The sequence below is a fragment of the Vibrio navarrensis genome, from assembly GCF_000764325.1.
GTDB lineage: Bacteria > Pseudomonadota > Gammaproteobacteria > Enterobacterales > Vibrionaceae > Vibrio > Vibrio navarrensis.
This window is the reverse complement of record NZ_JMCG01000001.1, coordinates 1,095,756-1,153,426: the sequence shown is the minus strand read 5'-3', so window position 1 is coordinate 1,153,426 and position 57,671 is coordinate 1,095,756. Positions and strand designations below refer to the sequence as shown.

Here is a 57,671-nt window from a genome sequence, read left to right as displayed (position 1 = left end):
CAATTCGTATCAACTTGCGTAGGCAATTATGCACCACGGTGAGTGAGAACTGCATCCACCAATCCATATTCTACTGCTTGTTCTGCCGCCATGAAGTTATCACGATCGGTGTCACGCTCAATCACTTCCAGTGGCTGGCCTGTGTGCTCTGCCAACAGTCGGTTGAGTTTGTTCTTAATCGTCAGAATTTCCTGAGCGTGGATCTGAATATCCGACGCTTGGCCTTGGAAACCGCCCAGAGGCTGGTGAATCATCACACGTGAATTTGGCAGAACATAACGTTTACCGGGAGCACCACCCGCAAGTAGGAAAGCGCCCATTGAACACGCTTGACCCATACATACAGTGCTCACATTCGGTTTAATGAACTGCATGGTATCGTAGATTGACATACCAGCAGTGACACTACCACCAGGAGAGTTGATGTACAGGAAAATATCTTTGTCTGGGTTTTCGGATTCTAAGAACAGTAGCTGAGCCACAACAAGGTTTGCCATGTGGTCTTCAACTTGTCCCGTAAGGAAAATCACTCGCTCTTTGAGCAAACGAGAGTAGATGTCGTAAGAACGCTCACCACGGGAAGTCTGTTCAACCACCATGGGTACTAGTGCGTCAAGAATTGGCGACATTGCTTTTTTTTCTTGGTAGCTCATATTCTTATGTCCCTAAAATAAATGGCCCGGATGATGCTTATCACACGGACCATTGTTAGCAGAATAGTTAACGTTTAGTCAACCTTCTACGCTCGATATTGCTGATTAAGCTGGTTGGTTCATTAGCTCGTTGAAGCTAACTTCTTTATCAGAAACCTGCGCTTTAGCAATGATTGCGTCGATAGCTTGCTCTTCTAGAGCAACGTTACGCATGTTGTTCATTAGCTGTTCGTTTTGCTCGTAGTAAGCAACCACTTCTGCTGGATCTTCATACGCTGTCGCCATTTCAGAGATCAGTGCTTTCACTTTCTCTTCATCCACTTTCAGCTCGTCGGCTTTGATCACTTCACCTAGCAGCAGGCCAACCACAACGCGGCGTTTTGCTTGCTCTTCGAACAGTTCACGTGGCAGTTGCATTGCTGCTTCAACATTGCCACCAAAGCGCTGAGCCGCTTGTTGACGCAGAACGTTGATTTCTTGGTCGATAAGCGCTGCTGGTACGTCGATTTCGTTCTCTTTTACAAGGCCGTCAATCGCTTGTTCTTTGATGCGATTTTTAACTGCTTGCTTAAGTTCACGTTCCATATTTTTACGAACTTCAGCTTTCAGAGCGTCAACGCCGCCTTCAGCAACGCCAAACTTAGCAACGAATTCGTCGTTCAGTTCTGGCAGTTCACGCGCTTCTACTTTGTTGACTTTGATTGCGAATTTCGCCGCTTTACCTTTTAGGTTTTCTGCGTGGTAATCTTCTGGGAAAGTCACATCGATTTCGAATTCCATGCCTTTAGACTTACCAACGATGCCGTCTTCAAAGCCAGGAATCATGCGACCTGCGCCCATTTCTAGTGGGAAGTTTTCTGCTTTACCGCCTTCGAACTCTTCACCGTCGATGGAGCCAACGAAGTCGATGGTTGCACGAGTGCCGATTTCTGCTGCGCCTTCAACTTCTTTCCAAGTTGCTTGTTGCTTACGCAGTGTTTCGATCATCTCTTCAACGTCTGCGTCTTTCACTTCAACCGCTGGTTTCTCAACAGTGATGTTTTCAAGACCCTTCAGTTCTACTTCTGGGTAAACTTCGAAAGTTGCGTTGAATACTAGGTCTGCGCCTTCTTTGTTCTCAACAGGAGCGAAAGTTGGAGCGCCAGCTGGATTGATTTTCTCTTTGATGATCGCTTCGATGAAGTGGCGTTGCATCACTTCACCTAGGATATCTTGACGTACTGCGCGACCGTACATTTTCGCAACCATCTTCATTGGCACTTTGCCTTTACGGAAACCATCGAAACGACGGTTTTTCGCGATGTTGCGTAGTTCAGCTGTCACTGCATCTTCGATGTTAGCAGCAGGAACAGTAATATTCAGACGGCGCTGTAGGCCTTCTAGCGTTTCAACAGTAACTTGCATTGTATATAAACCTCAAAAATGGCTCAGATTACTCTGAGCGTATGAGCCAGACGGTGGCTAAAGCGCCCTGACCAGCTGCATCCTTGTCTGTGCTCTGGTGAGCACCTATTTTAAAAATCGAGTACGGTGCGAAAGTTCACACCTGACTAATCAGCGATATCTTCGGTTGGCCAAAGGTATCTCCCATTAGTCTCAGGACGAAATTTCAGACGCGACATTCTAACGATCTGATCCTACCCTGTCGAGCCAATCGCCACTATGTGCGCAATGTCTGTCCTAAAAACTCGAATTTACGTCGCAATATGTATTGCCTTATCGCTAAGATTGGGACAATAGCGACTTTTTCAAGAGAATCGACAGCTTTTTTTATCCAAAAGCCCAAAAAGAGATCTTGCTCTTGTTTTGCTCCACAGAGTTGAGATCTTTTCCGCGACTATTTTCTACAACTCGATAACATAAACGCGATAACACATTTATCACGTCAGCGTTTGCGCTACGCTGGCTCGTCTTGATGCTTTATCCGTGTCAGTAGCTGGAGGCAAGGAATGTCACAACTCAGACGCACTGTTTTGATTTTTATCACCTTTTACCTTTTTATCATTGATACTCACTGGCCATTGGGTTTGGCAAACCACCTACGCTTCACTCCTCCAACAGCACCAATCTCAATTAGAGCGCTTTGCTAGCCATATTCAGAATAAATTGGATAAATACGCCCATATTCCGCAGTTGCTCTCCAAAGATGAGCCATTGATCCAAGCCTTGCTTCATCCGGACAATAGCGCACAAATCGATGTCACCAATCGCTATGTGGAAGAGGTCAATCACGTGATCAAAGCGGTCGATACCTATTTGATTGACCAATTTGGCAACACCATTGCCGCAAGTAACTGGAATCTCGACCGCTCCTTTATTGGTCGCAACTTCGCTTTTCGCCCTTATTTCAAACAGGCGATTGTGGGCGAACGGAGCCAGTACTTTGCCCTTGGGTCAACCTCTGGTCAGCGTGGCTACTACTACTCCTACCCCATGACGTATGCTGGCGCACCGATTGGCGTTGTCGTGGTCAAAATGGATCTTACCTCGATAGAGGAAAATTGGCGTGAAAAGCGCAGTATTTTTGTCGCCAGCGACCGCAACCAGATTGTATTTATGTCGAGTAATCCCGACTGGCTGTTTAAAAGCCTAACGCCTCTCAGCCAAGAGACCTTGGCGCAGATCAGCGCGTCACGCCAATATCTCGACCAAAAAATTGAATCACTCAATTTTGTCGGCGATCTCACCAACGAACACAGTGAAATCCGTCAAGGCAGTCATTATCGCTCTGCCACTATGGTTGTCTCCTCTCATGCACTACCTGAGCTGGATCTGACCATTCGCGTGCTCTCATCCAAACACACCATAGTGTTTAATACTCTCGGCGCTCTGCTGGTCTTGACACTGGTTTTCGCTATCTTATTTCTGCTGGGACAGCTTTATTACCATCGCCAGCAAAAACACCGTCAAATAGAACAATTGCAGCAAGAGGCCAATCAAAAGCTCGAATTTCAGGTGATGGAACGCACTGCCGAATTGCAGGCAGAAATTGCCCAACGCGCCAAAACCGAGCAAGTGCTGCGCGTCACCCAAGATGAGTTGATTCAAGCCGCCAAACTGGCCGTATTGGGGCAAATGTCCGCCAGCATCAGTCATGAGCTCAACAACCCGCTGGCGGCAATTCGCAGTTTTGCAGAAAATGGCAAGCTGTTTTTGCACAAAGAACGCTATGACCGGGTCGATGACAACCTCAGCCGGATATCTGCCCTTACGGACCGAATGGCGAAGATCAGCCAGCAGTTGCGTTCATTCGCGCGCAGGACGTGTGTTCTCTTTGTCGGCAAACGGGCCCATGTCTTTGTAGACGAAATTGGCGATAAAGAATGAGTAAACAGCAGCCACCGCAGCGGCTTCAGTCGGGGTGAAAACACCGCCGTAGATACCGCCGAGAATAATCACCACCAACAGTAAGCCCCAACTGGCGTCTTTGGCGGCGGCCATCGCCTCTTTCCAGCCAACAAAAGGTTGCTTAGGTAGGTTTTTCACTCTTGCAGCGATGTAAATCGCCACCATCAGCATCAAACCCGCCAGTAGGCCGGGAATCACGCCGCCAAGGAACATGCGCCCGACCGACACGTCGGTTGCCGCCGAATAGACCACCATCACGATAGAAGGTGGGATCAAGATACCGAGCGTACCCGCGTTACAAATCACCCCGGCGGCAAACTCTTTCGAGTAGCCGTTTTTGATCATCCCGGCAATCACAATGCTACCGATCGCCACCACCGTTGCCGGTGAAGACCCCGACAACGCGGCAAACATCATACAGGCAACCACAGACGCCATCGCTAGGCCACCACGAAACCAACCCACCATCGCAATCGCGAAACGAATAATCCGCTTGGCCACCCCGCCAGTCGACATAAAGCTCGACGCCAGAATGAAGAAAGGAATAGCCAGCAGCGTGTAGTGTCCTTCAAAAGCATTGAATAACGTCTGCGCCACCGATGCGAGAGAGGCGTCTGAATGCCACATCAAAAACAGAATCAGAATATCCATGGATTAACGCTCCTTGCTGTCGGTTTGTTGCGGTTTGCTCATGATGGCTTCTGCGCCGCTTAGCTCCGCTTTCAAGCTCTCTAAATCTTCTTCCGCTTCGTGCCCCGCGATCATGCGATCTTGTTGATTAGTGACAATAAGCCAAGCCACTTGGAGAAAACGGAAAGTGAGCAGCCCCATACCAATAGGCAAAGCCATGTAAGGAAGGAAACGCGGGATCTTTTCATACAGCTCCCCTTCGTTAAACCACACAGATAAAAATTGGAACATCTCCGGCATCGGAATATCGTCGGTCTCATACCAAGCACGTTCAGTGGCAAACGGATACCAGTAATTCCACGAGCCAATCAGCAGCAGGATGGCAAACGCCAGACAACAAGCCACGGCCAACAACGCCAGCACTTTGCGAACTTGTGGTGGGGCTTTATTGATGACCACATCGACTCCGATATGGAAGTGCTTCTTCACGCCGTAGGACGCGCCGACCAGCACCATCCATGCAAACATAAACACCGTCAGCTCCAAGGCCCATAAAATGTTGTCGTTAAACAGGTAACGCATCACCACGTTGATGAAGGTTAGCAAGGTCATCGCCCCTAAGAAAAAGGCGATCAATCCCTCTTCGACTTGGTCGGTAAACTGGCCGATTTTGGCCATCATTGATTGTTCCATAATCGCTTTCGCTCTTTATTTTTGGCAGGCCTCACGGCTGAGACCTGCCCTTTTTCGTTATTTCTTATTTGACGCCAGCGCTGCGTCAATCAGATCAGAACCGATATCTTTTTCAAACTTTTTCCATACTGGCGTTAGCGCCGTGACCCACTCTTGGCGCTGCTCTGGCGTCAAGGTGCGCACCACACCACCGGCTTCAATCACGTACTGTCTGTTCGCCAGCTCCACTTTGTTCGATTCGGCGTTACGCATTTCAGTCACTTCTTTCAAGATGGTGGCGAGCTGATTGCGCACATCGCTTGGCAGGCCATCCCACCACTTGGTTGATGTCACCACCAAGTAATCCAGAATGCCGTGGTTGGTTTCGGTAATGCCGTCCTGAACTTCGAAGAACTTCTTACCGTAGATGTTTGACCAAGTGTTCTCTTGACCATCGATAACTTTGGTTTGCAGACCACCGTACACTTCGGCAAAGGACATTTTCTGCGGGTTCGCGCCAAGTTGCTCAAACTGAGCCACTAACACATCCGACGCCTGAACGCGGAATTTCAAGCCTTTGGCATCAGCTGGCACCATAATGGGTTTGCTGGCCGAAATCTGTTTCATGCCGTTGTGCCAAAATTCGAGGCCGCGAATACCGCGACGATTCATGGCGTTTTTCAGCTTTTCGCCCGCTTCGGAGTTTTGGAAACGGTCTACGGCGTCAACATCATCGAAAAGGAAAGGCAGGTCAAAAATGCGGTATTTCTTGGTGAACTTCTCGAATTTGGAAAGCGACGGCGCAGCCAGTTGCACGTCACCGTTGAGCATCGCCTCAAGCACTTTATCGTCATCGTAAAGGGTTGAGTTTGGATAAACCTGCATACACGCTTTACCGTTCATCTCCTTATTGACGCGCTCTTCCAACAGAGAAGCGGCGATCCCTTTCGGGTGTTTGTCGGTGTTGGTCACGTGGCTGAACTTGATCACGATTTCGCCCGGGTCACAGTTCGCGGCGGCGTTAAAGCTGGTCACGGCAAGAACAGAAGCAGCAAGTAGGGTAAGAGGTTTAAACATTGTGTTCTCCTTGTTGAAGTAAGCAGCCCCTTCTTTGGGGACTGATGTTTCACTAAGAGCAACAACTAGGCCACATTTGCTAACAATTTTATAACCATTAAGAATCAATGAGATAAAATAAATTCACTTATAAAAGATAATATTTCACTGGTTATTCATTCTAAAAATGGGTGGGAAATGACCCATTGAAAATCGCTAAAGGGTGGGAAATGACCCATTGATACCAGGTGCTTAAATCAGGAACAGCATAAGTAAGTGAAAAGAGAACGGAATGGAGAGGAAGGGCGTGTCCTCACACCAGACAGCAAGCGCTCTGGTCACTCTCCCCCGATTGTGCCGGTCGCAGCCTGTGCCAACTGCGAACGCGATAGAGGACACGCAAATAGAGGCGTCGTTTGCCCGGAGAAAGCACAAACGACGCAAGCGGGTTAGAACTCGATGCGCGCCTGACTTTGCGCGTCGAAGTAAACCGCTTTAGACAAGTCGAAATAGAGCGGCGCGGTATCGCCCACTTTTGCTTGCAGTTCTGGCGATAAACGGCACGCCACTTCTTGATCGTTGACTTTGATCATCGCGATGGTGTCTGGCCCCGTCGGTTCCAAAACCTCTAGTTTAAGATTAAGACAAGTCGACGCCGATTGATCATCACTCGGTTTGTCACTGATGTACTCAGGGCGCAGGCCAATCACCACCTGCTTTCCGTCTTGCTCCCGCATCGACACTGGCAAGCGAATGTGATGCTCTTGCCCACAGCCGCCCGTCACTTTAATCACGGGCTGATCTTGTTCATCCAGATCCACCATAGTGTGAATAAAGTTCATCGAAGGCGAACCCATAAATCCGGCGACAAACATGTTGGCCGGTTTGTTGTAGATCTCCTGCGGGGTACCCAGCTGCTGTAAAATGCCATCCTTCATCACTGCAATGCGATCGGCCAGCGTCATCGCTTCTATCTGATCGTGCGTCACATAGACAATTGTGGTGTTGAGCTGCTGATGCAGCCGTTTAATTTGATGGCGCATTTCCACACGCAGTTTGGCATCCAAGTTCGATAGCGGCTCATCAAATAGGTAGAGTTTCGGCCGACGTGCCAGTGCTCGCCCCATCGCTACCCGCTGGCGTTGACCGCCAGAAAGCTGGGACGGCTTGCGATCCAGCAAGTGATCGATTTGTAGCATCTCGGCCACGCGCTGCACTTCGGCATCGATCTCGGCTTTCGCCATCTTGCGGATCTTAAGGCCAAATTCGATATTGCCGCGCACCGTCATATTGGGATAGAGCGCATAGGATTGAAACACCATCGCGATGTCGCGATCTTTCGGTTCGACCTCCGCCACGTTAACCCCATCAATCACAATTTGCCCTGAGGAGATGTTCTCAAGCCCAGCAATGGTGTTCATCAAGGTCGATTTTCCGCAGCCAGATGGGCCAACGAGGATCAAAAACTCGCCAGAGTCGATACTGATATCGATTCCCTTGAGGGTTTCAATGTCCGCTTTCGCGTAGGTTTTGCGGATCTGTTTGAGTTCTAGAGTTGCCATGTTACTTATCCTTTTACTGATCCTGCCGTTAAACCACGCACAAAATATTTGCCTGCTAATACATACACCAGCAGCGTCGGCAGCGCGGCGATGATCGCTGCCGCCATATCGACGTTGTACTCTTTAACCCCAGTACTGGTGTTGACTAAGTTGTTCAGCGCCACGGTGATCGGCTGCGTCTCTGAGCCGGAATAAACCACGCCAAACAGGAAATCGTTCCAGATGGCGGTAAATTGCCAAATCACCGTCACCATGATGATGGGAGTGGAAATCGGCAGCAAAATCTTAAAGAAAATGGTGAAAAAGCCAGCGCCATCGAGCTTGGCAGCTTTGATCAACTCATCCGGTACGCCAATGTAGAAATTGCGGAAAAACAGTGTAGTAAACGCCATACCATAGATAACGTGCACCAGCACCAAGCCTGTGGTGGTGTTGGCTAAACCCAGTTTTCCCAGCACAGCCGCCATCGGTAGCAAAATCACCTGAAAGGGAATAAAGCAGCCAAACAGCAGCAAACTGAAGAACAGGTTAGAACCGCGAAATTGCCATTTGGTCACCACGTAGCCGTTGAACGCGCCAAGCAAGGTGGAAATGGCTACGGCAGGGATCACCATCTGAAAGGAATTCCAAAAATAGCCTTGCACCCCTTCACATTTCACCCCGGTACAGGCGCTGCTCCACGCTTTGTACCATGCATCCATCACCCACTCTTGCGGCAAAGACATCAAGTTGCCTGCTTTGATATCGGGCAAGGTTTTAAATGAGGTGATCACCATGACAAACAGCGGCATCAGATACACCAAGCAGAAGAAAATCAATGCAGCATAAATCGTCAGGCGGGCCAAGTTCATTTGACTGTTCATGAACGCTTCTCCCTAAGTTCGGAATAAAGATACGGCACCAAAATGGCGAGAATGCCCGCCAGCATCATCATGGCACTGGCTGCGCCAAGGCCGATCTGCCCGCGGGTAAAGGAGTGCGCGTACATAAACAGCGCAGGTAAATCCGAGGAATAACCCGGCCCACCTGCGGTCATGGCGGTGACCAAATCGAAGCTCTTAATCGCAATGTGCGATGTGATAATCACCGCGCTGAAAAACACTGGGCGTAAACAAGGTAAAATGATTTTCCAATAGATGGTCGGCAGACTCGCGCCATCAATTTGCGCCGCTTTGACAATCGAAGAGTCAATCCCGCGCAGCCCAGCTAAAAACATCGCCATAACAAAGCCAGACGATTGCCAAACCGCCGCAATGACCAAGGTATAGACCGCCATATCGGAGTCCACCAACCAATTAAACTTAAAACCAGTAAAGCCCCAATCATGCATCAGTTTTTCAATCCCGAGGCCGGGGTTTAGAATCCACTTCCACGCCGTGCCCGTGACAATAAACGACAGCGCCATCGGGTAGAGATAGATGGTACGAATCGCCCCTTCTTGACGAATATTTTGGTCCAGTAGAATCGCCAGCCCTACGCCCAAAACGATGGCAACCAGCATAAATAGCAGCCCAAACACCCCCAGATTGGTGATCGAAGTTAGCCAGCGGTCGTTGTCCATCAGCTTGGCGTACTGATCGAACCCCGCAAAATTGAAACTCGGCAAAAAGCGCGAGTTGGTCATAGACAACGCGGCTGTCCAGAAAATAAATCCATAAATACACACCACGGTGACCAGCATCGTTGGTGCCAAAACGATTTTTGGCAGCCAATGTTGCAAGCGATCGGCAAAACCCGGTTTCGGTGCGTTTTTGGCAGATGATCCGTGCAAAACATGCTCCATAACGATTCCTTGTAGCAAACACTCAGCCTTGGCCAACGTCGTCCGTTGTCCATAGTATTGAGTGGCGAAAATAGGCAGATAGGCTCCCCACAAGCCTACCCGCCCCAGGAGTTAGATGGCCGCTTTCACCGCTTTCGCCAGCTTTTGCGCCGCTTCTTTCGGATCGGCTTTGCTGTCGTTGAAGAAGTTGGTCACCACGTCATAGATGGCCCCTTGCGCGTAGCTGGTGGTGGCAAGACCGTGCGCCATACTCGGCACAAGATCGCCCGACTTAGCACTGGCTTTGAAGGTCGCCATAGAGTCCAGCGCGCACTGGTCGAACTTAGACATATCCATGTCCAGACGCACTGGAATGGAGCCTTTGTTGAGGTTAAAGACTTCTTGGAACTCTTTAGTCAAAATGGTTTTTGCCAAGTCTTGCTGCGCTTTTTGGTTGGCTTTATTGCTCAGCTCAAAGAAAGCAAAGCTGTCGATGTTGAAGGTAAACTGCCCCGCAGTGCCCGGTGCTGGCGCGCAGATGTAATCTTTGCCCGCGACTTTGCCCGCCGCAGAAAACTCTCCTTTTGCCCAGTCGCCCATGATCTGCATCGCTGCTTCGCCATTGATCACCATCGACGTGGCCACGTTCCAGTCACGTCCCGGCGCGTTGTCATCAATGTAACTGCGCATTTTCTTAAATTTAGTAAACACTTCGACCATTTTGTCGCCCGACAGCACATTCATATCGAGATCGACAAACGCTTTGTTGTAGTCGGCGCTGCCAAGGACATCGAGTGCCACCGCTTCAAATACCGTTGCGTCTTGCCAAGGCTGACCACCATGTGCCAGTGGAATAAAGCCCGCGGCTTTGATTTTGTCGGCGGCGGCAAAAAATTCATCTAAGGTGGTGGGCAGCGCAACGCCCGACTTTTTCAGCACTTCTGGGTTGGCCCACAGCCAGTTGACGCGGTGCACGTTGACAGGAACCGCCACATATTCACCATCAAACTTCATCACTTTAGTGACCACGGCAGGAAGAATGCCATCCCAGTTCTCTTTTTTTGCCGTTGCGTTCAGTGATGTCAAAAAGCCGAGCCCACCCCATTCTTGGATATCGTGGCCTTTGATTTGCGCTGCAGAAGGCGGATTGCCAGAAACAGCACGGGTTTTGAGGACGGTCATCGCAGACTCACCGCCACCGCCAGCAACGGCGAAATCTTTCCAAGTGTGGCCTTGCTGCTCTAGCATCTGTTTCAGCACAGCGGCAGATTTGGCTTCGCCGCCGGCAGTCCACCAGTGAAGCACTTCCACTTCACCAGCCTGTACCAATGAAGTCGCAGAAAGAAGAGAGAGGGTAAGTAGGGTTTTGGTCATTTTCATTGTTATCTTCCATGTATCGGCTTAGTCAGACCAGGCTTGGTCTGATATTGAGCAGTCTATCCGTAATAAACCGTATGGATTGCAACAAACGGTAACCACAATGTAACAATTAGGTTACATTACACTTCGAGCCCTGATGGGATCAGTACTTCCACTTTCAGGCCGCCTTTTGACAAATTGCTCAGAGTGAGATCTCCGCCGTGTCCGTGCAAAATATTGCGGCAGATACCCAGCCCCAAACCATGACCCTCGGTATCATGCGCTAAGCGATAGTAGGGCTCAAACACCGCTTCCAGTTTATGGTTGGGAATACCCGGACCAGAGTCGGTGATGGTTACTTTCACCCAGTGATTGTTTTCCTCTAACTCTACCTCAGCGCTACCTGCATACTTGAGCGCATTGTCGAGCAAATTGGTCAGTACTCGCTTAATGGCCAAAGGTTTCGCGACCAAGGGCTCCATCGGATGCGGGGTAAAAAGGACTCGAATCTGATGCTGATTGTAACTTTCGATGATCTGCTCCAGCATGACGTTGAGATCGATATAGTCGTTGTTTTCATGCAAATCCGTGTCACGTACGCACTGCAGCGCGCCTTTGACCATCATCTCCAGCTCATCCAAATCTTGATTGAATTTGCTGCGTTTACGCTCATCATCCAACAGCTCGGCCCTAAGACGCAGGCGAGTGATCGGCGTTTTCAAATCATGGGAAATAGCCGAAAACAGATGCTCACGATCCGCCACGTAACGACGAATACGTTGCTGCATACGATTAAAAGCGCGCGTAGCGGTAACCAGTTCACTCGCCCCTTCCTCCACCAGCGGCGGCTGTTCGATATTCATGCTCATCTCATTGGCCGCACGTGCCAACCGTTTAAGCGGTTTCACCTGCCGACGGATCATCGCATAGGTGAGCAGCAGCAATAGGGTGGTGGACAAAAACAGAAACAGTATCTGCTCTCGCCCAAGCAGTTCGTCATCCAAGGTCAGATACGGAGCAGGTAAAAGCGCAGCAATGTAGATCCATTCATGGCTACTTAGCTCAATTTGCACCACCAGCACAGGCGGGTTAATCGGCGCCAAAGTTAAGGTGTGGTGCGCCCACGATTTGGGCAAGTCGTGTAGATAAATGTCGTTTTTGAGCAGCCGTAATTTTTCCGGGCTGGAAAAATCGACCGACACCGATTCGACTCGCGTGAGCTTTTGCCTTAGCACACTTTTGATGGCACTGACCGAAGCCTCTTTTAAGCGGGTATTTTCAATCGGCTCGACCTGTAATTTTTCTCGGTTAAAGGAGACGAAAAAGCGCGTCCCGCCCATATTGCGGATCTGATCCAAAACAATATGGCGGTAGTTGACCGGTAAAGATTGGAAAAAGGTCACGGTCGAAGCAAACATGCTCGCCATGCTGGCTGACGTCGAGCGGATCCCTTCAAGCTCTTTCTGTTTCGACTGGCTATACCAAATCGCGGTGGCGATGCCTTGGGCAATCACCACCGCCAGTAGCGTCAACATCAAGGTTCGCGCAACCAAGGAATGGGGCCTGAATCGCAGCATCACTCATCTCGCTTAATGTTCATAACTGACAGGGACAGAGAGAATGTAACCGTTGCCGCGCATGGTTTTGATGTAGTGCGGATAGCGCGCACTGTCGCCCAAACGCTGGCGCAAACGGCTCAACTGCACATCGATACCGCGCTCGAATGGCAGTGATTCTCGCCCTCGGGTTGCATAGGAGATAGTGTCGCGATCCAGCACCTCATTTGGCCGAGTCAGAAACAGCATCAGTAAAGCAAAATCACTGCCTGAGAGCTCGTGTTGCGTTTGCGTTTCCTGATGGGTAAGGCGATGGGCTAGAGTGTCTAGGCTCCAATCGCCGAACAGAATCTGCTTCGGCAGCGTATCACTGCTCTTTTCTTGCCGAACTTGCATACGGCGCAACACCGCTTTGATGCGGGCAATTAGGTGGCGCGGATTAAACGGTTTCGCGATGTAGTCATCAGCGCCAATTTCTAAACCAATGATCTGGTCAGTCTCTTCCGAGACAGCGGTAAGCATAATGATCGGCACACTCGATTCACGACGAATGTACTGGCACAAGCTAAAGCCATCCTCGCCGGGCAGCATGATGTCGAGCAGGATCAAATCCGGAAAGCCCTCTTGGCTAAGATGTGCTTTGAGCTGTACACCATCGGCGACGGTTGTCACCTGATATCCGCTGCGCGTCAAATACTCATCCAACAGCTCACGGATCTCTTCGTCGTCGTCAACCACCAAAATTCGGCTTACTTCCTGCATTCGCCTCTACCTATCATTACAATTTATTTACATAGTCTATCGATTTCGCCAGTCAATAATGAGAGATAGTTTAGTGAAATTTGAGGAAAATCCGCGTTTGGATCACAGTTAGGAAGAGCAGCTGATGACCATTTTCTTACCCCACTCAGGCGGAAGACGCGCGTAGTGGTCAAATTGCGGCGCGTCATCGTAAGGACGGCGAAGTAGCTCTGCCAGTTGTTGCACTTGGCTAAAATCACCTTGCTGGGCTTTTTCTATCGCTTGCTGAGCCAGATAATTACGCAAAATGTATTTAGGATTCACCAAACGCATGGCCGCGCAGCGCGCACTTTCAGACAGCGGCGAACCGTCTGCTTGCACTTCTTGTTGGCAGCGCACCAGATAATCATCCAGCCAGCGTGCTGCCGCCTCTCGGTCGATAAAAAGATCGATCACCGCTTGTTTGCCATGGCGATCCAGCTCCGACAGCGTGCGCATAAAACGAGTGTAATCGGTACGGTTTTCCGTCAGCAAGGCAAACATTCGGTCAAACAACTCGCTATCTCCGGCAAATCGCGCGTTCAAACCCAATTTACTGCGCATCAAGCGGCTAAAGTGCTGACCCAATAAAACGTCAAACTGCGCCAACGCGGCTTGCAAGTCGGCCCGTTCGATCAATGGCGAAAGCGCGTGGGCCAGTGCAGAGAGATTCCACAAGGCGACTCTGGGCTGCTGATCAAAGGCGTAGCGACCTTGATAATCGGAGTGGTTACAGATGTAGCCCGGCTCGTAGTCGTCAAGAAACCCAAACGGACCGTAGTCAAATGTTTCGCCCAAAATCGACATGTTGTCGGTATTCATCACCCCATGGGCGAAACCGACCGCCTGCCACTGCGCAATCATCAGTGCAGTGCGCGCGACAATCTGCTCAAACATCGCCAGATAAGGCTTAGCCGCTTGTTGGCATTGCGGCAGATACCATTCGATGACTTTGTCAGCCAGCAGTTTGTGCTCAGCCAACTGATTGGTATAGAAAAAGTGCTCAAAATGACCAAAACGGATATGAGTGGTGGCTAAACGGATCAGCAGCGCGCCGCGCTCGGTCTGCTCACGATAAACTGGGGTATCGCTACTCAACATCCCCAGTGCGCGCGTAGTGGCAATACCTAACCCCGCCATGGCTTCACTGCACAGATATTCGCGAATGGTTGAGCGCAGCACAGCACGGCCATCGCCCATGCGCGAGTATGGCGTCTGCCCCGCCCCTTTGAGATGCACGTCAAACCAATTGCCCTGTTTGTCCTGCATTTCGCCCAGCAGCAGGCCGCGTCCGTCGCCCAAATCGGGGTTATAGACACCAAACTGGTGCCCGGCGTATTTCATTGCCAGCGGCGAGAAACAATCCGGCATTTGTTCAGCCGCAAAAGCGCAGCGCAAGGTTTCATCGGCAGCCTCCGGCAAAGCAAAACGGGCCGCTAAAGGTGCATTCCACACCACCCAGTGGCTATTTTGCAGCGGCTGCGGCTTAACCGGAGTATAAAAGGCGCGAGGCAGCGAAGAAAAACGCTGTGAGAATGTGACCGATTGCCAAGCAGACATAAAGGGCTCCAAAAGAGAGAAGACCTGCTCAAACTAGCACAGAGTGAATGTGACAAACACCGATTGGCAGCAGGGAAATTGCTTGTACCATATGGCTCTGTCGGGGAGCCGAAAGTAAAAAACGCGCCCGAAGGCGCGTTTTAGCAGAGTTAGGTGCGCGAGCGTCTGCGCCCAAGTAACGCGAGAAATAGCAGAGGCAGGACGGCAAGTGAACCACCGGATGAACCGCTAGAAGAGCTGGCGGTAAAGGAGGTCGCATTGCTTTCTGGCGTCACCGTCACTAGTACCGTTCCGCTGGCTATCGCCCCTTCAACGTCCTGAATTTGGTATTCCAGAGTCACCTCAGTTTTTTGCGTCACACTGCTTGGCGCTTGGTAGTGAATTTGATTATTCGCTACGTTAGCGGAGCCGAGCTCCGGGGTTGACACCGAGATGAGCGTCAGCACGTGGTTATCCTGATCGTAGTCGTTGGCTAACGCCATAATGTCCACACTAGAGCCCGCGGTGAGGCTGATAGCATCTTGGCCTGCAATCGGTGCGCTGTTGGCGACTTCAAGCTGAATCGTGGCACTATCGCTCAAGCCACTTGGATCTGTTACCGTTAGCGCAAAAGCCAGTGTATTGCCCATTTTCGCCTCTTCTGGCACCACAAATTCGGCAGTACTGCGGTTGGCATTGATCACCTTAACTTGGGGTCCAAAGGTTTGACGCCATTGATATTGCAACTCGTCACCGTCGGCATCGCTGCTTGCCTCGCCCAGCAGCGATATACGTGCTCCCGCGACCACGGCAACCTCAGCAACCGACGTTTTGGCTTGCGGCGCTGCGTTACTGCCCATAACGTCAATATCGACGCTCACTACTGCAGAAACCAAGTTGCCGGATGTAGAGCGTAAGCGATAAGTCAGTTGATCTTGGCCAACAAAGTTGGTTTTCGGCGTGTAAACCCAGTTTGTGACTGTGCCGTTAGTCGGCGGTGAAACCAACTCGGCTTGGAATACATAAGCGGGGTCCATAGTGTCGTTAGCCATCACATCCAACGCCACCGAGCCGTTTTTATCAACCGTAACCTTATCTGCCATAGGTTGGACTAAACTGGCGGGGTCGACATCAAACAGCGCAGCAAAAGGAACGGTTTGGTAACCTAGTAGTTTACTCAGGCCATTGCTCTCTTTCTCTAGGCGGCTGCCGAGCCACGCTTTCTTCTCATCCGTCGGCTCCATATTCTGTAAATCACTGAAGAGATAGTTTTGCTCCAAAATGCCATTTTGCAGCTCCACCACCAAGGTATGAGTCCCTGTGGCGAGCTTTGCTGGTGCACTAAACATCACTCGGCCAGAGCGGCTCACTACCCCTTCGGCTAACCGTTCTTGCTGACTGCTATCTAACAGCAAATTGGCAAAGTTTGCCCCATTTTGTGGATAGCGAGAAACGGTGTAGCGCACTGGCAGCGAGCTATTTACCACTTGGTAATAGAGCTGAATACCATCAATCTGAGTGGCTTTGGGCAAATTCACTTCAAACGCCAGCGCGTCTTTGCCCGCTTCTGCTTGCACATAGCTCCGGCGTAAACTGGTTAACCAAGCGAACTTCTCACCATCTTGCGGTTTGACAAAATCAAAACGCGCAGCATGCTCACCGCTGACAATCCCTGTTAGGCTAACGCCAGTTTCAAAGCCTGCAACGCTGGTTAAATTCGGCTGTGAGTTGTCCGAAATTTGGGTATTACCATAAAGACCCGGGTAGATGTCGGCACTGTCGGCGCGACCGCCGCGCTCCAGTTCACCCAGTCCATCGGCCTGCATGATCTGCACCTGCATTGGGCCAGTTTCGTTAAATGCATTGTTGACGTTAACCGAGGTCACCAGCATCCCTTCGGCCTGCAAAGCGCGGTCGTAATCGACATTGCGACGATTTTCCACATATAGCCGCGGGCCAAACTCCTTCAAATAAGGGTCAAGGTAGATAAGCCCCGCCTCTGCGTTTGCCACTTGCACTGCCGCTTGCGATTGACTCAACACCTGCGGCGCAACAAAGCCGGAAGCGTGTTTGCTCCACGCGCTCATGTTAACTGGCGTGTCACCAGCATACTGGTCATCCGGGGCCATAGCCCAAGACCCCGCCCCCATCACACCCCACTGGCCAACGGAGCCATCGTGTTTGTAGGAATAGAGATCCGGCAGGCCAAGCATCAGATGGCCCAGTTCATGGACAATTACTCCGAGTGTAGCTTGGTGATCGACTTGATAATCACCAAACAAACAATATGCCGAAATCTTTTTACCATCGACAGGGACATCGTTGTGGTAATACATGTGAGGCCAGATCGAAGGCCGATTGACAACACCAGTAGAGCGATCGCCTCCGGCGAAGACAAACATCACTGAAAGTTCGCTCGGATCAATGGTGCCATCCGCATTAAGATCGTATTGGGAGAAATCGACATATTGATCAAGCTTTTGGTAGCTTTCAGCAAAAATGGTGTTGAGGCGACTGGTACACCAGGCTGAGTCATGGCAGTTAGGATGAAACTGATCGAGCGTAATATCAATGACACCATCATTCGCCGTGCCAAAGCTTTCTCTCGCGGGCACGACTTGATACTGACCTGCCGAGTTTTTCGCGTAGTAATCCACCACGCTCTGCCCTACCTCACCAAACACTCGCTCGGTAAAATCATGCACCATATTGACGTTGGAAAAGGAAACTTGCACCACCAACAGCGGCTGTTCAAACGGCTGCGCTGGCGCAGAGAAAGCGCTGCGTGCGGCTGCGATTTTGCTGGGAGTAAAACTGCGCGAGCGGAGAACTTGGTTAGCACTGTCGGCGTTGAGCGCGTCAGGCAAATTGATCGTCGGACGTAACTGAGAACGTATCGGCGCTTGCGCGCCTGCGAGCAAAAGCTCTCCGGTTGAAATCAGTTGAGCACCCGTTGTATCACTTTGAATTTCAGCAAAATACCATTTATCCCCTTGCTGGATGAGAGCATTACCTTGCTCATCTTCGAACCAACTGAAATGGGCCGAGCCCTGCAGGCGAATTTGCGTACTGGAACCATCTGGCAAAACGATCTCATGCCAAATCGGCGCAGGGGGAACCATCGCCAGCGCAGAGGCCGACAATGCCATTGTCGCGGCGCTACACGCCAACGTAGAAAGCCATTTTTTCATTCTTAACCCTAACTCCCTTTAAGATATTCTTCGGCTTGTGTCTCAATAACGAAACAAAAGCACACACCTTATGTATCTCCAGCTCAGACACAAGAACAATTTATAAAATACGAGAATCATTTAGCAAAATTATCTTTTGCTATTGATAATCACCCCAATAATTAAAGCATCCTTGCTCGCGCCTGAACTTGCTCTGTTGAGGTATCAAAAAAGGCCCCTCATGGGCCTTTTGACAAGCAAATAAACGGTAAGACACTTATTTTATCGTGGCGTTCTCTTGGCGGACAAATTCAGCAAGACGAGTTAAACGGCGCTGCGATTCCTTGACAAACGGGTTTTCTTCATCCCAAGCATACCCGGCCAGAATGGAGGAAATCATCTGCTTAATTCGTGCATTGGGCTCTTCAAAGAAAATCACATCCTGCAAGGTGCCATCGTACCAGCCTTCGACGTAGGTGCGAAAAGTGTTCACCCCAACCATCAGTGGCTGCGCATAGTCGCGCTGCCAATCTACCCGTTCGCCATTGAGCTGTTTTGCCACACAAGCACTGGCGAATTGGGCTGATTTCATCGCAATGGTTACGCCAGAAGAGAACACTGGGTCGAGAAACTCACCGGCGTTACCAAGCAGTGCATAATGGTCCGTTGCCAAATGCTTCACGTTGGCCGAATAACCGCCAAGCTCCCCAGCTGGATTGGGGTATTGGGCGCGACTAAGCAACTTCGCCAAACCTGGCTCTTCGCTAGCAAGCTGCTGTATCGCCGCGATTTTATCTTGCGGGTAGTTGGCAAAAAACGCTGGCGTACCGACGATACCAAACGAGCAAACGCCGTTAGAGAATGGGATCAACCAGTACCAGACATCAGCGTGTTGTGGATGCACGGAAATAAGAATTTTATCGCGGGTGTAGGCGATATCACTGGCGTCAATGTGGTCAACGATATGGGTAAAAATCGCTTGGCGCGGTGGCAGACAAGATGGCTCTTCAAGGTCAAGCAGACGAGGCAGCACCCGGCCAAAGCCACTGGCATCCAGCAGGAAATTCGCCTCGATCTGGTACGCCTGACCAAACTGGTCTGTCACATCCAGCAGTGACGTGTTGCCATTCATCTCAACGCGAGTGACTTCGTGTTGATAACGAATCTCGACCCCTTGACGTTCGGCATCATCGGCCAGCACTTTATCAAACGTCGCGCGTTGGACTTGATAAGTCGTTCCCGGGCCGGGGGTAAATTTGTCAGTAAAATCAAATTCGGTGTAAACACCGTTCTTTCTAAATGCGGCACCATTTTTAAATTGAAAGCCAGCCTGATTCACCGCATCTAGCATACCAGCCTGTTCAATCACTTCCATACAAGCGGGTAATAGACTCTCACCAATTGAAAAACGCGGAAATTGCGCTTTTTCCAATACAATGACGTCGATGTTTTGCGCTTTCAGTAGCGCAGCAGCCGTCGACCCTGAAGGGCCAGCGCCGATAATCACAACCTGAGTCGATTGCTTTTGCATCTCATTTTATCCTGAGTTTTTTTAATGTGATTTTGCGACCAGTTTTAGCAAGGTATGACCAAGACCGATGTTGTCGGTTCTTTCAATCACCGCTAACCCCGCTTCGGCGACAATTTGCAGAAAATCGTCACTGCGGTAAAAACGGCTGTTGCCATTGGCCAAACAGGTAAAGTACAGCGAGGTCGCATTAAGGCTGTAAGATGCCGCGTCGTATTTCTGAGCATCACAAAAGAGCTCAAGAATATACACCACTGCTCCGGGCTGAAGGCTCTCTTTAACGCGAGTCAAAATGCTGAGAATCTCCATTGGCGAGAAGCAGTCGAGAAACTGGCTCATCCACCAGATATCGCCTTGTGTCGGCAAAGGCTGATTTTTATCCAACATATTGGCTGGAAAAGGGGATATTCGCTCAGCAAAACCTTGCTCACGGGCATTGGACATCGCCAGTTCTAACTGACGTGGTAGATCGACAATGGTCACTTTGACATCCGGATCATAATTGCAACACTGAAGAGCCCATTTTCCGGTGTTTCCGCCAATGTCTACGATGTGTTGTGGTTTGTCGGCAAACACTCGCTCTAGCAAGAGCGGAAAGGAACGGTCGGAGTAATAGTGATCGAACTTAAACCAGCTCTCTTTTGCTTTCTCCGGTAGACGTGAAAGCCCTTCGTAAATGGTGTTCCAATCGCCGAGCTCTTTCAACCCTGCTGGTGTGCCTGTAGTAATCGATTCCGTCAGATGCATCATCGCCGCATAACAAACGTCTGCGGTAAAATCCATGTTGGCTTTGGTCATGCCATCATGCAGCAAAAAATGACCAACGTTTGCCAACACGTAGTTAGGCTTTTTCCACACCACAATGTGCGCACTTAACGCCATATCGAGCAGCACTTTGACACCGTATTCGGAGACGCCAGTTTTTTGCGCAATCTCCACAGCAGGTAACCCCGCTTGGCCAGCGGCGTCGAGAACCGCAAGGATATTCAAATCTCTCAACGTTCGAGCGGTGTGAAATAAAATCGGTGCAAAGGAGAGTTTCTGTGCCTCTGTTTTTGCTTGTAAAGCGTTGTAAGGGTCTAAATTATGATTTAACACGAAAAAACCTAACTAATAGTTGTAAGAAGAGGTTACTGATTAGCCGTAACCGCAAGCTGACGTTGAATATCAACATTTAAGTTATTGATCCAACGATTGTAGTTGCGGTGGATTTTGCCATCATCTTCATCTAGGTTTTCTGATTTAACGTAAAGAATTGAATAAAATTTAGTGTCATAAGGGATCATGACTTCTGCAATATGCGATCGAAGATGCAGTTTTGCGGTCAAAACGCCCGGTTCAACTTCGGCAATGCCCCAACCACGCTTTGTTGCTGCTAACACTATCGCGCTTTTCACTTGTTTGCTTTGAAGATCATAACTGATCGGAGTATCCTGTATCTCCATAATTGGTTGTAAACGACCACAGCCAACTAACAACAACGTCAAACAAAAAGAAATTATAATTTTAAAGGTTTTCATCTAGATATTGCTCCTGAATTCAAACGAAATAGAAGCCCTTAGTATGAACTCCGTTGGAAACAAATCAACAACCTATGTCAAATTCATCCTCTTTTATCTGTTTAAATGTTGAAAAGTGGTATGCAAGTTCAGCCGGGCTGAATGGCAGCCAAGCTTGGCAAGATTGGGCTTTGAACGGTCAATATCCCGAAAACAACGAAACAATATTTACTAATATACCAGCGATGATGCGTCGGCGGATGAGCGAATTAAGTAAACACGCGGTGCACTGCGCACTGGAATTACTTTCGCAAACCTCGGTCGATTATATGGTTTTTTCCAGTCGGCATGGTGAGTTACATCGCAGCATCGCATTAGTGAAAGATATTTTACTAGGTGAAGAGGCCTCACCCATGGCGTTTTCTCAATCTGTACATAATACCGCAGCGGGGCTGGCCACCATCGCCAGTAAAAAGTCCATTCCATTGACCTCTATCGCCGCGGGCGAAAATACATTCCACAGCGCGCTACTTGAAACCTTCTGTTATTTACAGCAACACCCTGACAAAAAAGTCTTATTGGTGGATTTCGATGAGCCTTTGCCAGAGGATTATGCCGAATTCGAAGAACAGTCGTATCGCGGTTATGCCCTTGCACTGGTGATTAGCCAAGGTGAGCAATTCGCCATCAGCCAAGCCGCACCCAGTATGGAACCAAGCACGCCACGCCCACAAGCGTTGCAATTTTTGCAACACTATCTGGCGAGTTCAGTTCGCACATGGCCAGTTTCCACTCGTCGTCACACTTGGATATGGCAACAGAAATGAGAAAAATTGGTCAGTACTGGCGTATTGTCGCCACGGGTTTCTGTTTTGCCATGTTTGGTATTGGTGGATTAGCACTGAGTTTTGTGATTATCCCTCTTATTCACTTGCTTGAAAAAGATCAAACGCGGCGTGAATATCGCGTACAAAACACGATCCAAAAAACCTTCAATCTATTTTGCAAGTTGATGAAATACACTGGCGCGATCGACTACAAAATAACCGGCGCTGATATTTTAGCCAGTGATAAGAACTGTTTAATAATTGCTAATCATCCCAGTTTGATTGATTACGTGTTAATTGCCTCACAGTTACCACAATGCGATTGTTTAGTTAAAGCGGCGATTTGGGATAATCCTTTTATGAAGCACGTCGTAAAAGGCGCAGGTTATATTCCCAATAAATCCCCTGATGAATTACTCAGCCAGTGTGAACAGCGCTTTGCGCGTGGAAATGTATTGTTGGTATTTCCTGAAGGAACCCGTACAACACCCGGAATAAAATCTAATTTACAACGCGGCGCAGCCCAAGTGGCAGTTCGTACTGAGCGTGATATGCGCGTTGTGCACATTACCGTAACGCCTAGTTTTCTAACAAAAGAGAAAAAGTGGTATCAAGTGCCAGAGAGCAAACCCTTCTTTCATATAGAGGTAAAACATAAGGTTGAGGTAAAACCATTTATAGAGCAAACTAGCAACCCAACGTCAGCAGCTAGAAGATTAAATCAACATCTGGCTGAGACCATTTTCCCAAGTTAAGTGACTTATTTGCCCTTCTTATGGCAATTTGCGCTCATTCTCGGGTTTTTTCACAATATCAGTCAATATAAGTAGGTCCCAGTGGAAGTACTACATAACGAAATCAAACAACTGATCATCGACGCCCTTAACCTTGAAGACATTTCGATTGATGATATCGAAACGCAAGCACCGCTGTTTGGTGATGGTTTAGGCTTAGACTCTATCGATGCATTAGAGCTCGGTTTGGCCATTAAAAAGAAATACAATATCGTTATTGATGCGGATGATAATAACACCCGTCAACATTTCGCCTCTGTAGCTAATTTGGCGAATTATATTTATTCACAAACCGAACACTAATTTAGTAGGCCCTGATATGTCAGTAGTAAATCAACAACAAGTCTTTGAGCAAGTAAAAGCCGCTCTGATTGAGCTATTTGAGCTGGATGAAGATGATATCCAGCCCGAAGCCAATCTGTATCAGGACCTAGATCTAGATAGCATTGATGCGGTTGACCTTGTGGTGCACTTGCAAAAAGTGACCGGTAAAAAGATTCAACCAGAGGAATTCAAAACCGTACGTACCGTCAATGATGTGGTGGACGCGGTTGTTGAACTCGTAAAGGGCTAACCGATGCGCACATTGCTGACAGTTTTGTCTGCAATCGTACTGCTCGCTTACCCATTTGCGGTTTACTTCGGTATCGATAAGCTTGGTCTTAACGTGGTCGCTCTCCTTTTAGGCACAGTGTTCCTGCTAAGAATCTTTTCTGGCCATCAGGCCAAGCTTAAAGAGCTGAAACATCTTGCTGTATTAAGCGGCATGGTCGGTGTCACTCTGGTCACGCTTGGGGCAATTTTTAAGCAGCAAGGTTGGCTGACCTTTTATCCAGTGATGATAAACCTGTCGATGCTGGCCGTTTTTGCCCTCAGTTTAACTCAACCACAAACGGTGATTGAACGTTTGGCCAGATTGCAGCAACCGGATCTGCCTGAAAGTGGCGTGCGCTACACGCGCACCGTCACCAAAGTGTGGTGCGCATTTTTTATCTGCAACGCGTCCATCGCTCTGTATACCTGCTTTCAGCCATTGCACGTCTGGACACTGTACAACGGTTTGATCAGCTATTTGGCGGCGGGGAGCTTATTTGCCGGAGAGTGGATCGTACGCCAACGTGTTCGCAAGGACTAAACATTCGATGAGTCAAACTCAACCATTTCTCTCTTTGTCGACGCTTTTTGCAACTGGCAGAGCGCCCAATCACCCGATCGCATTTGATGCGCAGGGAGAGCTCCACTGGCAGCAGTTCTCGGCGCAGGTTGCCGCGCTTTGCCAGCGACTCAACCGCGAGCCAGCGAAGAAGGTCGCCCTATGCTGTTTGGACAGCTACCACTTTGCCGTGGGCTTTTTTGCTTTGTGTTACAGCCAGAAAGCGCTCATTCTGCCGGGTAACTATCAGCCATCCGCTTTGGCAGAACTCAGCAGTGAGTTTGATCTGCTCCTTTGCGATCATAAGATTGCACAAAGCACGTCACTTCCTCATCTTTTGCTTGAGTCAGAGTCGATGGAAAGCGCCAGCTATGTGTTTAAACCGCTCGATGTGGAAAACCTCACTCTGACCTTATTTACTTCTGGCTCAAGTGGGGTGCCAAAAGCAATCGCCAAAACAATCAAACAACTTGATATCGAGATTGAGATATTACAACGTCTGTTCGACGCTCAACTGACGAACTGTCGCATTGAGAGTACTGTCTCCCATCAGCATATTTATGGCTTACTATTTCGCCTGTTGTGGCCTTTGTGCGCAGGTCGAGCGTTTGCACGCTACAACTTGGAATATCCTGAGCAGTTGATCGCCCACGCTGGGGAGAAAGTCGCGCTGATCAGTAGTCCTGCGCTCTTAAAACGTTTGGGTCAGGAGCATCAGACTGGCGCTTTCGCGGCTATTTTCTCATCCGGCGGACCACTGAGTTTTCAGGCCGCCCACGATGCGCAGCAGTTGTTTACTCAGTGGCCGATAGAAGTGTTTGGCAGCACCGAAACGGGCGGAATTGCCTATCGCCAGCAGGTTTGCGAGCACCAACCGTGGACGCTGTTCCCCGGCGTTGAGGTTATGCTTAATGAAGAACGATGTTTACGCTTACGTTCTCCGCATATCGATCCGCACCACTGGTATCAGACCGCCGATGAATGTGAGTTGCTCGGTGAGCGGCAATTTATCCTCAAAGGACGCACTGACCGCGTGATTAAAATCGAAGAGAAACGCGTTTCGTTAGTCGAAGTGGAAAAGCGTCTTGAGCAGTTAACATGGATCAGCGAAAGCGCAGTCATACCGATGCAGGAAAATGATCGCTTAGTACTGGTCGCCGCGCTGGTCTTAAATCAGACAGGCAAACGACAGATAGAAGATATCGGCAAAGGCAAATTCTGGTTGCAGCTGCGCGCTGAGCTGCGCCAGTGGCTAGAGCCGATTGCCATACCTCGGCGTTATCGCCTGGTGGAACACATTCCACTCAACAGCCAAGGAAAACGGCTGAACAACGAAATCGAGATGCTTTTTCAGTCCAATTAATGACAAAAAAATAGAACATCATGACCCAAAAAAGAAAGCCAACGCTGTTATCCGTTGTGGTCGAACAAGACCAAGCCACACTGCATTTGCGTGTTGATCACGACATACTGGACTTTTCCGGTCACTTTAGCCATTTTCCGTTGTTGCCGGGCGTGACCCAAATTGATTGGGCGGTCGCTTATGCCAAGGAGTTTTTGCATACGCCACCTTCCTTTAAAGGCATGGAAGTGATCAAATTCCAAGAACCGATTCTGCCAGATAGCGAAGTGTCGCTACAGCTCAAATGGGATGACGAAAAACAAAAATTGCACTTTGCCTACACGTCACAACGAAATGGCGCAGTGGTCAATCACTCTACTGGAAAAATGAAGTTGGGGAACCCTAGTGAGTAATTACCACGCTTGCTTTTTGATCCCATGCTACAACCACGGTAGCACCGTTGGTCAAGTCATTGATGCCCTGCTGCCATACCAACTGCCGGTTATTTTGGTTGATGACGGCAGTAACCTCATTACACAGCAGCAACTCGAGCGGCAAGCGCAGCGCAACAATGTTCATTTGGTCAGGCTGGCGCACAACCAAGGCAAAGGTGGCGCGGTCATGGCGGGGATTCGCCATGCCAATAAACTCGGTTTTACTCATGCTATCCAGATTGACTCCGATGGTCAGCATGATATTCAAGCTCTACCAAAACTGCTTGAAACGTCAAAAAGGCATCCCGAGCGCCTCATTTCTGGCAAACCGATTTACGATGCAAGCGTGCCTAAATCTCGACTCTATGGACGCTACGTGACGCACGTTTGGGTATGGATTGAAACCTTATCCTTGACCATCGAAGACAGCATGTGCGGTTTTCGCGCCTACCCGGTGGAGAAAACCGTCAGCGTGCTCGATAAGTACCGAATTGGCAGTCGGATGGATTTTGATATCGAGATCTTAGTGCGGATGTACTGGGAGGGGGCCGATATTGAGTTTATCGAAACTCGGGTCATTTACCCCGAAGGCGGCATCTCCCACTTCGATGCGCTGTGGGACAATGTCAAAATCAGTTGGATGCACACCCGGCTATTTTTCGGCATGTTGCCGCGTATTCCCAAACTTCTTGGCCGAAAAAAGCCCAATTCACAGCCAAGAACCCATTGGTCGAAACAGCAGGAAAAAGGCACCGTGCTTGGGATTAAGCTGCTACTGGCGATTTATACTTTGCTTGGCAGGCCGACTTTTAACCTAATTTTGCGTTTGGTGATGGGCTACTACCATGCTACAGGCAAGCAGGCAAAAAGCGCCTCACAAACCTATTTGGCCCAGTTGCAACACTACGCCAGTGACAAGCAGATCGAGCTACCCGACCACCTCACCAGCTACAATCATTTGCTCTCGTTTGGTCACACCATGCTCGACAAACTGGCCGCGTGGAAAGGTGACTTTTCAGCGCACAATCTTACTATTCACGGCCAACAACAGTTCGACCAAATGGTCGCGAGTAAGCAGGGCGTGGTGATCTTAGGCTCACATTTAGGCAACCTTGAGCTGTGTCGCGCACTGGGGCGACGCCATACTGACGTCAAGATCAATGCGCTGGTGTTCACTGAGCATGCCGAGCGCTTTAACGCTGTGATGAAAGCGGTGAATCCGAGCTCGGAGCTGAACTTGATCCAAGTAAGTTCGTTAGGGCCGGACACCGCTATCTTGCTGCAACAGAAAATTGAGCAAGGTGAGTGGATAGTGATTGTCGGCGACCGCACCTCCACCAGCAAAGAGAGCAGAGCGGTATGGGCCGATTTTCTCGGTAAACCAGCACCTTTCCCTCAAGGGCCATTTATGCTGGCGTCCATCTTAAAAGCACCAGTTTATTTGTTGTTTGGTTTACGGGATGACACCAGTTCCACAGCGCATTTTGATGTCTATTTCGAGCATTTTAGCGACAAAATTGTTCTGCCTCGCAAAGAGAGACAAGCCGCTTTAGAAATGGTTGTGCAACAATACGCGCAACGTTTAGAACATTACACGCTGCAAGCTCCTTTGCAGTGGTATAACTTTTTCGATTTTTGGAACCTGACAGATCAGCAACATGACAACGCAAACAGAACATAACATCACCTTTGGCCAGGGACGCCTGACGATTGAAGACGTCAGCGCAATTGCACAGGGGGCAAAAGCCCGCTTAAATGACTCAGCCGAGTTCAACGGCAAAATCGACCGTGGCGTGGCTTTTTTAGAGAAGTTACTCAAAGAAGAAGGCGTTATCTACGGTGTCACCACCGGATACGGTGACTCTTGTACCGTGGCAATTCCAAGCCAACTGGTTGAAGAGCTTCCGCTGCACCTAACTCGCTTTCACGGCTGCGGCCTTGGCAAAGTGCTCACTCATGAGCAAGCGCGCGCGGTACTGGCGACACGCCTTTGCTCACTCGCGCAAGGTGTTTCCGGCGTAAGCCACGAGCTGCTCAAGCAGATTGTCACGCTGGTCAATCACGACATCGCCCCGCGAATTCCAGAAGAAGGCTCGGTCGGCGCTAGTGGCGATCTCACGCCGCTCTCCTATCTTGCAGCAGCCTTGATTGGCGAGCGCGAAGTGTTATATCGCGGCCAAGAACGCGCCACCGCAGAGGTGTTTGCTGAGCTGGGGATCCAGCCTATTAAGCTGCGGCCAAAAGAAGGTTTGGCGCTGATGAACGGCACCTCGGTCATGACCGCACTCGCTTGTCTAGCGTTTAAACGGGCCGAATATCTCACTCAGCTTACAAGCAAAATCACCGCGATGGTTTCGGTTGGCATGCAAGGCAACGACTTCCATTTCGATGAAGCTCTGTTTGCCGTCAAACCGCACCCAGGTCAGCAACAGATCGCGGCGTGGCTGCGTGCTGATCTTAAAGCTGAACAACCGCCGCGTAACAGCGATCGTCTACAAGATCGCTACTCGCTGCGCTGCGCGCCACATGTGATTGGCATGGTGCAAGACGCCCTGCCTTGGCTGCGCCAATTGATCGAAAACGAGCTCAACAGCGCCAATGACAACCCTATCATCGATGGCGACAATGAACGCGTTCTGCACGGCGGACATTTCTACGGCGGCCACATCGCTATGGCGATGGATACGCTAAAAACGGCGATTGCCAACTTGGCGGATCTGCTGGACAGACAAATGGCGCAGTTAATGGACTATAAGTTCAATAACGGCCTACCATTTAACCTAAGTGGTGCTGAAGGCGAGCGCAAACCAATCAACCACGGTTTTAAAGCGGTGCAGATCGGCATTTCCGCTTGGACAGCAGAAGCCCTGAAACACACCATGCCAGCCAGCGTGTTCTCACGTTCAACCGAATGTCACAACCAAGACAAAGTGAGCATGGGCACTATCGCCGCGCGCGATTGTCTACGCGTACTGGAGCTGACGGAACAAGTGGCCGCAGCCTCGTTACTTGCCGCCACGCAAGCGATCGAAGTTCGCCGCCGTCGCGGTGAGTTGAACCAGCAACATATGAGCGACCAACTGCGTGCGATGTGCGCTCACGTGTTGGAAGAGTTTGATTTTGTGAGCGAAGATCGCCCGCTAGAGAAGGACCTGCGCCACTTTATCGCGCGTATTCAACAGCGCCACTGGTCATTGTATTAAGAGGTTCTATGACAGAGATACTTTACCCTTTGGAAGCGGAGGTGACTTTGGTCACCTCCTTTCAAGACGCCGATCCGATGGGCGTGATTTATCACGGTAACTATTTTCGCTTTTTTGAAGAAGCTCGCCGGGTAATGATGGAGAAAATCGATTACGGCTATCTGAAAATGACCGAATCGGGCTTTATGTGGCCAGTAATTGATGTTCAGGTAAAGTATGTCCGCGCCATTGCATTTAATCATCCGATTCGGGTCAAAGCCCGCCTGACGGAATGGGAAAATCGACTGCGTGTCCACTATGAAATCTACGATGCTCAGACTGGTCAACGCATGACAAAAGGCCACACCACCCAAGTGGCGGTGGGGATTGAAGACAAAGAGATGCGCCTTGCTTCGCCAGCGGCACTCCTTGAGCGCGTGGCACAGTGGCATCAGCATGGAGAATATCAATGCTAAACCGCTTGAAAAACCCGCTTTGTCTGCTGCTCAGCTTGTTCTCTTTCGTCACCTTTGCCAAGGTGGACAACCTAGATTCGCTGCAAAAACAGCTCTCTAGCCATGCTCTGGTGCGCGGTCAGTTTACCCAGCTTCGCCATTTGCAGATGTTTGCCCAGCCCCTCACTTCGCAAGGTCAGTTTGTGTTGGATAAGCAGCACGGTTTGCTGTGGCAACAAACAGCGCCGTTTCCGGTCAATTTGGTGCTGACGCAAGATAAACTCAGGCAGAGTATTGCTGGTCAAGCGCCAGAGGTGATCACGTCGGCACAAAATCCGATGGCATTTTACTTCAGCCGGATTTTTTTAGCCGTATTTCATGGCGATACCAACGCCTTACAAAACGAGTTTGACCTGTCACTCAGCACCGATGATGCAAAATGGACGCTGACCTTAGCGCCAAAATCCGCCCCTTTAAATGCGGTGTTTGAGCGTATTGTTTTGCAGGGCGAAGATGAGATAGAGCAGATTGAGCTGCTCGAAAAACGTGGCGATCGTAGCGAAATTCATTTCCAAGCACACAGCCATCAACCCGCTCAATTGACCAACACGGAGCAGCAACAGTTTGCGTTTTAAATCTCCTCTCTTCGCCTTTGGCTGGCTTGCGCTGGTGATCGCCGCGCTCATTCTACTACTGAAACTGTGGAACCAAAGCGCAAGCGCCCCGATCGAAACGGATATTCTCAAGCTTTTGCCACAAGACAAACAAAATCCCGTGGCCGAACAAGCCTTCTCGCACATGGCTGATTCGATGGGCAAACAGGTGGTGTTTGTGGTGGCTAACCAAGACGCCTCCTCTGCTTTTTTAGCCAGTCGCCAACTGGCGGAAAAGCTGCAACAAAGCGGCTATTTCCATCAAGTGATTGGCGAGATTGATGCCAACGCTCAGCAGCAGTGGGCCAGCTACTATTTCACTCATCGCTTCCAGTTTCTCACTGCGCAGCAGCGACAAAGGCTCAGTGAGCAACCCCAGCAACAAGTGCAATACGTGATTCAGTCGTTGTATAACCCCTTTTCCGGCGTGACTGGCACTGAACTCGCTAACGATCCTTTTCTGCTATTTCGTGATTATCTCAATGAGCTCTCACAGCGCGCGGGCACGTTTAAGGTACGCGATGGATTTCTTACCCTAGAGAAAGATCACACCACCTATGTGTTGCTCAGCGCACAATTAGCCGATTCACCGTACAGTTTGGATGCCCAACGCGCGGTCGCGCAGATTTCACAGTGGCAACAGCAACTGGCGACACAGACGGGCAGCGAGTTTTACCATACGGGGGTGCTGTTTTACGCCGATTTTGGCACTCAAAGCGCAAAGCAAGAGATCAGCACCATTGGCATGGCATCGCTTGCAGGCATTGTACTATTGATGCTTTGGGTGTTTCGTAGCGCCACCCCACTGCTGCTCGCCCTGCTGTCTATCACTATCGGGCTACTGGTGGCGTTTTGTGTCACCTTGTGGCTGTTTGGCAAAGTTCACCTGTTCAGTTTAGTCTTTGGTGCCAGCCTGATTGGCGTTTCGATTGACTACGCGTTTCACTACCTCACCGACCGCTTAGCCGCTGGCAGAAAGTGGAACAGCATCTCGGGGCTGCAACACATTTTTGCCGCCATCACCTTAGGTTTGATCACCAGTTTAATTGGGTATTTGGGCTTACTGATTGCACCTTTTCCCGGTTTACAGCAGCTTGCGCTTTTCTCCGCCACAGGCCTTCTTGCTGCCTACTTAACTGTTGTCGCTTGGTATCCCTGGCTGGCTGCGCGCCCATCAAAAGAACGCTCGTTGCCGGGCCTTGCTCTCTGGCAGGCTTGGCTTAGCTGCTGGCAACAAAAACGCGTCGCTGTTTATCTCCCCGCAGCTATTGCCCTAGCCAGCCTACTCGCCATCACCCAGATCCGTTACGACGATGATATCCGCCAGTTGCAAGCACTGCCGCCACAGCTCAAGAGCCAAGAGAGTGTCATCGCACAGCTCACTGGCGTGAACGCCTCACAGCAAATGTTGCTTGTTCGCGCCGAGAACAACGAAAAACTGCTGCAGCGCTTAGAGTCACTGGAACCCACGCTGGCCAATTGGCAACATCAGGGGCTCATTTCTGCTCATCAAAGCCTTGCACAAACGATCCATTCGGTCGCCCAGCAGCAGCAGGATTATCAGTTAATCAAAGCGCTTTATCAGGGGTTTTCCGGCTCACTGAGTCAAAATTTGGGGCTCAAGCAGGTCGCCAGCTTCGACGCGGCTTTTAATCCGGTCTTTTTACAAGATTATCTGCAATCTCCTGTCTCCGAGCCGGTGCGCTTTATGTATCTTGGGCTGATCGACGAAAAGGTTTCTGCCGCAATTTTGCTCAAAGAAGTCAGTGATTCAAGCGCAATCAAACAGTTTGCCGAGCAAGATGCCGAAATCCTTTATCTCAACAAAACAGAAGATATCTCGCAGCTGTTTAGCCAGTATCGCGTCAAAGTGATGGAACTAATCGGCGCCGCTCTGCTGGTTATCTTCAGCTTACTCAGTTGGCGCTACGGCGTGCGCCACAGCGTGCGCATCGTTTTGCCATGTCTTATCGCCTGCCTTGCTGGTCTGGCAGTATCTGTGTTCACGGGCTCTACACTCAATCTGTTTAACCTGCTTGCGCTGGTGTTGGTGATTGGCATTGGTATCGACTACACCTTGTTTTTTGCCGAGCAACAAGCAAGTCACAGTACCTTGCTCGCGGTAACACTCTCCGCGATCACCACCCTGCTGTCGTTTGGCCTGCTAGCACTGAGTGCCACACACGCCATTCACAGTTTTGGCCTAACGGTCCTAAGTGGCATTTTTGTCGCATGGCTTCTCGCACCAATGGCGATTGACAACAAAGGAAAATCATCGTGACGCTTTCACGCTTATGGCTTTTGGCCATCGTCAGCTTTGTGCTGCAAGGATGTACTCTGACACCGTCTGCCCCACTTTCAACGGTGCAGATAACGCCAGAGGTCAAGGTCACCTTACCCTCACCAAATGAACTGGGCCAACATATCAGCGCCACTCAGCTCATCACGGCCACGTGGCAGACAGAACAAGGCCAGCAGACCCAGCAGCTTCCTGTGCAGTTGCAAGTCGATGCGCATAAAGTGGTGTTGGCGGGTTTCTCGTCGTGGGGAACACGGCTGCTCTCACTAACTTATCAAGATGGCGAGATAGAAACGCAAGTCTTAAGCGGGTTAGAAAATACCCTACCGCAACCGGAGCAGGTTCTTTTTAACCTGATGATCACGCTCTGGCCGCAACAAGCTTGGGAAGCACCGCTAAATCAGGTAAAGTGGCGACTTATTGATAGCACCAATCAGCGCACCATCATTGATAATAACGGGAAAGAGACGTTCCGGATTGAGTATGAGAATGGCCGCGGTTTTGACGGCACTGTCCATTTTTACTCGGTGCAAAATCACTACAGTATTACCATTGAGACGCTCAACTACCAGATAACACAACCCTAACTGTAATAAGCCAAATGAATTCGCACTCTTTTCAACCCATTTATATTCATGGCTGTGGCTTTCATTCTGCATTAGGTTCAACCCCAGAGCAGATCCATCAATGCCTAGCGCTAAACCGCAGCGAACAAATGATCGTTGAGCCTTCGCTGCTCAACACTCAAACCGCAACGGTCGTCGGAAAAGTGACCCAACCTTTGCCTGACATGCCGCTGCAACTGACGGATTATGACACACGCAACAACCGTCTAGCGCTCTCAGCGTTAAAGCAAATTGCAGCGCAAGTCGAGCAAGCCAAGCTGCGCTTTGGCTGTCATCGTATCGCGGTTGTCATCGGTTCAAGTACCTCCGGCATTGCCGACGGTGAAATCGCCTACCGAGAGAAGATCGAAAGCGGTGCATTTCCTCACAGTTTTCACTACCGGAAACAAGAGCTCGGCAACGTCAGTGATTTTGTCGCCGACTATTTCGCCCTCACAGGCCCAAGCTACGCCATCTCGACCGCTTGTTCATCCAGCGGCCGCGTGTTTATCTCGGCCAAACGCTTGTTGCAAACGGGTATGGCCGATGCTGTGATTGTCGGCGGCGTAGACACCCTGTGCCGTCTAACCCTCAACGGTTTTAACGGTTTAGAAGCATTGTCGAACCAACATTGTCAGCCTTTTGGTGCTGATCGCGATGGGATTAATATCGGCGAAGCAGCGGCTTTTATGTTGCTGAGCTTAGAATCCAGTGATGTCGCTCTGCTTGGCTGCGGCGACAGCTCAGATGCGCACCATATTTCCGCACCTCATCCTGAAGGCAACGGCGCCGAAGAAGCGATGCAAAAGGCACTGCTCGATGCCCATCTTTCTGCCGAGGATATTGGCTATATAAACGCACACGGTACTGCTACTCCACTCAACGACAGCATGGAAAGCAAAGCCATCTATCGTGTATTTGGTGACAAAGTGCCCGTCAGCTCAACCAAGCATCTCACCGGTCACACCTTGGGCGCCGCCAGCGCGGTAGAAGCCGCTATCGCTTGGCACATCCTCAAATACGATCTGGATTTGCCGCAGCAAGGATGCCAGAACAAAGCAGAAGATATTGCAATCCGCTTGGTGGAAACGCCTACCAAGCTTAAGAAGAAAGCGATTTTAAGCAACTCATTCGCCTTTGGTGGCAACAACATTGCGCTAATTTTTGGACTCACTCATGAATAACCTTGCTGACATCGCCACTCTGCTACCACACGATGCGCCGATGATTTTGATTGATCGCGCGATAGACGTGCAGCCAACTCGCATTCACTGTCAGGTGGACATTGGTGAGCATAATGTCTTTTTTGACAGCCAAACATGCAGCATTCCCGCTTACGTCGGCATTGAATTTATGGCTCAGTCGATTGCCGCTTGGTCAGGTTATCATGCACTGCAGAAAGGCGAACAGCCACCGATCGGTTTCTTACTCGGCAGCCGCCGTTATCAAGCCCATTACGATCTTTTCCTCCAGGGGCAAACGCTGGATATTTTCGCCGAACAAATCATGCAAGACAGCGGTATGGCCGTCTTTAGCGGTCAAATCGAATTGGCTGGCCAATTGCTGGCACAATGCCAGTTGAATGTTTACGTACCAACCGAAGAAAAATTACAAGAAATGAAAATCAGGAGTCAACAATGACCCGACAAGTGTTAGTCACCGGGGCCAGTAAAGGAATTGGTAAAGCCATTGCGATTCAATTGGCAAAAGATGGGTTTTCCGTCGCCGTTCATTACATGGGAGACAAAAACGGCGCTGAAGAAACCTTAGCGGCCATTCAGGAACAAGGCGGCACAGGCCGTTTAATCCAGTTTGATATCAGTGATCGCGCCCAATGCCGAGAACAGATTGAAGCCGACATCGCCGCTCACGGCGCTTATTATGGCGTGGTCAACAATGCTGGCATCACACGCGATACTGCGTTTCCAGCGATGACAGAGGCAGAATGGGATGGCGTGATCCACACCAATCTCGACAGTTTCTACAACGTGCTGCACCCATGCGTCATGCCGATGGTGCAAAAGCGTCAAGGTGGGCGCATCGTCACGCTGGCATCGGTGTCTGGCTTGATGGGCAACCGTGGCCAAACCAACTATGCGGCAGCAAAAGCGGGCGTGATTGGCGCAACCAAATCGCTGGCACTTGAACTGGCGAAACGCAGAATCACCGTTAACTGTGTTGCGCCCGGCTTAATCGATACAGGCATGGTCGATGAACACGTCAAAGAGCATGCATTACCGCAAGTGCCGATGCGCCGTATGGGGCAACCTGAAGAGATTGCAGGTTTGGTCAGCTATCTGATGTCCGACATCGCCGGGTATGTTACCCGCCAAGTGATTTCGGTCAACGGAGGTTTAATATGAACCGCAGAGTCGTTGTCACTGGCATGTCTGGTGTGACCGCGTTTGGTCATGATTGGGCCAGCGTTGAGCCGCGTCTCAAAGCTTTAGAAAATGCCACGCGCTACATGGAAAACTACGCGCAGTATGAAGGGCTCAACACCAAACTCGCCGCCCCTGTGGTCGATTTTGAACTCCCATCGCACTATAAACGCAAGCAGGTACGTGGCATGGGGCGCGTCTCCAAACTCGCCACCGTCGCCACGGAAAATGCGCTCAAGCAAGCTGGCTTAATAGGTCATAAGGTGCTAACCAACGGCCAAACCGGCATCGCTTATGGTTCATCAACTGGCTCTACCGATGCGATCGGTGCTTTCGGCGTGATGCTCAACGAGAAAACCACCAAAGCGATCACCGCGACCACTTATGTACAGATGATGCCGCACACCACCGCCGTTAACGTTGGCTTGTTTTTCGGTTTACGTGGCCGAGTGATTCCCACCAGCAGCGCTTGCACGTCCGGTAGTCAAGCGATTGGCTATGCGTATGAGGCCATCAAGCACGGTTACCAAACCGTCATGGTCGCAGGTGGAGCAGAAGAGTTATGCCCGACAGAGTCCGCCGTTTTTGACACCCTTTTTGCCACCAGTCTGAAAAACGATGCACCGAAAACGACGCCAAGCCCTTATGACAAAGATCGTGACGGGCTGGTGATTGGCGAAGGCGCGGGAACACTGGTGCTGGAAGAGTATGAACATGCGGTGGCTCGCGGGGCGAAGATCTACGCAGAAATTATCGGTTTCGCCAGCAATTGCGATGCGGCGCACGTCACTCAGCCACAAATGGAAACGATGCAAATCTGTATGGAGATGGCACTGCAAAACGCCAATCTACATCCGAAACACATCGGCTACGTGTCGGCCCACGGCACCGCCACCGACAGAGGTGACATTGCCGAAAGCAACGCCACACAAAATGCCGTCGGCAAGGTACCTATCAGTTCACTGAAGAGTTACTTTGGCCACACGCTGGGCGCTTGCGGCGCAATTGAAGCTTGGATCGCGATTGAGATGATGAACAGCGGTTGGTTTAATCCCACTCTTAACCTTAACAATCTCGATCCGGAATGCGGCGATCTCGATTACATCACAGGCAGCGGGCGCGAGATGGATATCGAGTATCTGATGAGCAACAACTTTGCTTTTGGTGGTATTAACACCTCGATCATCTTTAAACGCGTACGCGATTAACTTGGCCATTAAGGTGCTCAGATTGTGGTTTACTTTTTTTGCTCATTAGATGTGCAAACTGGTCATTCTATCAACGAGCTTTTATTGTTGTGAAACAAAGTGTTGACCTGACCAGAACTTACGATTAGAGTAGACGCCATCGGACTGTAGCGCAGCTTGGTAGCGCACCGTCATGGGGTGTCGGGGGTCGGAGGTTCAAATCCTCTCAGTCCGACCATACACCTAGAAAGAGAGAGCTTCGGCTCTCTCTTTTACTTTCTGGCCTAAAATTTTTTAGCCCGCAAATATGGAAATAGCTTAACCGCGCTAATCTTCCATCCTTCTCTCTTCATCATTTCATGTCAGCGCTTTTTTTTGCCCGTTCACCAAATGTTCCTACTTGTCGCTTTGCATGAGAAAGAAAGGGAATAGCAGTGGGGGAAGGGCGAAGCGCGTAGAGAAGAGTTACAAGAAAATCAGGGCGAAGAGAAAGAATAAAGGCAGACAGCATCGACTTTGTCCAGAAGTGACGATGCTCTCTGCCAAGTTCAATCGCGTAGACGAATTACAAACTTAAGATCACACCAGCAATCGAGGCGCTCATTAGGTTTGCCAGCACACCAGCGGCAATGGCGCGAAAACCATAGGTCGAGATGAAGGTACGTTTCTCCGGCACTAAGCTACCTAAACCACCAATCAGCATCGCCATGGTCGAAATGTTGGCGAAACCACACAGCGCGAACGTCACAATCGCTTGAGAGTGGGCGCTCAACTGCTGCTTTACTTCCATCAATTGAATAAAAGCGACAAACTCGTTGACGACGATCTTATTACCAATCAATGAGCCTGCGGTGATCGCTTCTTGCCAAGGAATGCCTAGCAGCCACGCGACGGGAGCAAATAAATAGCCAAGGATCAGCTCAAAGCTCAGGCTAATGCCAAACCAGCTGCCAATCCAACCCAAGATTCCGTTTAACAGCGCAATCACACTGACAAACGCCAGCAGTGTCGCGCCCACCGCAACGGCAATGCGTAGCCCCGACATCGCCCCATCGGCCATCGCTTCCACCACATTGGTGGCTTTTGGCATTTCAATGTTTTCCATCTGTGCCGCTTGTGGCGAAGATTCTGTCTCTGGCATGAGGATCTTCGCCATTAGAAGACCTGCTGGCGCCGACATAAACGCAGCAGCAATCAGATAGTTCAGTTCCACGCCGAGCGAGGCATACCCTACCAAGGTACCACCAGCAACCGAGGCAAGACCACAAGTCATCACTGCAAAAAATTGCGAATCACTCATGTGCTTTAGGTACGGCTTGACCACGAGGGGGGCTTCAATCATGCCGACAAAAATATTCGCCGTCGCGGAGAGCGATTCAGCCCGTCCCGTACCGAGCAGTTTCTGTAGGCCACCACCAATCAGATTGATCACTTTGGGCATCAAGCCAATGTGATACAGACCCGAGATCAGCGCAGAGAAGAAAATGATGATCCCAAGCACGTTAATGGCGAAAGTGAAAGCGCCGGTTGCCAAACCGCCGAACAGAAAAGCGATGCCTTCCTGCCCATAATTGATCAATCCTGACACAGCGCCCGTCACTGTATTCAGCGCATTTTTGCCCGCAGGAACATAGAGCACAAGTAAGGCAAACGCGACTTGCAGACAAAACGCCAGCAGTACCGTTTTCAAACGAATGTTTTTTCTGTTGGTAGATAATAGCCACGCGACAAAGAGAATGGCCACAATACCCAGTAAAGAGTTCATAGAAAGTTTCCAGAGAGAGGGGGAACAAGGAAGGCGCGGATTGTATAGTGACAAGCGAGGGATGCAAGTCGGGAATGTTAATAAAGTGGAACAGGAGGAACAGCGGCCAACGCTCATGCGCTTAACTATTTGAAATAACTCAAGATAAACGTTTGCTATTTGGTATTGTTTCCATATAAGGAAAATGTTTCCCAACAGAGAAATAATATGTGATGAATATCACTCAATGCGCAATAGTGATATAAGGCAACAACTTTTGATCCCAGTGACAGGGTGCACCGATCTTTTGCCGAATAAATTCGATCACCGCAGAGGTTTTCTTGGGCATGTGTTGACGACTTGGGTAGACCGCATAAAACGGCATTTGCTGGCTGGCGCGCCATTCTGGCAATAGCTGAATCAGTTTTCCGCTGCGAAACTCATCACCCAGCAAATAGGTGGCAAGATAACCTATCCCCCATCCGGCAATCGCGGCATCGCGCACTGCTTCGGCCAAATCAACGGAATAGCTGCCTGCCACTTTGACGCATAACTCTTCGTCGGCACGGCGAAAAGCCCAGCTGGTGTAATCACGTTCCCAACTGCGATAAATCAAACAGTTGTGCTCGCTAAGGTCCGTTGGATGTTTAGGCGTGTCGTGACGCATTAAGTAGTCGGGTGACGCAGCAAGCACGAATTGGCAATCGGCCAGACGCTGGGCAATATATCCCTCTGGCAATTTCTCGTGGTTGGTGATCCACACATCCAGCCCTTCGTTTAACATATCCACTTTATAATCAAACAGGTGCAATTCGACTTGCAGTTGTGGGTAGCGCTGACGCAGTTCGTCAATCGCGGGCAGCACATGCAAGGTACCGAAAGATTGCGACAAACCGATGCGCACCAAGCCAGCCACCTCATCGCGCTGGCTCTCCATTTCAGACTGCGCATTGTTCACCGCTTGTACCACCTGATGGCAATGACGATAAAAGCTCAGTCCTGCTTCAGTCGGCGTAAAACTGCGCGTGGTACGCTGAATCAGTTTGATGCCAAGCGAGGCTTCGAGTAATGCAAGCTGCTTGCTGACGTGTGAGACCGACACACCCAAGCTTTTCGCCGCCTGAGTGAAGTTGCGATGTTTAACCAAGGCGGAAAAAACCACCATTTGTGCTGCGCGTTCAGATAACATGTTGTCGTCAGAAGGGCTTGCCATCACGCAATGCATGAGACAAGCCCAAGTTGGTGGTTAATCTTTAATGCGATCAGCCAGATGGCTAACAGCGAGAGCGAAGTAGTGAGAGCGGTTCCACTTCATCAATACATTGTAATTGTTGTACACCAAGTAAACTCGGCCATTTTCATCATCCGGCATCACCAGCCAAGCTTTGATATCTTGATTGAGCGTCGGCAACGCCCCGCCCGCATAATTGGTGATACCGAGCTTTTTCCACTCTTGTAAATACTTACCTTTGGCTTCTTCCCTGCCCTGCAAGGAAAGATCAAACCCTTTGGGGAGTCGTACTTGCCGCCCCCAGGTGTACTTGTCATCCCAACCAGACTGGCTGAGATAACTGGCGGTCGAGGCAAACACATCGTGGGTATTGCTCCAGATGTCTTTTTTGCCATCACCATCGCCATCGGCGGCATAGGCTAAAAACGAACTGGGCATAAACTGACATTGCCCCATGGCTCCAGCCCAAGAGCCTTTAAAATTCTCGTATTCGATATGTCCCTGATCGAGAATTTTCAACGCCGCCATGGTTTCAGCGCGGAAAAACGCCTCGCGGCGCCCTTCATAGGCCATAGTCGCGAGCGCGTCGACCACCGGAAAATTGCCGGTAAATTTACCGAAATTACTTTCTACGCCCCAAAGTGCGACAATAAATCGTGCTTGCACACCATAGTGATCAGCAATGTGCTTCAGTTCCGCACCATGCTTTTGATAAAGATCTTTCGCCTGCTGTACTTTCCAATCAGGCACCGCACGTGGCAGATACTCATCCAGCGTCAGTTTTTTTCTGGTTGGTTGCGATCCGCTTTTACCGCTCGTGGCTTGAACTCCACATGTTGAAACGCCTGCGCGATGGTTTGTTCACTAATACCTTCCGAGCGCGCTTGTACTTTCAAGCGTTCAATATATTGCTCGAAGCTTTCTGAATTCGCCCATACTGATGCACTTAGGCTCATACCGAGCATCGCTGTTAACAGTATTCTCATATTGCCCTCCTTGAGCCAATCGGCCCGCAAAATCAGCCACGCCTTTAGTCTGGCCTCTGCTGTGCTTTGCGTTCTTTATGTTGTTCGAGAAGATTTTTCGGTGGTGGCGGCAGTTGCAAGAAAAAACCATCATTGATTAATGATTCGCGAACCTTCTCCACACTGACCAAGGCCAACGTGCGACCTTGTAAATTTATCGTCATCACTGGCAGTGGCTTACCAAACATTGCCATTAATTGTTCGGGAACTTTTGAAAAATCATCCTTCTTAGGAATATAAAGATATGTACCTTCTTTCTTAGAACTTTTATAGATAGAACAAAGCATGACAAGCCTTTTTTGCTAATTTCCGCATCTGACCCGCGAAATTTAATTAAAACGTAATTTTTTAAACGAAATCACCTAAATGACCGCAAGATAACTTGCTGCGTGCAGGGATGAAATATAACATGACAACCTTAGTAAAAGACAACGCTCTTTCAATAAAGGCAAGAAGTATCGGATGTCTCGTACCCCTGATTTAAAAGGTAGCAGCTTCACTTTGTCAGTGCTGCACCTAACAGATTGCTTGGTCGACAGCGCCATTGAATTCGTGCAGGAAAAAGTTGACCAAGCGCCGGCGTTTTTCGCCTCTGCTCCAGTCGTGATCAATATTGCCGAGGTCGAAGGCGATATGGATTTCGATCGCCTGAAACAGGGGATTGCAAAAGCGGGCTTGATCCCAGTTGGCATTATGGGTTGTAAAGATAAGCGCACGCAAAATCTCGCTGCACAAGCGGGTTTCGCCATTATGTCAGCCAGCAAATCACCAACTCAAGCTCCAGCTAAGATTGCTCCAGCGAAAGTGGTGCGTACGCCAGTTCGCTCCGGACAACAAATTTATGCCAAAGACGCGGATTTGGTCATTTTAAGTCACATCAGTGCAGGCGCAGAAGTGATTGCCGATGGCTCAATTCATATCTACGGCACCCTACGCGGGCGAGCTATCGCCGGCGCGAGTGGTCAAAAAGAAGCAAGAATACTCTGCCATGATTTGCAAGCGGAGCTGATCTCCATCGCTGGAAACTACTGGCTGAGCGATCAGATCGACCGCGAATTCTGGCAACAAAAAATTATGTTGAGCCTAGTGGATGAATCACTCCATCTCGAATTGCTCACTCTTTAAGGATTAGAAAGGAAAACACAATGGCACGCATTATTGTTGTTACGTCTGGCAAAGGTGGGGTTGGTAAAACCACGTCAAGCGCCGCCATTGCCTCTGGCCTCGCGCTACAAGGCAAAAAAACGGCCGTGATCGATTTTGATATTGGCCTGCGTAACTTAGACCTTATCATGGGCTGTGAACGTCGCGTTGTATACGATTTCGTCAACGTGATTAACGGCGAAGCCACGCTTAATCAAGCGATGATTAAAGACAAGCGCACTGAGAACCTGTTCATTCTGCCTGCATCGCAAACCCGCGATAAAGACGCGCTGACCAAAGATGGCGTAAAGCGCGTGCTGGATCAATTGGATGAAATGGGCTTTGATTTTGTCATTTGTGACTCGCCTGCAGGCATCGAGCAAGGTGCGCTGATGGCGCTATACTATGCAGATGAAGCGATTGTCACCACCAATCCAGAAGTCTCTTCCGTTCGCGACTCCGACCGGATTCTCGGCATTTTGGATTCAAAATCACTGCGCGCCGAGCAAGGGCTTGAGCCCGTGAAACAGCACTTGTTGTTAACACGTTATAACCCCACGCGTGTGAGCCAAGGCGAGATGCTCAGTGTGGAAGACGTGGAAGAGATCCTGCACATCTCTCTGCTTGGTGTCATTCCAGAAAGCCAAGCGGTGCTAAATGCTTCGAATAAAGGGGTGCCAGTCATTTTTGATGAAGCATCGGATGCCGGTATGGCTTACGCGGATACGGTCGAACGTCTACTCGGTAACCAGGTGGATTTTCGTTTCCTGACGGAAGAGAAGAAAGGACTGTTCAAAAGACTGTTCGGAGGCTAGTTTATGTCACTTTTAGAGTTTTTCCGCCCACAGAAAAAGAGTTCTGCCAGCTTGGCGAAAGAACGTCTGCAAATTATTGTGGCGGAACGTCGTAGCCAGAACGATCCCGCGCCTTCTTATCTCCCTCAGTTGAAAGAAGATATTTTGAAAGTGATCAGCAAGTATGTTGCGGTTGACCCATCGATGGTTGATCTCACTTTCGAACATAAAGACGATGATATTTCGGTTCTGGAGCTAAACGTCAAGTTACCCGACGAAGAGAAATAAGCGCAGGCACTGTAAAGACACATGCTGTAAAAACACATATTGTTGTGCTTTGCTTGCAAAAAAAGACAGACGATCAAATCGTCTGTCTTTTTTATATTGCACATATTCTGCACTTAGATTAGAGCATTCATTTTTTCGCCCAATATGGGCAAACGCCAACCTTGCATCAGATCCGGCAAACTCTCTGGAGCGCGGTCTTTTTTCCACACCCAAGAAATCAGTTGGTTGATTTGCTTCTTCGATGCCAAAAACTCTGCGGCCAAGCCGGTGTTTTTCGTCACTAGAGTTACTTGATCTTTGAGCTGCTTAAACAGCTGCTTATAGCCCGGCAAGTCCATCAAACGGTCTATCTCTTCAGGATACTCGTCCGCCGGCGTCGTGAGCGCCTCTCTGACAATGGCCGCAATTTTATTGCCATGACGCTGCACGGAACGCAAATCCATTCCCTCTTGCTCCATGCGTTTAAAGCTAGTGAGGCCCAAACGGGCAACTGTTAGCAAATCTTGCTCTTTAAAGACAAAGTTGAGCGCCAAATCACGACGAATCGCCTCCTGCATCCGCCAAGTCGCCAGCGGCTTCAAGATGGCCAATTCACGCGGTTTGAGCTGCCATGCCCCTTTGATATCAAGATAGGCGTTTGCTAAATCTGGGGTGCGCACGCGTTTGCCCGCCAGCAGTTCACTCTCTTGCTGTGCGGCTTGCCACCAGCCTGCCTGTTGCACTTGCTCTTGCAAAATGTCATACAGCGGCAACAAATAATGCACGTCAGCCGCAGCATACTCTAGCTGTTTGTCTGACAATGGACGCGCTAGCCAGTCTGTGCGGGATTCACTTTTATCCAGTTGTACATGTAAATATTGCTCAACCAAAGCGGCAAAGCCGGTAGAAAGTCCGTGACCCAGAAAGGCCGCCATAATTTGTGTATCAACCATAGGAACTGGCGTGCAACCAAAGGCGTTGTGAAACACTTCTAAATCTTCGCCGCAAGCGTGCAGCACTTTAATCACCGCGGTGTCTTGCAACAACTCAACGAAAGCATCCATCTCTTTCAATGTCGTTGGGTCGATGAGTGACAAGTTCTCCCCGTCAAACAACTGAATCAAGCCAAGTTGAGGATAGTAGGTTCGCGTTCGAACAAATTCGGTATCCAACATCACCACATCCGCTTGTCGCGCTTGGTAGCAGACCCTATTCAGCTCTTTTTCATCGGTAATAATCTGATAATTCACTCGTCACTCGCTATCGCTTGAAAATAAAAATGCCAGCCTGAAAACTTAGGCTGGCATTCTAACATTGATTGTTACACTTTGCGCGGATTACGCAGCAGCATCATTTTTCGCCAGTTTTGCATCATTCTCATCACGCAGTACTCGGCGCAAGATTTTTCCGACGTTGGTCTTGGGTAGATCTTCGCGAAACTCAATCAGCTTGGGCACTTTATAACCGGTGAGATGCTGACGACAGTGGTTGATGATTTCTTCTTTGGTCAAACTTGGATCACGCTTCACCACGTAAATTTTCACCACTTCACCAGAAACTTCATGTGCTTGACCAATGGCAGCCACTTCCAGCACTTTGCCATGCAGCGCGACTACGTCTTCAATCTCATTCGGATAGACGTTGAAACCAGAGACTAAAATCATGTCTTTCTTACGATCAACAATGTGTAAAAAGCCCTCTTGATCGAACTTCACCACATCCCCGGTCGATAACCAGCCTTCGCTATTGATCACTTCTTTGGTCGCTTCCGGACGCTGCCAGTACCCCTGCATCACCTGCGGGCCACGCACTTGCAGCTCACCCGTTTCGCTATTAGCTAGGGTCTCGCCTTCGTCGTTGACGATACGAACCTCGGTTGAAGGAACCGGCAGGCCAATTGAACCGTTGTAATCTACTAAGTTATGTGGATAAGCAGCAACCAGAGGGGAACACTCGGTTAATCCGTAACCTTCAAGCAGATAGCAACCTGTGGTTTTTTTCCATTTTTCCGCTACTGCACGCTGCACCGCCATACCACCGCCCACAGCAAGTTTGAGATTGCTGAAGTTCAACTCGTGGAAGTCTTCATTGTTAACCAAGGCATTAAACAGCGTATTGACTCCGGTAATCGCAGTGAAGGGATACTTTTGCAGCTCTTTAATAAAGCCGGGTATGTCTCGAGGATTGGTAATCAGTAGGTTACGCCCACCCATTTCGATAAACAGCAAACAGTTCACGGTCAGCGCAAAAACGTGGTAAAGCGGCAATGCCGTGACCACTAACTCACGCCCTTGACTTAGGACCGGACCATACATGCCTTTGGCTTGCATCACGTTGGCAATCATATTGCGATGGGTCAATATTGCGCCCTTGGCTACGCCTGTCGTGCCACCTGTGTATTGCAAAAAGGCGATGTCATCACCAGTCATAAACGGTTTGACGTACTGTAGGCGACGCCCTTTGTGCAGCGCTTTGCGCATTGAGATCGCCCCGGGCAAATCATACTTAGGCACCATGCCTTTGACGTATTTGACGACAAAATCAACAATGGTACCTTTCGCACGTGGTAACATTTGTCCCAAACTGGTCAAAACCACGTGTTTCACTGACGTATTATCAACGATTTGCTCAAGCGTGTTGGCAAAGTTGGAGACAATCACAATCGCTTTGGCACCAGAGTCGTTTAACTGGTGCTCCAGCTCTCGAGGAGTGTAAAGAGGGTTGACGTTGACCGCGATAAGACCGGCGCGCAACACACCAAACAGCGCCACTGGGTATTGCAACAGGTTTGGCATCATCAAGGCCACACGATCGCCTTTTTTCAGCTTGAGCTCGTTTTGCAGATAGGCAGAAAAAGCACGGCTGCGCTCTTCTAATTTGCGAAACGTCATCACCGAACCCATGTTCATGAACGCAGGTTGGTCGGCATACTTTTGCACCGATTGCTCAAACATTTCCACCAGCGATTCATACTGGTCTGGGTTGATGGTTTCAGGTACGTCACTTGGATAACGTGAAAGCCATGGTTTTTCCACGATGTTACTCCTCGTCAATAGCTGGCTAACGAAAGACTTTTGTCTTGCGCAATAGCGTCCTTTCTTATTTTGTTCGCTATTACAGCACAGCCGTTATGCTTGAGCACGAAACTCTCAAACACTTGTTTAAATTTTGTTAACTACACCAAGAATTCGCTGAGCCACTTCGAGTGATTGCTCTAAGTGACAGTGATGGCCGCCCGCAACTGTCGCAATTTTTGCAGGATTGTTCACATTTAGGTGGCTGAAGTCCTTAAGCTCGCGAAAGCCATTTTCGCCTAATATGATCAGATGAAAACACGAGATCAGCCCTAAAATTGTTTCGGCATGCTTGCGGGACATACGATAGAGCGAGTCGCATTTCAATTTTGCATCATGCCGCCACAGCCAAATGCCTTGCTGTTCAATTACTGAACGCTCGACGATCGGCCGTAGCAGATCCGGAGAAAGCTGATTTGCCATCACGCGAAGGCGTAGTGCCTCATCAAAACTGGCGAGATTACGGGAGGGTTTGGTACGCAAACGATTACGGCTGAGCACCCCTTGTCTGAGCCTTTGAACCGCATTGTGCGGGGGTTCAGCCAAAGGCCCGTAACCTTCTATCTGAACCAGTGCATCCACCTGTTCAGCAAAGGCGGCACTATAGCAACTTGCAATCAATGCACCAAGAGAATGGCCGACTAACAGCAGTCTGTTTGGCGATAAAATGCGCAAAAACTGATAAAGATCATCAATGTAATCGTGAAATGGGTAAAAATTGCCCGGTGATTTATGGTCAGAATGCCCATGCCCCGGCAGATCGATCGCACACAGATGCAATTTAGGGCACAAATAATGAAGATGTTGCATAACAGAGAGAAAAGTGGCGGCGTTATCTAACCAGCCATGAATAAAAACGACTGATAAATCAGCCGTTTTTGCATCACCAATCTCAAGTGCCGCGAGGCTCAAGTCCGCCAGCCTATAACGTGATTCACGCATTATTTGACTTCTTTAATGATTTTTCCATCACGAGGGAAATCAAGCGCTTGGCGGCAAGAAATGGAATAACAAGGGGAGAGATAGGTGGAAGTGTCATAAACTCGCACTCGCTCTTCGATAGTCCAGAGTCGGTGACCATAAGCTTGGATGACAGGGAAGACGTAATCATAATCGCCTACTTTGCCTTGTTCTTCGCCGCCAGCTTGCCCGACGACGGTCATAAGACGACCTTGACTGAATGCGACAGGTTCAAGATAGCCCGGAAGGTAAACAACAAAACGGCCATGAGGCTCTTGACCGATATCAGGCTTGCCTTGCTTGCTTATCGGCAGATTAACCAATTCGACTCGCGTTTGGTCTGACAGGTTATCGACTTTGGCGATCACACCGCCAAGACGAACTTCCTCTGCCACTTGGCCTTGCTGCTCAGCAAAGGTTTGGTAATCGGTCAGCACAGACTCACTACGCGCATTGAGATCTTCAGGTAGCGAACTACAGGCACTGACAGTAAAAAGCGCAACCAGTGCGAACAGTAAACGGAACTCTTTTTTCATTTTTCACTCACCTTTAACGTTTCAATCCACATAGCCAGAGCGCTATACAGCACAGCGCTATACGTAGATATCGACCCCCACCAATTGGGCAAGTTCCTCTCTACGCGCTTGATTCATCACATCCATGTACTCTTCCATGGCTCGGCGCGCGCGCCCTTCCGGAAGGTCGTATTGCAACTGGGCACGCTCGACCTCCGCTTGAGAGACTTGACGGATGGAATGGGCCACCGCATCGGCCACCTTGGAAGGTTGTCCGACTTGTTGTTGGCTTTTATTGACCTTTTTACGGCTGCTCTTATTGGTCCGGCCCGTGCCGGGAATAATCGCAGGAGGTAAACCATTAATTGAGGCCATAGCATTCCATCATCATTGTTTAGTGAGTTGGGCAACTACTCTCGCCCAGGCAATTTCTTCCACGCAACGTTATCACGCAGATACACTGGGCTCGACTCTTCAACCGCGACGGTGTTTCCCGCTGCCCATTCGTGACCGGCTAACACCACAATATCTTGCGCATCCGGATAGAGGATGTCGCCTTTTTCAACAGAAATGGTCAATGGGCCCAGCGCATCAGAGTAAGCATCCCAGCCTGTTCCCGCTGTCGTCCAAGTCTGTGCATCGGAGCTTAACTGCGCCGCCAAATCGGCAGGGGGAATAACACACTCGTCATCCACATTCTGCCAACGGCCATCTTCTTGACGCTGGTAACGTCCCCAGTACACTTCGTTCATTCGTGCATCAATCGCCGTCGCCACATGAGTCGCCCCATTTTGACGATAGCTGCCCTGCGCCATCGCCGCCAGTGTCGAAATGCCAATCATGGGCAAATCAGCACCAAACGCTAATCCTTGTGCAATACCAATGCCAATGCGCACTCCGGTAAAACTGCCCGGACCTCGGCCGAATGCCAGCGCATCCAGATCATGCAAAGTCAGCCCAGCTTCTTGCAGCACTTCGTCCACCATAGGTAACACTTTTTTGGTATGGTCACGCGGAGCCACTTCGCTGCGTGAGAAAACTTGCTCACCAACTAGGAGCGCCACAGAACAGTTTTCCGTGGCTGTGTCGATAGCGAGAATTTTTGCGCTCATTTAGTTCTCTGTTTGTTCTGTTAGAAATTGTTGAATGATGTCCAGATCGCGCGTTCTTGGGATCGGAGGCAGACTGGCGAGAAAGACGCCACCATACTCACGGGTCACCAAACGGTTATCACAGATAATCAGTGCGCCGCGATCTTTTTGATCGCGAATTAGACGCCCTACCCCTTGTTTCAAGGTGATAACGGCATCAGGCAACTGGACCTGTTCAAAAGGTTCTCCACCCCGCAAGCGACAATCTTCAATCCGTGCTTTGAGCAAAGGGTCATCAGGTGATGTAAAAGGAAGTTTGTCGATGATAACACAGCTTAACGCATCACCTCTAACATCAATCCCCTCCCAAAAGGCGCCTGTCGCCACCAGTAGCGCGTTACCCAACTGCATAAACTCCGCCAGTGTTTTCTGTTTACTCATTTCGCCTTGCAGCAGCACGGGCAAACTGAGTACCTCGCGAAAACGCTCACCCAGTTCGCGCATCATGCTGTGAGAAGTACAAAGGAAAAAACAGCGCCCTTGGTTCGCTTCAATCAACGGCGCTAACATGTGCACCAGTTTGTCGGCTAAACCGGGGCTATTGGGCTCTGGCAAATAGCGCGGAACACAAAGCCGCGCCTGCTGCTGATAATCAAAAGGGCTAGGCAGTGAGAACTGTTTCACAGGCTTTAGCCCCAATCTTGCGGTGAAATGGCCGAAATCGCTATTGACCGCCAATGTCGCGGAGGTAAAAATCCACGCGCCCTGTTTCATTTCAATCTGCTCGTGGAACTTATCGGCCACCGACAGCGGCGTAATGTGCAAGGTGAAGTGACGAGGAGTGGTATCAAACCAGTAAGAATATCCCGTTACGCTGGTATCACAAACGCGCTCCAAACGCGCTTTGATCAAATTTGCCCGCTCAAAGGCCGTATCAAGCAACTGACAGCGACCAAGTGCTAATTTAAGCACATCAATGGTAAGTTCTAATGCATCGACTAAACGCTCGACTTCACGCTTTATCGATGGTGACTGCAACGCATCACGCCAGTTACCACGAAAGCCGGACTCTCCCAGTACAATGCGCGTATCCATGGAGGTTTGCACCAGCTTTTCGCCCACTTTTTGCAACTGACGCATATCTTTCGCTTCTGTGCGATAAGCAATCTCGATGTCTTTGGCGAGCTCTTGGATCTGTCGGCTTGAGAGTGACTGTCCAAAATATTCGCTGGCAATGTCTGGCAACTGATGCGCTTCATCGAAAATAAACACATCCGCTTCTGGGATCAGCTCGCCAAATCCAGTCTCTTTGATCGCCAAATCGGCAAAAAATAGGTGATGGTTAACCACCACCACATCCGCATCCAGCGCTTTTTTGCGCGCTTTGAGGACAAAGCAATCTTGATAGCTCGGACAATCTTTACCCAGACAATTGTCATTGGTTGAGGTGATGGTCGCAATCAGCGGGCTATCTTCTGGCAAATCATCACAATCCCCCAGATCGCCCGTTTTGGTTTCCGACGACCAACTGCGTACTTTGACTAGTTGGCTCAATTGAGTTGAATCGGCCTCATGATGATGCACTTCCACCATTTGTCGGCTAAGTCTGTCCAAGCAGAGATAATTCGAGCGTCCTTTCAGCAGCGCAACCTGACCATAAAAACCCAACGCATCGATCATCAACGGCAGATCGCGGTGAAAAAGCTGCTCTTGCAAGTTTTTCGATCCAGTACTGATAATGGTTTTCTTGCCGCTCAATAATGCAGGTACAAGATAGGCGAACGTTTTTCCGGTTCCGGTGCCCGCCTCCACCACCAGTTGACTCTTGTCTTGAATCGCCTGGCTGACCGCTTCGGCCATGTCAATTTGCGGCTGACGAGCCTGAAATCCAGGGATGGCTTTGCCTAACGCGCCTTTGGAAGAGAAGGTTTTGGCTATCATTCTGTGTGCTGGTGATGGATAAGTGGGGCTGATTATGGCAGTTTTGCGAAGCCGAGGCGAATCGGATTTGACTCGCCTCGGAGTGATGTTGAATTAATACTGTTAGATTATTTGCGGTTCAGGTAACGGTTTAACCATGCCGGACCGTTAAAATGTTCACCCTCTAAAATGACTTTGGCAGCTTCTGCTGGGGAGGCTCGATTTTGCCACATCTCCGTAATAAGCTCCTCATCGATTTCGTGCTGACCGACCAGAGTCGAGACTCTTTCTAGGTACAGTTTGCGAGCCAATAGATCTTTGTCCATAAGTTACCACCTTGTGTATCGTTTTGACGGCTCTTCTCAGCAATCCTCTTTAGCAAAACGTTTGGCCCAGAGAATATGTTGAAACCAAATTAATAATAGATTATCTATTAGCCTTGTATTGCGGTTTAGCTCACTATTCGACGCCCAAACAATTATTCGTACCATAAAAAAAATTATTCACGGAAGTATCTTAAATATGGAAAAGAAAACACTACTGACTCATTGCTCAGACGCGCCGGGTCTGATCTCGAAAATCACCAACATATGTTACAAACACCAACTTAATATCATTCACAACAATGAGTTCGTAGATAACTCCAGCGGTCATTTTTTCATGCGCACCGAACTGGAAGGATACTTCAACGATCACACCTTTCTCGCCGATCTAGACCAAGCGTTACCAAGCGGAGCAAAACGTAAGTTGGTCAGCTCCGAGCGCAAGCGCATTGTGATTTTGGTGACCAAAGAGGCCCACTGTCTGGGTGATATTCTGATGAAAAACTACGATGGCAGCCTCGATGTCGAGATCGCCGCGGTGGTTGGTAACTACGACAAACTGCAAACCCTGACCGAGCGTTTTGATATTCCATACCATTATGTGTCGCACGAAGGGTTAAGCCGCGAAGAACATGAACAGAAAATGCTAGAGGTGGTTGACCGCTACCAGCCGCATTATCTGGTGCTGGCAAAGTACATGCGCGTCCTGACCCCAGCTTTTGTCGAGAAATACCACCACAAGATCATCAATATTCACCACAGTTTCTTGCCAGCTTTCATCGGTGCCAAGCCTTATCAACAAGCCTATGAGCGCGGCGTCAAGATCATTGGCGCCACTGCCCACTTTGTCACCAATGATTTAGATGAGGGGCCGATCATCAAACAGGACGTTATTCCTGTCGATCACAATTTCAGTGCGCAAGATATGGCGCAGGCCGGACGTGACGTGGAGAAAAATGTCTTGAGCAAAGCGCTGAATAAAGTGCTTAACGACCATGTCTTTGTCTATGGCAACAAGACCGTGATTCTCTAAGATTTGGCTTAGCCGTGAATGAGGGTTGCCAACTGGCAACCCTCTCTTTTTAACGCCCGTTTTGTTCCGATTCAACAATGCGTTTAAGGGAGTGCGGATGAAGCTTAATGCACACACCTTGATATTTGAACGCCACGGTTGGGTTATTTAAGCGCTCCCCGTCCCCTTTCGGGCTCGACAGTTTGACCTTCACACCTAAATCCGCCAACTTGGCGAACTGAGCACCAAAGGCGGGATAGGTATGCTGTAAGTCCTCTAGGTATGCCTCGGTACTTTGCGCATGCGAAGGCACGACAAATTCCACATGCTCCCAACTTTCGCTGGGGTAAGTTTTCCCCGGCGCTGGATATGGTAACTCCAAACAGTCGATTTTCCAGCCACGCGCATGCAATGGTTGCTTGAAGGCGATCACGATAATGGGCCGACCATTGATCATCGCCTCGGAAATGGTCTCGCCATAATCACACCAAGCCAGATGCGCCGCCTTGGCAAGATGTGCCTCATTAATTCGCAGCGCCAGATGATCAGCCTGAGCCAAACTCAAATCGAATTGCAGCAAATCAGCTAAAGACTCAATTTTTTGCATAAAAGCGTCTAAATCTTCAAGCATTTGCACTGGTGTCAGGCGTTTTTCTTCTAGTAATCTATTCATTTTGCTCTCACGAAAGCTTGGATTTTCGGCCTCATAGTAGCAACTCCGTGGTAAAATCGCAGGCATTTTCATCTTGGCGGAAAAAGTCGAAATTTCACCAAATCCTCTCTGTATGATCATCAAGAAAATTGTTATCATTAGCGCCATTTTTGTGAACTCAAACAGAACCCGGCCACTTGCTTTCTGGGTTTTTCGTCCTTGAATTGAAGGAAACGCGTGTGAATATCCAAGCACTTATTAATGACAAAGTATCTCAGGCTCTCGAAGCTGCTGGCGCTCCTGCAGGCAGCCCTGCAGCGGTTCGCCAATCCGCTAAGCCACAATTTGGTGACTACCAAGCCAATGGCGTAATGGGCGTAGCAAAACAACTGGGGACCAACCCTCGAGAATTTGCGCAAAAAGTACTGGATGTTCTAGACCTAGACGGCATTGCAAGCAAAACCGAAATCGCAGGTCCGGGCTTTATTAACATTTTCCTTAGTGAAGAGTTCCTCGCTAAACAAGCCGATGCCGCATTGGCAGATGCACGCCTCGGCGTAGCCGCTGAAGAAGCGAAAACCATCGTAGCCGATTATTCGGCGCCAAACGTGGCCAAAGAGATGCACGTGGGTCACTTGCGCTCAACCATTATTGGCGATGCAGTGGTGCGTACTCTTGAGTTTTTAGGTCACAAAGTGATCCGTGCCAACCACATTGGTGACTGGGGTACTCAGTTCGGTATGCTTATCGCCAACCTCGAGCGCGTGCAGCAAGAGTCTGGCGAAGTTTCTATGGAACTGGCTGACCTTGAAGGCTTCTACCGCGAATCGAAAAAGCTCTACGACGAAGACGAAGCGTTCGCGGTAAAAGCTCGTAGCTATGTGGTTAAACTGCAAAGCGGTGACGAGTTCTGCGCAGAAATGTGGAAGAAGTTGGTGGATGTCACCATGATCCAGAACCAACGCAACTACGACCGCCTCAATGTGTCATTAACATGTGAAAACGTGATGGGCGAAAGCATGTACAACGACATGCTGCCTGGTATTGTGGCCGATCTGAAAGAGAAAGGCTTAGCAGTTGAAGATGACGGCGCGCAAGTGGTGTTTCTTGAGGAGTTCAAGAACAAAGATGGCGAGCCGATGGGCGTGATCATCCAAAAGCGAGATGGCGGCTTCCTCTACACCACCACCGACATCGCGTGTGCCAAGTATCGTTACGAGCAGCTAGGCGCAGATCGCGTACTGTACTTCATCGATTCACGCCAGCATCAGCATTTGATGCAAGCTTGGACTATCGTTCGTAAAGCGGGCTACGTACCTGAATCGGTTTCTCTTGAGCACCACGCGTTCGGCATGATGCTAGGAAAAGATGGTAAGCCATTCAAGACGCGTGCGGGTGGTACGGTTCGTCTGGCCGATTTGCTGGATGAAGCAGAAGTTCGTGCAGCGCAGCTAATCGAATCGAAAAACCCAGAACTCGCAGAAGACGAGAAGAAAGCGATCGCGAACACGGTTGCAATGGCCGCGGTGAAATACGCCGACCTTTCGAAACACCGTACCACGGACTACGTGTTCGATTGGGACAATATGCTAGCGTTCGAAGGTAACACAGCACCTTACATGCAATACGCTTACACTCGCGTAGCCTCTGTATTCGCTAAAGCTGGCGTTTCGATGGATGAGTTACAAGGTGATATCAAGATCACTGACGAGAAAGAAAAAGCGCTGATCGCTAAACTGCTGCAGTTTGAAGAAGCGGTGCAATCTGTGGCGCGTGAAGGTCAGCCACACATCATGTGTAGCTACCTGTTTGAACTGGCGGGTCAGTTCTCTAGCTTCTACGAAGCGTGCCCTATCCTAGTGGCTGAAGACGAAGCGGTGAAGCAAAGCCGCTTGAAACTGGCAGCGCTAACGGCGAAGACCATCAAGCAAGGTTTGTCTCTACTAGGTATTGATACGCTTGAGCGTATGTAAGAGGTTCTAGGTAATTAAGAAAGGTTGACGTGAAAGCGTCAACCTTTTGTTTTATCTGACGTATACTGATTTCACTCTCTTCAAACCGGACAACAATAATGAGTTTTGAACTGCACCCTCAATTAGCAAAAGACACCACTCTCATCGGCCACTTCCCGCTGTGTGTTGCACTGCTACACAAAGACAATGCGGTGCCGTGGGTTATATTGGTACCCAAACGTGCAAACCTAAAAGAACTACACCACCTCCCCATGCAAGAGCAGCAACAGTTTCTGCTCGAATCTCAAGCCGTCAGCCAAGCATTGGAAGCCACTTTTCGCCCAGACAAACTAAATTTAGGGGCATTAGGTAACATGGTACCGCAACTGCACATCCATCATATTGCGCGTTTTCAGACCGATGTCGCCTGGCCCGGCCCAATTTGGGGAAACACGCAAGGTGAGTTCCGCAACGAAGCAGAGCAAGCAGAGATGCTCGAACGCATCCGCAATGTGTTGTCATTGAGCTCACTGTTTCAAAAAGGATAATTCCGCAGGTATGAAAAAAGAGCCGCAGTCGTTGCGGCTCTTTTCTTTATGGTCACATTGTGACGGTGAGAGACAATCCCTCTTTTTGGGTCACCGTATAGCGCACGCGCGTGATGTGATTCGCTTGGTTGGTATCGACTAAGCGACTTATCTTACCTTTCTTGATCCACACGTTAAGCATGGCATCAGCACCGTCATCACTCATGCCAAAGTGTTTGGCTAAATCACGACGAGAAACCATCCCTTGCGCAGCGATATACTGATACAGTTCATCTAAGATCACGCTAATGTTGCCTCTAAGCTGCGCTCTTTTTTACCCACTTGTCTTAGTAGCTGATAGGTCAAGACAAACAGTGAAATAATAGCGACCATCCATACCATACTACGCGCTGGGTGATCGGCTAAGTGAGCCGCTTGATAGTAGAACGTCGCGCCTGAATAGGCTAATCCCATCGTCCACAGGGCGATAAAGCGAGCATAAGGCGCACCAAACTCACGCACATAAGCCCCCATCGCCGCAACACAGGGCGTATAAAGCAAAATAAAGATCAGATAGGCAAACGCGGCGTGGCCAGAAGCGAACTTCGCTTTTAAATTACCAAAAATCGAGGCATCCACGGCTTGCTCTTCCGCAACCGCTGCTGAATCGGACAGATCACCCACTTCAATCCCCAACGGGTCGGAAAAACTCAGGCCCGCTAAATTATCCGGAATGGTCATCACCGCTTCTTTCAAACTGCCTGCCAAATCGTACTCTGCTGCTTCTTCCTCACCGGGCGTAGTGTATAAGCTGTTCAACGTCCCCACCACGGCTTCTTTGGCAAAAATGCCGGTGATAATACCTACGGTTGCGGGCCAATTCTCTTGCGTAATGCCTATCGGTGCAAAAATTGGCGTAACTACCTGCGCCGCTTTCGACAACACAGAGTTTTCACTGTCCTGATTACCAAAACTGCCATCAGTGCCAAGCGAGTTTAGAAAACTGAGAATGGCGACTACCATGACGATGGTCTTCCCTGCCCCCAATACAAAGCGTTTTAGCTTTTGCCATGTTTTTAACAGCACGTTTTGCATCGTCGGGAACTCGTAGTCAGGCATTTCCATCAATAGACTGTCGCTACTGCCAGGATACAGCGTCTTCTTCAAAAACAGTCCGGTAAAAATCGCCGCCACAATGCCAAGCAGGTACAAAGCAAAAACAACGTTCTGACCAGCGCCAGGAAAAAAGGCAGCAGCAAAAAGGGCATAAACGGGCAATCTAGCCCCGCAGGACATAAAAGGGGCCATTGATGCGGCAAGCTTTCGCTCACGTTCTTGATCTAAAGTGCGCGTTGCCATAATTGAAGGCACATTACAGCCAAAGCCCAACACCAGTGGTACAAAAGCCTTACCCGGCAAGCCAATTTTCTGCATCACTTTATCCAGCACAAATGCGGCCCTTGCCATATAGCCAGAGCTTTCTAGCATCGCGAGAAAAAGATACAAACAAGCAATCACTGGAATAAAAGTAGCAACCGTTTGTACGCCGCCACCAATGCCATCGGCTAAAATCGTCACTAGCCATACAGGTAAATGGTCATCAAGCAAGTAATGGCCGCCATCAACCAGTAAAGCCCCTACACCGATGTCAAAGAAATCAATAAAGGCACTGCCGATGTTGATGGAGAACATGAACATCAAATACATGACAACAAAAAAGAAAGGGATGCCGATCCATTTATTGAGGATGAACTGATCCAAGGTCTCGGTGGTGCTGCGACTTAACTTGCCCTCGGTACGACGCACACGCTTGCAGATTTGATGCAAAAACGTATATCTCACATTGGCTACTTGCAAGTCGATATCAAGATCTAGATTACCTTTTTGTACCAAGACTTGATTTCGTTGACCTTCACTAAGGCCATTTAACACTAAGGTATCCGATTCCAGAGCACGAATCGCCAACGCGCGGTAAGCGACTTCAGCACTCGTGAACATAGGCTGTAAATCTTTGATCGCCGCTTCCATCTCGGTGCCGTAATCTAATGCAACGTCGTTTAGCGCTACACCCTGTAACAAAAGTTTATGCAGTTTTTCTTTAAACTGGAGAACTTGTTTGCTATCGGTGGCAGACAGGGTGACCACTGGGCAACCTAACACCTTCTCCAGCTCATCGACGCTGAGCACTTGTCGCTCTCTCTTCAGAGCATCCATTTTGTTCAGCACTACAATCATTGGCCGCCCGAGTTCACGCAGCTGCAAGGTCATATAGAGACTACGTTCAAGACTTGTCGCATCCACAACATTGATAATCAGATCGGCGGGGTGTGTTAATACAGCTCGAGCGGCAATCGATTCATCAATACTGTTACTGTCATTACCGCTGTCGAGTGAATAAATACCAGGCAGATCCGTCAGAGCAAAATCATCTCCGGCGTGCATGTAACGACCAGTTTTTTTCTCAACGGTGACCCCAGCCCAGTTTCCCACTTGCTGTTTTGCACCTGTCAGGCCATTGAACAACGTTGTTTTACCGCTATTCGGATTGCCAACGGTCAGAATTTGATACTGCATTTATTTGCTCTCCACTTCGATCTGCGCGGCAATGTTTTCCCGAACTGCGAGAGAAACACCACGAACTTCGACTTGCAGCGGGTCACCCATCGGCGCGCGGCGTATCAGTCTGATCTCGGTATCTGGCAATATCCCCATCACCATGAGTTTTTTCCTGACATCAATGGAGAGAGAGAGGAAAGCGCACACGGTCGCACGCTGCCCCTGCGCTAATTCGGATAACTTCATGATGGGTCCCTTAATCGGAAATTGAAATGAGAAGGATTATTATTAGTGGTGTAATTTTATCGTTCAATACCCATCGCTATATTGCGTGAAATCAAAGTTTACATTTTTGAAGCCGTAACTTTCGTCAATTTACGCCTCGTCACTTTCGTCAAAACCACCATCCGTATTCAAACTTTAAATTGGCAATATTTTTACATTTCCGCAAAATAAAAT

Annotated in this window: 54 protein-coding genes, 1 tRNA gene and 4 pseudogenes; 26 read left to right on the top strand and 33 right to left on the bottom strand. The window is 49.5% G+C overall.

Annotated elements, in window-relative coordinates:
* Positions 1-26: 26 nt before the first annotated feature.
* The 3 genes and pseudogenes from clpP to EA26_RS22485 form a co-directional block, all read right to left on the bottom strand.
* Positions 27-653, bottom strand: coding sequence for an ATP-dependent Clp endopeptidase proteolytic subunit ClpP (gene clpP, locus EA26_RS05265; protein ID WP_039424971.1), 627 nt, complete (start codon positions 651-653; stop codon positions 27-29).
* A gap of 105 nt (positions 654-758) precedes the next feature.
* On the bottom strand, positions 759-2,057 hold the full coding sequence (tig, locus tag EA26_RS05260; RefSeq protein WP_039424968.1) for a trigger factor: 1,299 nt from the start codon (positions 2,055-2,057) through the stop codon (positions 759-761).
* Between the two features lie 256 nt (positions 2,058-2,313).
* A pseudogene (locus EA26_RS22485) lies at positions 2,314-2,514 on the bottom strand (hypothetical protein).
* An 88-nt stretch (positions 2,515-2,602) separates the two neighbouring features.
* Here EA26_RS22485 and EA26_RS05255 point away from each other — a divergent pair.
* A pseudogene (locus EA26_RS05255) lies at positions 2,603-3,917 on the top strand (sensor histidine kinase); the annotation flags it as partial.
* Here the strand turns inward: EA26_RS05255 and EA26_RS05250 are convergent.
* The 3 genes and pseudogenes from EA26_RS05250 to EA26_RS05240 form a co-directional block, all read right to left on the bottom strand.
* Positions 3,912-4,652 (bottom strand): annotated as a pseudogene (locus EA26_RS05250) (TRAP transporter large permease); the annotation flags it as partial. The pseudogenes EA26_RS05255 and EA26_RS05250 overlap by 6 nt on opposite strands.
* A 3-nt stretch (positions 4,653-4,655) precedes the next feature.
* Positions 4,656-5,324 carry a TRAP transporter small permease gene (locus EA26_RS05245; RefSeq protein ID WP_039424966.1) on the bottom strand — a complete coding sequence of 223 codons (669 nt, stop codon included), beginning with the start codon at positions 5,322-5,324 and terminating at the stop codon, positions 4,656-4,658.
* A gap of 57 nt (positions 5,325-5,381) precedes the next feature.
* Positions 5,382-6,380, bottom strand: a complete 999-nt coding sequence (locus EA26_RS05240; RefSeq protein ID WP_039424965.1) for a TRAP transporter substrate-binding protein — start codon at positions 6,378-6,380, stop codon at positions 5,382-5,384.
* A 255-nt stretch (positions 6,381-6,635) separates the two neighbouring features.
* Here EA26_RS05240 and EA26_RS21860 point away from each other — a divergent pair, with 255 nt between their 5' ends.
* Positions 6,636-6,812, top strand: coding sequence for a hypothetical protein (locus tag EA26_RS21860; protein WP_156478459.1), 177 nt, complete (start codon positions 6,636-6,638; stop codon positions 6,810-6,812).
* Here the strand turns inward: EA26_RS21860 and EA26_RS05235 are convergent.
* The 11 genes from EA26_RS05235 to EA26_RS05185 all read right to left on the bottom strand — a co-directional run bounded on the left by EA26_RS05235 (position 6,809) and on the right by EA26_RS05185 (position 21,135).
* The gene (locus EA26_RS05235; RefSeq protein ID WP_039424963.1) at positions 6,809-7,921 is read right to left on the bottom strand and encodes an ABC transporter ATP-binding protein; all 1,113 of its coding nucleotides are present in this window, start codon (positions 7,919-7,921) and stop codon (positions 6,809-6,811) included. The two genes, EA26_RS21860 and EA26_RS05235, sit on opposite strands and share 4 nt — an antisense overlap.
* A 5-nt stretch (positions 7,922-7,926) precedes the next feature.
* Complete coding sequence (locus EA26_RS05230; protein ID WP_039424960.1) at positions 7,927-8,784, bottom strand: carbohydrate ABC transporter permease; 858 nt, start codon at positions 8,782-8,784, stop codon at positions 7,927-7,929.
* Complete coding sequence (locus EA26_RS05225) at positions 8,781-9,704, bottom strand: carbohydrate ABC transporter permease (RefSeq protein WP_039424957.1); 924 nt, start codon at positions 9,702-9,704, stop codon at positions 8,781-8,783. The genes EA26_RS05230 and EA26_RS05225 overlap by 4 nt, the downstream gene beginning before the upstream one ends.
* A 111-nt stretch (positions 9,705-9,815) precedes the next feature.
* A complete protein-coding gene (locus EA26_RS05220; protein ID WP_039424954.1) occupies positions 9,816-11,063 on the bottom strand; it encodes an ABC transporter substrate-binding protein in 1,248 nt (415 codons plus the stop codon).
* A 119-nt stretch (positions 11,064-11,182) separates the two neighbouring features.
* Entirely contained in the window at positions 11,183-12,619 is a 1,437-nt protein-coding gene (locus EA26_RS05215) for an ATP-binding protein (RefSeq protein WP_039424951.1), read from the bottom strand.
* Between the two features lie 12 nt (positions 12,620-12,631).
* Positions 12,632-13,360: a response regulator gene (locus EA26_RS05210; protein WP_039424949.1), complete on the bottom strand. Its 729-nt coding sequence runs from the start codon at positions 13,358-13,360 to the stop codon at positions 12,632-12,634.
* 108 nt (positions 13,361-13,468) lie between these two features.
* Positions 13,469-14,938, bottom strand: coding sequence for a protein adenylyltransferase SelO (locus tag EA26_RS05205; RefSeq protein ID WP_039424947.1), 1,470 nt, complete (start codon positions 14,936-14,938; stop codon positions 13,469-13,471).
* A gap of 149 nt (positions 14,939-15,087) precedes the next feature.
* The gene (locus EA26_RS05200; protein WP_039424944.1) at positions 15,088-18,108 is read right to left on the bottom strand and encodes a M6 family metalloprotease domain-containing protein; all 3,021 of its coding nucleotides are present in this window, start codon (positions 18,106-18,108) and stop codon (positions 15,088-15,090) included.
* A gap of 256 nt (positions 18,109-18,364) precedes the next feature.
* On the bottom strand, positions 18,365-19,618 hold the full coding sequence (locus EA26_RS05195; protein WP_039424941.1) for an NAD(P)/FAD-dependent oxidoreductase: 1,254 nt from the start codon (positions 19,616-19,618) through the stop codon (positions 18,365-18,367).
* Between the two features lie 21 nt (positions 19,619-19,639).
* Positions 19,640-20,713: a methyltransferase gene (locus tag EA26_RS05190; protein WP_039424938.1), complete on the bottom strand. Its 1,074-nt coding sequence runs from the start codon at positions 20,711-20,713 to the stop codon at positions 19,640-19,642.
* 32 nt (positions 20,714-20,745) lie between these two features.
* Positions 20,746-21,135 (bottom strand): hypothetical protein, encoded by a 390-nt coding sequence (locus tag EA26_RS05185; RefSeq protein ID WP_039424936.1) that lies wholly within the window; start codon positions 21,133-21,135, stop codon positions 20,746-20,748.
* A 74-nt stretch (positions 21,136-21,209) separates the two neighbouring features.
* Here EA26_RS05185 and EA26_RS05180 point away from each other — a divergent pair, with 74 nt between their 5' ends.
* From EA26_RS05180 to EA26_RS05095, 18 genes are all read left to right on the top strand, one after another.
* Complete coding sequence (locus EA26_RS05180; protein ID WP_039424933.1) at positions 21,210-21,941, top strand: beta-ketoacyl synthase chain length factor; 732 nt, start codon at positions 21,210-21,212, stop codon at positions 21,939-21,941.
* On the top strand, positions 21,938-22,696 hold the full coding sequence (locus EA26_RS05175; RefSeq protein ID WP_039424931.1) for a lysophospholipid acyltransferase family protein: 759 nt from the start codon (positions 21,938-21,940) through the stop codon (positions 22,694-22,696). Before EA26_RS05180 ends, EA26_RS05175 begins: the two co-directional genes overlap by 4 nt.
* 81 nt (positions 22,697-22,777) lie before the next feature.
* Positions 22,778-23,038 (top strand): phosphopantetheine-binding protein, encoded by a 261-nt coding sequence (locus EA26_RS05170; protein ID WP_039424928.1) that lies wholly within the window; start codon positions 22,778-22,780, stop codon positions 23,036-23,038.
* 16 nt (positions 23,039-23,054) lie between these two features.
* Positions 23,055-23,309: an acyl carrier protein gene (locus EA26_RS05165; protein ID WP_039424926.1), complete on the top strand. Its 255-nt coding sequence runs from the start codon at positions 23,055-23,057 to the stop codon at positions 23,307-23,309.
* A gap of 3 nt (positions 23,310-23,312) precedes the next feature.
* Positions 23,313-23,870, top strand: a complete 558-nt coding sequence (locus EA26_RS05160) for a COG4648 family protein (protein WP_039424923.1) — start codon at positions 23,313-23,315, stop codon at positions 23,868-23,870.
* 7 nt (positions 23,871-23,877) lie between these two features.
* Complete coding sequence (locus EA26_RS05155; protein ID WP_039424921.1) at positions 23,878-25,251, top strand: AMP-binding protein; 1,374 nt, start codon at positions 23,878-23,880, stop codon at positions 25,249-25,251.
* Positions 25,252-25,271: 20 nt separating this feature from the next.
* Complete coding sequence (locus tag EA26_RS05150; protein ID WP_039424919.1) at positions 25,272-25,643, top strand: ApeI family dehydratase; 372 nt, start codon at positions 25,272-25,274, stop codon at positions 25,641-25,643.
* On the top strand, positions 25,636-27,345 hold the full coding sequence (locus EA26_RS05145) for a glycosyltransferase family 2 protein (RefSeq protein ID WP_039424916.1): 1,710 nt from the start codon (positions 25,636-25,638) through the stop codon (positions 27,343-27,345). The genes EA26_RS05150 and EA26_RS05145 overlap by 8 nt, the downstream gene beginning before the upstream one ends.
* Positions 27,323-28,867, top strand: coding sequence for an HAL/PAL/TAL family ammonia-lyase (locus EA26_RS05140; RefSeq protein ID WP_039424913.1), 1,545 nt, complete (start codon positions 27,323-27,325; stop codon positions 28,865-28,867). The genes EA26_RS05145 and EA26_RS05140 overlap by 23 nt, the downstream gene beginning before the upstream one ends.
* An 8-nt stretch (positions 28,868-28,875) precedes the next feature.
* A complete protein-coding gene (locus EA26_RS05135; RefSeq protein ID WP_039424910.1) occupies positions 28,876-29,322 on the top strand; it encodes an acyl-CoA thioesterase in 447 nt (148 codons plus the stop codon).
* Positions 29,316-29,936: an outer membrane lipoprotein carrier protein LolA gene (locus EA26_RS05130; protein ID WP_039424907.1), complete on the top strand. Its 621-nt coding sequence runs from the start codon at positions 29,316-29,318 to the stop codon at positions 29,934-29,936. The genes EA26_RS05135 and EA26_RS05130 overlap by 7 nt, the downstream gene beginning before the upstream one ends.
* The gene (locus EA26_RS05125) at positions 29,926-32,235 is read left to right on the top strand and encodes an MMPL family transporter (protein ID WP_039424905.1); all 2,310 of its coding nucleotides are present in this window, start codon (positions 29,926-29,928) and stop codon (positions 32,233-32,235) included. The genes EA26_RS05130 and EA26_RS05125 overlap by 11 nt, the downstream gene beginning before the upstream one ends.
* A 56-nt stretch (positions 32,236-32,291) precedes the next feature.
* Positions 32,292-32,840, top strand: a complete 549-nt coding sequence (locus tag EA26_RS05120) for a DUF3261 domain-containing protein (RefSeq protein WP_404975864.1) — start codon at positions 32,292-32,294, stop codon at positions 32,838-32,840.
* Between the two features lie 14 nt (positions 32,841-32,854).
* Entirely contained in the window at positions 32,855-34,042 is a 1,188-nt protein-coding gene (locus EA26_RS05115; RefSeq protein ID WP_039424893.1) for a beta-ketoacyl-[acyl-carrier-protein] synthase family protein, read from the top strand.
* Positions 34,035-34,499, top strand: coding sequence for a hotdog family protein (locus EA26_RS05110; RefSeq protein ID WP_039424891.1), 465 nt, complete (start codon positions 34,035-34,037; stop codon positions 34,497-34,499). Before EA26_RS05115 ends, EA26_RS05110 begins: the two co-directional genes overlap by 8 nt.
* Positions 34,496-35,221, top strand: a complete 726-nt coding sequence (locus EA26_RS05105; RefSeq protein WP_039424887.1) for a 3-ketoacyl-ACP reductase FabG2 — start codon at positions 34,496-34,498, stop codon at positions 35,219-35,221. The genes EA26_RS05110 and EA26_RS05105 overlap by 4 nt, the downstream gene beginning before the upstream one ends.
* Positions 35,218-36,447 (top strand): beta-ketoacyl-ACP synthase, encoded by a 1,230-nt coding sequence (locus tag EA26_RS05100; protein WP_039424884.1) that lies wholly within the window; start codon positions 35,218-35,220, stop codon positions 36,445-36,447. Before EA26_RS05105 ends, EA26_RS05100 begins: the two co-directional genes overlap by 4 nt.
* Positions 36,448-36,587: 140 nt before the next feature.
* A tRNA-Pro gene (locus EA26_RS05095) sits at positions 36,588-36,664 on the top strand.
* Positions 36,665-36,991: 327 nt separating this feature from the next.
* Here EA26_RS05095 and EA26_RS05090 read toward each other — a convergent pair.
* The 4 genes and pseudogenes from EA26_RS05090 to EA26_RS05075 form a co-directional block, all read right to left on the bottom strand.
* Entirely contained in the window at positions 36,992-38,191 is a 1,200-nt protein-coding gene (locus EA26_RS05090) for a NupC/NupG family nucleoside CNT transporter (RefSeq protein ID WP_039424881.1), read from the bottom strand.
* 223 nt (positions 38,192-38,414) lie between these two features.
* On the bottom strand, positions 38,415-39,359 hold the full coding sequence (locus EA26_RS05085) for a LysR family transcriptional regulator (protein WP_039428784.1): 945 nt from the start codon (positions 39,357-39,359) through the stop codon (positions 38,415-38,417).
* Positions 39,360-39,416: 57 nt separating this feature from the next.
* Positions 39,417-40,357: pseudogene (locus EA26_RS05080) on the bottom strand (lytic murein transglycosylase).
* Positions 40,358-40,431: 74 nt separating this feature from the next.
* Positions 40,432-40,713 (bottom strand): YcgL domain-containing protein, encoded by a 282-nt coding sequence (locus tag EA26_RS05075; RefSeq protein WP_039424879.1) that lies wholly within the window; start codon positions 40,711-40,713, stop codon positions 40,432-40,434.
* 175 nt (positions 40,714-40,888) lie between these two features.
* On the opposite strand from EA26_RS05075, the gene minC reads away from it, so the two are divergent.
* The 3 genes from minC to minE are packed head-to-tail and all read left to right on the top strand — an operon-like array spanning position 40,889 to position 42,651.
* Positions 40,889-41,551 carry a septum site-determining protein MinC gene (minC, locus tag EA26_RS05070; RefSeq protein WP_039424876.1) on the top strand — a complete coding sequence of 221 codons (663 nt, stop codon included), beginning with the start codon at positions 40,889-40,891 and terminating at the stop codon, positions 41,549-41,551.
* Between the two features lie 20 nt (positions 41,552-41,571).
* On the top strand, positions 41,572-42,384 hold the full coding sequence (gene minD / locus EA26_RS05065) for a septum site-determining protein MinD (RefSeq protein WP_039424874.1): 813 nt from the start codon (positions 41,572-41,574) through the stop codon (positions 42,382-42,384).
* 3 nt (positions 42,385-42,387) lie between these two features.
* Positions 42,388-42,651 (top strand): cell division topological specificity factor MinE, encoded by a 264-nt coding sequence (gene minE, locus EA26_RS05060; RefSeq protein ID WP_039424871.1) that lies wholly within the window; start codon positions 42,388-42,390, stop codon positions 42,649-42,651.
* Between the two features lie 113 nt (positions 42,652-42,764).
* Here minE and rnd read toward each other — a convergent pair whose 3' ends face one another.
* From rnd to EA26_RS05020, 8 genes are all read right to left on the bottom strand, one after another.
* A complete protein-coding gene (gene rnd / locus EA26_RS05055; protein WP_039424869.1) occupies positions 42,765-43,880 on the bottom strand; it encodes a ribonuclease D in 1,116 nt (371 codons plus the stop codon).
* An 87-nt stretch (positions 43,881-43,967) separates the two neighbouring features.
* Complete coding sequence (gene fadD, locus EA26_RS05050) at positions 43,968-45,665, bottom strand: long-chain-fatty-acid--CoA ligase FadD (protein ID WP_039424867.1); 1,698 nt, start codon at positions 45,663-45,665, stop codon at positions 43,968-43,970.
* Between the two features lie 126 nt (positions 45,666-45,791).
* A complete protein-coding gene (locus EA26_RS05045) occupies positions 45,792-46,646 on the bottom strand; it encodes an alpha/beta hydrolase (RefSeq protein WP_039424864.1) in 855 nt (284 codons plus the stop codon).
* A complete protein-coding gene (locus EA26_RS05040; protein WP_039424862.1) occupies positions 46,646-47,200 on the bottom strand; it encodes a Slp family lipoprotein in 555 nt (184 codons plus the stop codon). The genes EA26_RS05045 and EA26_RS05040 overlap by 1 nt, the downstream gene beginning before the upstream one ends.
* 57 nt (positions 47,201-47,257) lie before the next feature.
* On the bottom strand, positions 47,258-47,554 hold the full coding sequence (locus EA26_RS05035; protein WP_039424859.1) for a hypothetical protein: 297 nt from the start codon (positions 47,552-47,554) through the stop codon (positions 47,258-47,260).
* A 35-nt stretch (positions 47,555-47,589) separates the two neighbouring features.
* Entirely contained in the window at positions 47,590-48,291 is a 702-nt protein-coding gene (gene tsaB, locus EA26_RS05030) for a tRNA (adenosine(37)-N6)-threonylcarbamoyltransferase complex dimerization subunit type 1 TsaB (RefSeq protein WP_039424856.1), read from the bottom strand.
* A complete protein-coding gene (gene yoaA / locus EA26_RS05025; protein WP_039424853.1) occupies positions 48,292-50,211 on the bottom strand; it encodes a DNA repair helicase YoaA in 1,920 nt (639 codons plus the stop codon).
* A 107-nt stretch (positions 50,212-50,318) separates the two neighbouring features.
* Positions 50,319-50,516, bottom strand: a complete 198-nt coding sequence (locus tag EA26_RS05020; protein WP_039424851.1) for a hypothetical protein — start codon at positions 50,514-50,516, stop codon at positions 50,319-50,321.
* 196 nt (positions 50,517-50,712) lie between these two features.
* Here EA26_RS05020 and purU point away from each other — a divergent pair, with 196 nt between their 5' ends.
* Positions 50,713-51,546, top strand: coding sequence for a formyltetrahydrofolate deformylase (gene purU / locus EA26_RS05015; protein WP_039424849.1), 834 nt, complete (start codon positions 50,713-50,715; stop codon positions 51,544-51,546).
* A gap of 49 nt (positions 51,547-51,595) precedes the next feature.
* Here purU and EA26_RS05010 read toward each other — a convergent pair whose 3' ends face one another.
* Positions 51,596-52,198 (bottom strand): VOC family protein, encoded by a 603-nt coding sequence (locus tag EA26_RS05010; RefSeq protein ID WP_039428781.1) that lies wholly within the window; start codon positions 52,196-52,198, stop codon positions 51,596-51,598.
* A gap of 218 nt (positions 52,199-52,416) precedes the next feature.
* Between EA26_RS05010 and argS the strand changes: the two genes are divergently transcribed.
* Entirely contained in the window at positions 52,417-54,150 is a 1,734-nt protein-coding gene (argS, locus tag EA26_RS05005) for an arginine--tRNA ligase (RefSeq protein WP_039424846.1), read from the top strand.
* Positions 54,151-54,248: 98 nt separating this feature from the next.
* The gene (locus tag EA26_RS05000; RefSeq protein ID WP_039424844.1) at positions 54,249-54,677 is read left to right on the top strand and encodes an HIT family protein; all 429 of its coding nucleotides are present in this window, start codon (positions 54,249-54,251) and stop codon (positions 54,675-54,677) included.
* A 52-nt stretch (positions 54,678-54,729) separates the two neighbouring features.
* On the opposite strand, the gene EA26_RS04995 is transcribed toward EA26_RS05000, so the two are convergent.
* The 3 genes from EA26_RS04995 to EA26_RS04985 are packed head-to-tail and all read right to left on the bottom strand — an operon-like array spanning position 54,730 to position 57,458.
* Positions 54,730-54,960 (bottom strand): FeoC-like transcriptional regulator, encoded by a 231-nt coding sequence (locus EA26_RS04995; protein WP_039424842.1) that lies wholly within the window; start codon positions 54,958-54,960, stop codon positions 54,730-54,732.
* Positions 54,957-57,230 carry a Fe(2+) transporter permease subunit FeoB gene (gene feoB / locus EA26_RS04990; protein ID WP_039424840.1) on the bottom strand — a complete coding sequence of 758 codons (2,274 nt, stop codon included), beginning with the start codon at positions 57,228-57,230 and terminating at the stop codon, positions 54,957-54,959. The genes EA26_RS04995 and feoB overlap by 4 nt, the downstream gene beginning before the upstream one ends.
* The gene (locus EA26_RS04985) at positions 57,231-57,458 is read right to left on the bottom strand and encodes a FeoA family protein (protein WP_039424838.1); all 228 of its coding nucleotides are present in this window, start codon (positions 57,456-57,458) and stop codon (positions 57,231-57,233) included. It lies immediately after the preceding gene.
* Positions 57,459-57,671: the final 213 nt, after the last annotated feature.

Excerpts from the sequence above, each read along its gene's own strand:
- EA26_RS05210 (WP_039424949.1), bottom strand. The coding sequence starts at position 13,360 with ATGCAGGAAGTAAGCCGAATTTTGGTGGTTGACGACGACGAAGAGATC.
- EA26_RS05075 (WP_039424879.1), bottom strand. The coding sequence starts at position 40,713 with ATGCTTTGTTCTATCTATAAAAGTTCTAAGAAAGAAGGTACATATCTT.
- EA26_RS05245 (WP_039424966.1), bottom strand. The coding sequence starts at position 5,324 with ATGGAACAATCAATGATGGCCAAAATCGGCCAGTTTACCGACCAAGTC.
- EA26_RS05200 (WP_039424944.1), bottom strand. The coding sequence starts at position 18,108 with ATGAAAAAATGGCTTTCTACGTTGGCGTGTAGCGCCGCGACAATGGCA.
- purU (WP_039424849.1), top strand. The coding sequence starts at position 50,713 with ATGGAAAAGAAAACACTACTGACTCATTGCTCAGACGCGCCGGGTCTG.
- EA26_RS05040 (WP_039424862.1), bottom strand. The coding sequence starts at position 47,200 with ATGAAAAAAGAGTTCCGTTTACTGTTCGCACTGGTTGCGCTTTTTACT.
- EA26_RS05085 (WP_039428784.1), bottom strand. The coding sequence starts at position 39,359 with ATGTTATCTGAACGCGCAGCACAAATGGTGGTTTTTTCCGCCTTGGTT.
- EA26_RS05220 (WP_039424954.1), bottom strand. The coding sequence starts at position 11,063 with ATGAAAATGACCAAAACCCTACTTACCCTCTCTCTTCTTTCTGCGACT.
- feoB (WP_039424840.1), bottom strand. The coding sequence starts at position 57,230 with ATGCAGTATCAAATTCTGACCGTTGGCAATCCGAATAGCGGTAAAACA.
- EA26_RS05110 (WP_039424891.1), top strand. The coding sequence starts at position 34,035 with ATGAATAACCTTGCTGACATCGCCACTCTGCTACCACACGATGCGCCG.
- tsaB (WP_039424856.1), bottom strand. The coding sequence starts at position 48,291 with ATGAGCGCAAAAATTCTCGCTATCGACACAGCCACGGAAAACTGTTCT.
- EA26_RS05090 (WP_039424881.1), bottom strand. The coding sequence starts at position 38,191 with ATGAACTCTTTACTGGGTATTGTGGCCATTCTCTTTGTCGCGTGGCTA.
- EA26_RS05045 (WP_039424864.1), bottom strand. The coding sequence starts at position 46,646 with ATGCGTGAATCACGTTATAGGCTGGCGGACTTGAGCCTCGCGGCACTT.
- EA26_RS05160 (WP_039424923.1), top strand. The coding sequence starts at position 23,313 with ATGCGCACATTGCTGACAGTTTTGTCTGCAATCGTACTGCTCGCTTAC.
- EA26_RS05000 (WP_039424844.1), top strand. The coding sequence starts at position 54,249 with ATGAGTTTTGAACTGCACCCTCAATTAGCAAAAGACACCACTCTCATC.
- EA26_RS05115 (WP_039424893.1), top strand. The coding sequence starts at position 32,855 with ATGAATTCGCACTCTTTTCAACCCATTTATATTCATGGCTGTGGCTTT.
- minC (WP_039424876.1), top strand. The coding sequence starts at position 40,889 with ATGTCTCGTACCCCTGATTTAAAAGGTAGCAGCTTCACTTTGTCAGTG.
- EA26_RS05215 (WP_039424951.1), bottom strand. The coding sequence starts at position 12,619 with ATGCTGCGATTCAGGCCCCATTCCTTGGTTGCGCGAACCTTGATGTTG.
- EA26_RS05175 (WP_039424931.1), top strand. The coding sequence starts at position 21,938 with ATGAGAAAAATTGGTCAGTACTGGCGTATTGTCGCCACGGGTTTCTGT.
- yoaA (WP_039424853.1), bottom strand. The coding sequence starts at position 50,211 with ATGATAGCCAAAACCTTCTCTTCCAAAGGCGCGTTAGGCAAAGCCATC.
- EA26_RS05130 (WP_039424907.1), top strand. The coding sequence starts at position 29,316 with ATGCTAAACCGCTTGAAAAACCCGCTTTGTCTGCTGCTCAGCTTGTTC.
- EA26_RS05165 (WP_039424926.1), top strand. The coding sequence starts at position 23,055 with ATGTCAGTAGTAAATCAACAACAAGTCTTTGAGCAAGTAAAAGCCGCT.
- EA26_RS05100 (WP_039424884.1), top strand. The coding sequence starts at position 35,218 with ATGAACCGCAGAGTCGTTGTCACTGGCATGTCTGGTGTGACCGCGTTT.
- EA26_RS05140 (WP_039424913.1), top strand. The coding sequence starts at position 27,323 with ATGACAACGCAAACAGAACATAACATCACCTTTGGCCAGGGACGCCTG.
- EA26_RS05035 (WP_039424859.1), bottom strand. The coding sequence starts at position 47,554 with ATGGCCTCAATTAATGGTTTACCTCCTGCGATTATTCCCGGCACGGGC.
- EA26_RS05010 (WP_039428781.1), bottom strand. The coding sequence starts at position 52,198 with ATGAATAGATTACTAGAAGAAAAACGCCTGACACCAGTGCAAATGCTT.
- EA26_RS05185 (WP_039424936.1), bottom strand. The coding sequence starts at position 21,135 with ATGAAAACCTTTAAAATTATAATTTCTTTTTGTTTGACGTTGTTGTTA.
- EA26_RS05020 (WP_039424851.1), bottom strand. The coding sequence starts at position 50,516 with ATGGACAAAGATCTATTGGCTCGCAAACTGTACCTAGAAAGAGTCTCG.
- minD (WP_039424874.1), top strand. The coding sequence starts at position 41,572 with ATGGCACGCATTATTGTTGTTACGTCTGGCAAAGGTGGGGTTGGTAAA.
- EA26_RS05155 (WP_039424921.1), top strand. The coding sequence starts at position 23,878 with ATGAGTCAAACTCAACCATTTCTCTCTTTGTCGACGCTTTTTGCAACT.
- tig (WP_039424968.1), bottom strand. The coding sequence starts at position 2,057 with ATGCAAGTTACTGTTGAAACGCTAGAAGGCCTACAGCGCCGTCTGAAT.
- EA26_RS05240 (WP_039424965.1), bottom strand. The coding sequence starts at position 6,380 with ATGTTTAAACCTCTTACCCTACTTGCTGCTTCTGTTCTTGCCGTGACC.
- EA26_RS05235 (WP_039424963.1), bottom strand. The coding sequence starts at position 7,921 with ATGGCAACTCTAGAACTCAAACAGATCCGCAAAACCTACGCGAAAGCG.
- EA26_RS05180 (WP_039424933.1), top strand. The coding sequence starts at position 21,210 with ATGTCAAATTCATCCTCTTTTATCTGTTTAAATGTTGAAAAGTGGTAT.
- EA26_RS05135 (WP_039424910.1), top strand. The coding sequence starts at position 28,876 with ATGACAGAGATACTTTACCCTTTGGAAGCGGAGGTGACTTTGGTCACC.
- EA26_RS05105 (WP_039424887.1), top strand. The coding sequence starts at position 34,496 with ATGACCCGACAAGTGTTAGTCACCGGGGCCAGTAAAGGAATTGGTAAA.
- EA26_RS05195 (WP_039424941.1), bottom strand. The coding sequence starts at position 19,618 with ATGCAAAAGCAATCGACTCAGGTTGTGATTATCGGCGCTGGCCCTTCA.
- EA26_RS05150 (WP_039424919.1), top strand. The coding sequence starts at position 25,272 with ATGACCCAAAAAAGAAAGCCAACGCTGTTATCCGTTGTGGTCGAACAA.
- minE (WP_039424871.1), top strand. The coding sequence starts at position 42,388 with ATGTCACTTTTAGAGTTTTTCCGCCCACAGAAAAAGAGTTCTGCCAGC.
- EA26_RS05225 (WP_039424957.1), bottom strand. The coding sequence starts at position 9,704 with ATGGAGCATGTTTTGCACGGATCATCTGCCAAAAACGCACCGAAACCG.
- EA26_RS05230 (WP_039424960.1), bottom strand. The coding sequence starts at position 8,784 with ATGAACAGTCAAATGAACTTGGCCCGCCTGACGATTTATGCTGCATTG.
- clpP (WP_039424971.1), bottom strand. The coding sequence starts at position 653 with ATGAGCTACCAAGAAAAAAAAGCAATGTCGCCAATTCTTGACGCACTA.
- EA26_RS05205 (WP_039424947.1), bottom strand. The coding sequence starts at position 14,938 with ATGTCTGCTTGGCAATCGGTCACATTCTCACAGCGTTTTTCTTCGCTG.
- EA26_RS04985 (WP_039424838.1), bottom strand. The coding sequence starts at position 57,458 with ATGAAGTTATCCGAATTAGCGCAGGGGCAGCGTGCGACCGTGTGCGCT.